Annotated in this window: 46 protein-coding genes and 1 tRNA gene (2 of these 47 running past the window's edge); 25 read left to right on the plus strand and 22 right to left on the minus strand. The window is 33.5% G+C overall.

Annotated elements, in window-relative coordinates; genetic code table 11:
- The 5 genes from gcvPA to NEF87_RS12155 form a co-directional block, all read left to right on the plus strand.
- Positions 1–1,098, plus strand: partial view of an aminomethyl-transferring glycine dehydrogenase subunit GcvPA gene (gene gcvPA / locus NEF87_RS12135; RefSeq protein ID WP_457920012.1) — the 3' portion only. 219 nt of this gene lie to the left of the window's left edge; only the last 1,098 of its 1,317 coding nucleotides appear in the window; its start codon lies off the left edge, out of view; its stop codon occupies positions 1,096–1,098.
- Between the two features lie 14 nt (positions 1,099–1,112).
- A complete protein-coding gene (gene gcvPB, locus NEF87_RS12140) occupies positions 1,113–2,546 on the plus strand; it encodes an aminomethyl-transferring glycine dehydrogenase subunit GcvPB (protein ID WP_457920013.1) in 1,434 nt (477 codons plus the stop codon).
- A gap of 96 nt (positions 2,547–2,642) precedes the next feature.
- Positions 2,643–3,449 carry a glycyl-radical enzyme activating protein gene (locus NEF87_RS12145; RefSeq protein ID WP_457920014.1) on the plus strand — a complete coding sequence of 269 codons (807 nt, stop codon included), beginning with the start codon at positions 2,643–2,645 and terminating at the stop codon, positions 3,447–3,449.
- A gap of 6 nt (positions 3,450–3,455) precedes the next feature.
- Positions 3,456–5,819 (plus strand): trans-4-hydroxy-L-proline dehydratase, encoded by a 2,364-nt coding sequence (gene hypD / locus NEF87_RS12150; RefSeq protein ID WP_457920015.1) that lies wholly within the window; start codon positions 3,456–3,458, stop codon positions 5,817–5,819.
- Between the two features lie 150 nt (positions 5,820–5,969).
- Entirely contained in the window at positions 5,970–7,103 is a 1,134-nt protein-coding gene (locus NEF87_RS12155) for a M42 family metallopeptidase (RefSeq protein ID WP_457920016.1), read from the plus strand.
- A gap of 37 nt (positions 7,104–7,140) precedes the next feature.
- On the opposite strand, the gene NEF87_RS12160 is transcribed toward NEF87_RS12155, so the two are convergent.
- The 3 genes from NEF87_RS12160 to NEF87_RS12170 form a co-directional block, all read right to left on the minus strand.
- Positions 7,141–8,775, minus strand: coding sequence for a hypothetical protein (locus NEF87_RS12160; RefSeq protein WP_457920017.1), 1,635 nt, complete (start codon positions 8,773–8,775; stop codon positions 7,141–7,143).
- Positions 8,768–10,702 (minus strand): hypothetical protein, encoded by a 1,935-nt coding sequence (locus NEF87_RS12165; protein ID WP_457920018.1) that lies wholly within the window; start codon positions 10,700–10,702, stop codon positions 8,768–8,770. Before NEF87_RS12165 ends, NEF87_RS12160 begins: the two co-directional genes overlap by 8 nt.
- An 83-nt stretch (positions 10,703–10,785) precedes the next feature.
- Positions 10,786–12,087, minus strand: a complete 1,302-nt coding sequence (locus NEF87_RS12170; RefSeq protein ID WP_457920019.1) for a TIGR04013 family B12-binding domain/radical SAM domain-containing protein — start codon at positions 12,085–12,087, stop codon at positions 10,786–10,788.
- Positions 12,088–12,234: 147 nt separating this feature from the next.
- Here NEF87_RS12170 and NEF87_RS12175 point away from each other — a divergent pair, with 147 nt between their 5' ends.
- Both NEF87_RS12175 and NEF87_RS12180 read left to right on the plus strand, forming a co-directional pair.
- Positions 12,235–15,087 carry a hybrid sensor histidine kinase/response regulator gene (locus tag NEF87_RS12175; protein WP_457920020.1) on the plus strand — a complete coding sequence of 951 codons (2,853 nt, stop codon included), beginning with the start codon at positions 12,235–12,237 and terminating at the stop codon, positions 15,085–15,087.
- Between the two features lie 70 nt (positions 15,088–15,157).
- Positions 15,158–15,544 (plus strand): ACT domain-containing protein, encoded by a 387-nt coding sequence (locus NEF87_RS12180; protein WP_371801634.1) that lies wholly within the window; start codon positions 15,158–15,160, stop codon positions 15,542–15,544.
- Positions 15,545–15,560: 16 nt separating this feature from the next.
- On the opposite strand, the gene NEF87_RS12185 is transcribed toward NEF87_RS12180, so the two are convergent.
- The 3 genes from NEF87_RS12185 to NEF87_RS12195 are packed head-to-tail and all read right to left on the minus strand — an operon-like array spanning position 15,561 to position 17,408.
- Positions 15,561–16,004 (minus strand): DNA-3-methyladenine glycosylase I, encoded by a 444-nt coding sequence (locus tag NEF87_RS12185; protein ID WP_457920021.1) that lies wholly within the window; start codon positions 16,002–16,004, stop codon positions 15,561–15,563.
- Between the two features lie 2 nt (positions 16,005–16,006).
- The gene (locus NEF87_RS12190; RefSeq protein ID WP_457920022.1) at positions 16,007–16,210 is read right to left on the minus strand and encodes a uracil-DNA glycosylase; all 204 of its coding nucleotides are present in this window, start codon (positions 16,208–16,210) and stop codon (positions 16,007–16,009) included.
- Positions 16,211–16,238: 28 nt separating this feature from the next.
- A complete protein-coding gene (locus NEF87_RS12195; RefSeq protein WP_457920023.1) occupies positions 16,239–17,408 on the minus strand; it encodes a pyridoxal phosphate-dependent aminotransferase in 1,170 nt (389 codons plus the stop codon).
- Here NEF87_RS12195 and NEF87_RS12200 point away from each other — a divergent pair.
- From NEF87_RS12200 to NEF87_RS12210, 3 genes are all read left to right on the plus strand, one after another.
- Complete coding sequence (locus tag NEF87_RS12200) at positions 17,407–17,808, plus strand: hypothetical protein (RefSeq protein WP_457920024.1); 402 nt, start codon at positions 17,407–17,409, stop codon at positions 17,806–17,808. The genes NEF87_RS12195 and NEF87_RS12200 overlap by 2 nt on opposite strands.
- Before the next feature lie 127 nt (positions 17,809–17,935).
- Entirely contained in the window at positions 17,936–18,847 is a 912-nt protein-coding gene (locus NEF87_RS12205; RefSeq protein ID WP_457920025.1) for a CheR family methyltransferase, read from the plus strand.
- Between the two features lie 62 nt (positions 18,848–18,909).
- Positions 18,910–20,220 carry an SLC13 family permease gene (locus NEF87_RS12210; RefSeq protein ID WP_457920026.1) on the plus strand — a complete coding sequence of 437 codons (1,311 nt, stop codon included), beginning with the start codon at positions 18,910–18,912 and terminating at the stop codon, positions 20,218–20,220.
- 21 nt (positions 20,221–20,241) lie between these two features.
- Here the strand turns inward: NEF87_RS12210 and NEF87_RS12215 are convergent, their stop codons facing one another.
- Together NEF87_RS12215 and NEF87_RS12220 are read right to left on the minus strand one after the other, a co-directional pair.
- On the minus strand, positions 20,242–20,679 hold the full coding sequence (locus tag NEF87_RS12215) for a DUF3795 domain-containing protein (RefSeq protein ID WP_457920027.1): 438 nt from the start codon (positions 20,677–20,679) through the stop codon (positions 20,242–20,244).
- A 293-nt stretch (positions 20,680–20,972) separates the two neighbouring features.
- Complete coding sequence (locus tag NEF87_RS12220) at positions 20,973–21,596, minus strand: Ntn hydrolase family protein (RefSeq protein ID WP_371801642.1); 624 nt, start codon at positions 21,594–21,596, stop codon at positions 20,973–20,975.
- Between the two features lie 352 nt (positions 21,597–21,948).
- Here NEF87_RS12220 and NEF87_RS12225 point away from each other — a divergent pair, with 352 nt between their 5' ends.
- From NEF87_RS12225 to malQ, 3 genes are all read left to right on the plus strand, one after another.
- A complete protein-coding gene (locus NEF87_RS12225) occupies positions 21,949–22,731 on the plus strand; it encodes a DUF4332 domain-containing protein (protein ID WP_371801643.1) in 783 nt (260 codons plus the stop codon).
- Position 22,732: 1 nt separating this feature from the next.
- Complete coding sequence (locus NEF87_RS12230; protein WP_457920028.1) at positions 22,733–26,314, plus strand: HEAT repeat domain-containing protein; 3,582 nt, start codon at positions 22,733–22,735, stop codon at positions 26,312–26,314.
- Between the two features lie 98 nt (positions 26,315–26,412).
- On the plus strand, positions 26,413–27,987 hold the full coding sequence (gene malQ, locus NEF87_RS12235; protein ID WP_457920029.1) for a 4-alpha-glucanotransferase: 1,575 nt from the start codon (positions 26,413–26,415) through the stop codon (positions 27,985–27,987).
- Here malQ and NEF87_RS12240 read toward each other — a convergent pair.
- On the minus strand, positions 27,982–28,764 hold the full coding sequence (locus NEF87_RS12240; protein WP_457920030.1) for an HD domain-containing protein: 783 nt from the start codon (positions 28,762–28,764) through the stop codon (positions 27,982–27,984). The two genes, malQ and NEF87_RS12240, sit on opposite strands and share 6 nt — an antisense overlap.
- A 693-nt stretch (positions 28,765–29,457) precedes the next feature.
- Here NEF87_RS12240 and NEF87_RS12245 point away from each other — a divergent pair.
- The 5 genes from NEF87_RS12245 (at position 29,458) to NEF87_RS12265 (ending at position 36,032) form a co-directional block, all read left to right on the plus strand.
- Positions 29,458–30,822 (plus strand): hypothetical protein, encoded by a 1,365-nt coding sequence (locus tag NEF87_RS12245; RefSeq protein WP_457920031.1) that lies wholly within the window; start codon positions 29,458–29,460, stop codon positions 30,820–30,822.
- Between the two features lie 29 nt (positions 30,823–30,851).
- Positions 30,852–34,403: an AAA family ATPase gene (locus NEF87_RS12250; protein ID WP_457920032.1), complete on the plus strand. Its 3,552-nt coding sequence runs from the start codon at positions 30,852–30,854 to the stop codon at positions 34,401–34,403.
- A 3-nt stretch (positions 34,404–34,406) separates the two neighbouring features.
- Entirely contained in the window at positions 34,407–35,069 is a 663-nt protein-coding gene (locus NEF87_RS12255; RefSeq protein WP_457920033.1) for a hypothetical protein, read from the plus strand.
- Entirely contained in the window at positions 35,050–35,613 is a 564-nt protein-coding gene (locus tag NEF87_RS12260) for a hypothetical protein (protein ID WP_457920034.1), read from the plus strand. Before NEF87_RS12255 ends, NEF87_RS12260 begins: the two co-directional genes overlap by 20 nt.
- A gap of 101 nt (positions 35,614–35,714) precedes the next feature.
- Complete coding sequence (locus NEF87_RS12265) at positions 35,715–36,032, plus strand: hypothetical protein (RefSeq protein ID WP_457920035.1); 318 nt, start codon at positions 35,715–35,717, stop codon at positions 36,030–36,032.
- A 2-nt stretch (positions 36,033–36,034) separates the two neighbouring features.
- Here NEF87_RS12265 and NEF87_RS12270 read toward each other — a convergent pair whose 3' ends face one another.
- Positions 36,035–36,469 (minus strand): hypothetical protein, encoded by a 435-nt coding sequence (locus tag NEF87_RS12270; RefSeq protein WP_371801652.1) that lies wholly within the window; start codon positions 36,467–36,469, stop codon positions 36,035–36,037.
- 115 nt (positions 36,470–36,584) lie between these two features.
- Between NEF87_RS12270 and NEF87_RS12275 the strand changes: the two genes are divergently transcribed.
- Positions 36,585–36,842: a cold-shock protein gene (locus NEF87_RS12275; protein WP_371801653.1), complete on the plus strand. Its 258-nt coding sequence runs from the start codon at positions 36,585–36,587 to the stop codon at positions 36,840–36,842.
- A gap of 38 nt (positions 36,843–36,880) precedes the next feature.
- Here the strand turns inward: NEF87_RS12275 and NEF87_RS12280 are convergent, their stop codons facing one another.
- From NEF87_RS12280 to NEF87_RS12300, 5 genes are all read right to left on the minus strand, one after another.
- Positions 36,881–37,936 (minus strand): alpha/beta hydrolase, encoded by a 1,056-nt coding sequence (locus NEF87_RS12280; RefSeq protein ID WP_457920036.1) that lies wholly within the window; start codon positions 37,934–37,936, stop codon positions 36,881–36,883.
- Positions 37,937–37,946: 10 nt separating this feature from the next.
- The gene (locus NEF87_RS12285) at positions 37,947–40,739 is read right to left on the minus strand and encodes an Eco57I restriction-modification methylase domain-containing protein (RefSeq protein ID WP_457920037.1); all 2,793 of its coding nucleotides are present in this window, start codon (positions 40,737–40,739) and stop codon (positions 37,947–37,949) included.
- 199 nt (positions 40,740–40,938) lie between these two features.
- Complete coding sequence (locus tag NEF87_RS12290) at positions 40,939–41,790, minus strand: hypothetical protein (protein ID WP_457920038.1); 852 nt, start codon at positions 41,788–41,790, stop codon at positions 40,939–40,941.
- A 77-nt stretch (positions 41,791–41,867) separates the two neighbouring features.
- Complete coding sequence (locus tag NEF87_RS12295) at positions 41,868–42,770, minus strand: transcription initiation factor IIB (protein ID WP_371801657.1); 903 nt, start codon at positions 42,768–42,770, stop codon at positions 41,868–41,870.
- Positions 42,771–43,198: 428 nt separating this feature from the next.
- A complete protein-coding gene (locus NEF87_RS12300; protein WP_457920039.1) occupies positions 43,199–44,665 on the minus strand; it encodes an RtcB family protein in 1,467 nt (488 codons plus the stop codon).
- A 409-nt stretch (positions 44,666–45,074) separates the two neighbouring features.
- Between NEF87_RS12300 and NEF87_RS12305 the strand changes: the two genes are divergently transcribed.
- Positions 45,075–46,553 carry an aminopeptidase gene (locus tag NEF87_RS12305; RefSeq protein ID WP_457920040.1) on the plus strand — a complete coding sequence of 493 codons (1,479 nt, stop codon included), beginning with the start codon at positions 45,075–45,077 and terminating at the stop codon, positions 46,551–46,553.
- Between the two features lie 123 nt (positions 46,554–46,676).
- On the opposite strand, the gene NEF87_RS12310 is transcribed toward NEF87_RS12305, so the two are convergent.
- Positions 46,677–48,770 (minus strand): methyl-accepting chemotaxis protein, encoded by a 2,094-nt coding sequence (locus NEF87_RS12310; protein ID WP_457920041.1) that lies wholly within the window; start codon positions 48,768–48,770, stop codon positions 46,677–46,679.
- 213 nt (positions 48,771–48,983) lie between these two features.
- Between NEF87_RS12310 and NEF87_RS12315 the strand changes: the two genes are divergently transcribed.
- The 5 genes from NEF87_RS12315 (at position 48,984) to NEF87_RS12335 (ending at position 51,903) form a co-directional block, all read left to right on the plus strand.
- Positions 48,984–49,056 (plus strand) — tRNA-Thr (locus NEF87_RS12315).
- A 30-nt stretch (positions 49,057–49,086) separates the two neighbouring features.
- A complete protein-coding gene (locus NEF87_RS12320) occupies positions 49,087–49,560 on the plus strand; it encodes a hypothetical protein (RefSeq protein WP_457920042.1) in 474 nt (157 codons plus the stop codon).
- Positions 49,561–49,591: 31 nt separating this feature from the next.
- On the plus strand, positions 49,592–50,179 hold the full coding sequence (locus NEF87_RS12325) for a flavodoxin family protein (protein WP_457920043.1): 588 nt from the start codon (positions 49,592–49,594) through the stop codon (positions 50,177–50,179).
- A gap of 301 nt (positions 50,180–50,480) precedes the next feature.
- Entirely contained in the window at positions 50,481–50,906 is a 426-nt protein-coding gene (locus tag NEF87_RS12330) for a hypothetical protein (protein WP_457920044.1), read from the plus strand.
- A gap of 139 nt (positions 50,907–51,045) precedes the next feature.
- On the plus strand, positions 51,046–51,903 hold the full coding sequence (locus NEF87_RS12335; protein ID WP_457920045.1) for a hypothetical protein: 858 nt from the start codon (positions 51,046–51,048) through the stop codon (positions 51,901–51,903).
- Between the two features lie 43 nt (positions 51,904–51,946).
- On the opposite strand, the gene NEF87_RS12340 is transcribed toward NEF87_RS12335, so the two are convergent.
- The 6 genes from NEF87_RS12340 to pheT all read right to left on the minus strand — a co-directional run.
- The gene (locus NEF87_RS12340) at positions 51,947–52,735 is read right to left on the minus strand and encodes an amino acid ABC transporter ATP-binding protein (protein ID WP_457920046.1); all 789 of its coding nucleotides are present in this window, start codon (positions 52,733–52,735) and stop codon (positions 51,947–51,949) included.
- On the minus strand, positions 52,728–53,666 hold the full coding sequence (locus NEF87_RS12345) for an amino acid ABC transporter permease (RefSeq protein ID WP_457920047.1): 939 nt from the start codon (positions 53,664–53,666) through the stop codon (positions 52,728–52,730). Before NEF87_RS12345 ends, NEF87_RS12340 begins: the two co-directional genes overlap by 8 nt.
- A 65-nt stretch (positions 53,667–53,731) precedes the next feature.
- Positions 53,732–54,706, minus strand: coding sequence for a substrate-binding periplasmic protein (locus NEF87_RS12350; RefSeq protein ID WP_457920048.1), 975 nt, complete (start codon positions 54,704–54,706; stop codon positions 53,732–53,734).
- Positions 54,707–54,906: 200 nt separating this feature from the next.
- On the minus strand, positions 54,907–56,244 hold the full coding sequence (locus NEF87_RS12355) for an SLC13 family permease (RefSeq protein ID WP_457920049.1): 1,338 nt from the start codon (positions 56,242–56,244) through the stop codon (positions 54,907–54,909).
- Between the two features lie 53 nt (positions 56,245–56,297).
- Positions 56,298–57,269, minus strand: coding sequence for an ADP-ribosylation factor-like protein (locus tag NEF87_RS12360; protein WP_457920050.1), 972 nt, complete (start codon positions 57,267–57,269; stop codon positions 56,298–56,300).
- 151 nt (positions 57,270–57,420) lie between these two features.
- Positions 57,421–57,671: the final stretch of a phenylalanine--tRNA ligase subunit beta gene (gene pheT / locus NEF87_RS12365; RefSeq protein ID WP_457920051.1), read on the minus strand. 1,441 nt of this gene lie beyond the right edge of the window; 251 of the gene's 1,692 nt are visible here — the last part of the coding sequence; the start codon falls outside the window, past its right edge; its stop codon occupies positions 57,421–57,423.

A 57,671-nucleotide genomic window follows, 5' to 3' on the forward strand; every position in this document is an offset into this window, starting at 1 on the left:
TATTATCATTTTATCCCAAGTTTAGTGGATTATGTCATAAGTAGAAGCGAATTTTTTACCGCTTACACCCCCTATCAAGCAGAAGCATCACAAGGATTTCTCCAAGCGATTTATGAATACCAATCCGCAATAACCCGCCTAACTAAAATGGATGTGACCAATGCATCAATGTATGATGTTGCAAGTGCTTTTGCAGAAGCAGCAACCATGTGTACTTTTGCGACACGCAAATCTAGAATTTTAATGCTTGAAGGAATGCATCCAGAATACATTGAAACGGTGAATACTTATTGCTGGGGTCGAAATATTCAGACTGAAATAGTACCCTTAACCAAATTGGAAGAATCTCTCAATGATGATTGTGCAGGATTTCTCTTTCAGAGCCCTAATTTTTATGGAGAAATCGAAGATATTTCTTATTTAACAAAAATTGTTCGGGAAAAAGCAAAAAAATGTAAGATTGTTTATGGAATGCCAGATCCAACTTGTTTAGGTATATTGAAAGCACCTGGAGATTATGATATTGATATTTTTGTATCAGAAGGGATGGGTCTTCCACCATCTTTTGGAGGACCAAATCTTGGAATCTTTGCTACAACTTCAAAATTGATGCGAAAAATGCCCGGTCGTGTTATTGGTGTCACAAAAGAAATTAATGGAGAAGGAGAAGGATTTGTTCTCACCCTACAAGCAAGAGAACAGCATATCCGGCGAGAAAAAGCACTTTCCAATATTTGTTCCAATCAATCGTTGTGTATGCTGGCTTGCCTAGTATACATGGTTTGTTTAGGAAAAACAGGGTTGAAGCAAGTTGGAACCCAAAATATTCAAAAAGCAAATTATGTAAAGCGGGAAATGGCAAAAATTCCAGGATACAACCTTAAGGAATCACGGGCTACGTACAATGAATTTGTCATTGAATGCCCTAATGTAGATAAGTTCATAGGAAAATGTAAAGAAAATGATATATTACCTCCATTACCTCTTTCTCATTATTTTCCAGAACGATCTTCAGAAGTTTTAGTATGTGTTACTGAACAAAATTCAAAAGAAGATATTGAACTCTTCCTACGGGTTGCTAAGGAGGCAGCCCTTTAAGAAAGGTGATTATTATGAATAAAATTCAACTCATTTTTGAAAAGGGGTATGAAACCACAAAAAATAACTTCGTACCTCAAATGGATATCGACGAAATTCCATTAACAGAATTACTCACTTCAGATAACTTACGGACTGATGAAATAAATATTCCAGATATCCCTGAATTTGAAATTGTTCGCCATTTTACAAATTTAAGTCAAAAAAATTATGCAGTGGATTCAGGCATCTATCCTTTAGGTTCCTGTACTATGAAATATAATCCACGGATAAATGAAAAAACGGCTCGTTTACCTCACTTTGCAAATATTCATCCCCTCCAAGAAGAGAATGAAGGGGCAATTGAGTTGATCTATAATTTAGGAAAGGATCTTTGCGAAATTTGTGGTATGGATGCATTTACTTTGAATCCTGCTGCAGGTGCACAAGGAGAACTCACAGGAATCCTCATTTTCAAAAAATATTTTGAAGTAAGGGGCGAAAAGAAAACAAAAATCATTGTACCTGACAGCGCTCATGGAACTAACCCTGCAAGTTCAGTAATGGCAGGTTTTGACATCATTGAAATTAAATCTGATGAAAATGGTGAACTTCCTTTGGATCAACTGGAATTTGCGATGCAGGAAGGGGATGTGGCGGGCTTGATGCTTACAAATCCTAACACTGTAGGGATGTTTGATAGAAATATTCTTCAAATTACGGAGATTGTGCATAAATATGGAGGGCTTTGCTATTATGATGGCGCAAATTTAAACCCAATTCTTGGAATGTGCCGCCCAGGAGATATGGGATTTGATATCATCCATTTGAACCTACATAAAACCTTTTCCACACCTCATGGCGGCGGTGGCCCCGGAGCTGGACCAGTTGGAGTAAAAGCAGATTTAATTCCTTATCTCCCATGTCCACAAGTGATCTCTACTGAAAAAGGGTTAGCTTGCATGGACAATGAGGAAACTACGATTGGGCGTTTACGAAGTTTTTGGGGAAATTTTGGTGTTTTGGTGAGGGCTTATACCTATATTTTAGCATTAGGGGCAGAAGGATTAAGACGGGCGGGTCAAAATGCAGTTTTAAATGCAAACTACCTCAGAGTTTCACTCCATGAGAAATATGCCGTACCTTATGACCGAATTTGTATGCATGAATTTGTAATAGATGCCCATCTTCCAAATGGTGTAAATGCCGAAGATGTTGCTAAGGCACTTTTAGATCGTAAATTATATGCTCCCACTTCTTATTTTCCATTGATAGTTCATGAAGCATTGATGGTAGAACCTACAGAAACGGAAAATAAACGTGAATTAGACCGATTCATTGAAGCCATGCTCGAAATATATGAAGAAACTATAAATAATCCAGAGCATCTCAAATCGGGCCCACATAATTTGGATGTTGGGAGATTGGATGCTACGTTAGCTGCTCGAAAACCCCATCTAAAAGATTAACACTTTTTCTTTTCTTTTTTTCCTAATTTATATTGATAGTTTTACTCTAAAATCACACTTTTTTTTAAGCATGAATTAATCATTTTATTGATAACTTTGAAGAGTGATACTTCCGGGATAGTATTCGATATCAAGAAATTTGCTATCCATGATGGCCCAGGAATAAGAACAACAGTATTTTTCAAAGGATGTCCTTTAAAATGTGAATGGTGCCACAATCCCGAAAGTCAGAAACATGAAATAGAACATATCTTAAAAAATCCTATTGACTCTCTTCATAACGATAATTCTTACGAGCAGATTGGAAAAAAGATTAGATCTCTTGATTTAATTGATGAAATTAAGAAAGACGTATTATTTTACGATGAATCGGATGGAGGAGTTACCTTTTCAGGGGGGGATCCTCTATCTCAACATGAATTTCTGAAATCTTGTCTTCAATTGTGCAAAGAAAATGAAATTCACACAGCTCTTGACACCGCAGGTTATCTTTCTTGGTCAAAACTCAAAGAAATTATTCCATTAGTTGATTTGGTTTTATACGATCTCAAATTTGTTGATGAACCGAAGCATAAAAAATATACTGGTGTATCAAACAAATTGATACTCGAAAATTTGTCCAACCTTTCGGCCATGAACAAGGCAGTTTGGATAAGAATTCCAATAATTCCCACTCTTAATGATACAGAAGATGAAATTCACCAAATGATAAACTTTATCTCACGATTAAATAATATCGGGAGCATTGATCTCTTGCCCTTTCATAAAATAGGTAAAAATAAATATCAACGTCTAAACCTTCCATATAAAATGGAAAATTTTTTTGAACCATCACTTGATAGAATGGAAGAATTAAAAAGAAAATTTGAGACCCTAAATATTCCTGTTAAAATTGGAGGTTAAAATTATATGAATCAACGAATTCAAGCATTGAGAACTCAAAGTCGTACCGCTATCCCAACATTATCTCTTGAACGAGCAAAATTGATGACAGAATTTTATAAATCTGGAGCAGGACACAAATTAAGCCCTCCTATGGCAAGAGCAGAATCTTTTAAATATCTTATGCAAAATAAGACAATTTGTATTAATCCAGGGGAATTAATAGTAGGAGAACGAGGGCCCAGCCCAAAAGCAACATCGACTTATCCTGAAATTTGTTGCCATACTCTTCAAGATTTGGAAATTTTAAATAATCGGGAGAAAATATCTTTCAAGGTGACAGATGAAGATAAGAAATTAACTACATCGACCGTACTCCCCTTTTGGAAAAATCGATCAATTCGTGATAAAATTTTTGCACAGGTGGATCCTGAATGGATTGAAGCTTATGATGCAGGAGTTTTTACAGAATTTATGGAACAGAGGGCTCCAGGCCATACAGTCGCAGGGAAACAATTATTTACCAAAGGATTTTTGGATTTCAAAGAGGATATCAAGGAGAGTATAGCAAATTTAGATTTCTTTAATGATGCCGAAGCCTTTGCAAAGCGAGAACAATTACAAGCAATGAATATTGCTGCAGATGCAATTATAATTTATGCCAAACGCCATTCAGATCTAGCTCGATCATTAGCTAACACAGAAGTAAATCCCACTCGAAAATCTGAACTTTTAAAAATTGCCGCAACTTGTGATTATGTTCCAGCTCATGCACCAAGGACCATGTGGGAAGCCTTACAACATTATTGGTTTGTTCATTTAGGTGTTATAACTGAATTAAGTACTTGGGATTCATTCAATCCAGGAAGATTAGATCAACACCTCATTCCATTTTATCGGATGGAAATCTCAAAGGGTACCCTTACAAAAGAGTTTGCAAAGGAATTACTCCAAGCTTTCTGGGTGAAGTTTAATAACCAACCAGCACCCCCAAAGGTGGGAGTTACCGCTGAAGAATCTAACACATATACAGATTTTTGCAACATTAATGTGGGGGGACTTAAGGAGGATGGTTCAGATGGAGTAAATGAACTCTCTTATATGATTTTAGATGTAATTGAAGAGATGCGTTTGCTCCAACCGAGCTCAAATGTGCAGATTAGTAAAAAGACACCAAATCGTTTTCTCAATCGAACTTTAGAAATCTTGAAAACGGGATTTGGACAACCTTCGATATTTAATACGGATGCAATAATCCAAGAATTAACACGGCAAGGAAAAGACATAATCGATGCTAGAAATGGTGGAGCAAGTGGATGTGTTGAAATTGGTGCTTTTGGTAAGGAGGCTTATATTCTAACAGGATATTTCAACCTTGTTAAAATTTTAGAAATAACATTGCATAATGGGACTGATCCACGTACGGGAAAACAAATTGGAATTCAAACCGGAAATCCTCAAGATTTTTCTACATTTGACATATTTATGAAAGCTTTTGAGAAGCAGGTGAAACATTTTGTGGATATAAAAATCAAAGGCAATATGGTGATTGAACAATTATGGGCTCAAAATCTTCCAGCAGTCTTTATGTCTATATTCGTTGATGATTGTATAAAAACCGGAAAGGATTATAATGCGGGTGGTGCCCATTACAATACATCCTATATTCAAATTGTTGGTATGGGGTCCATAACAGATTCACTTGCTTCAATCAAACATCATATTTTTGATAAGCAGACACTTTCAATAGAAGAAATGATTAGTATTTTGGATTCTAATTTTGTACAGAATGAAAAATTGCAGCAAGATTTTCTTCTAAATACTCCAAAATATGGGCAAGATGATGAATATGCAGATGATATTCTTCATGATGTTTTTGAAATCGTATATAATTCCATAAATGGGAGACCGAATTCAAAAGGGGGTGTTCATCGTATTAATTTGCTCCCCACAACTGTTCATGTTTATTTTGGCTCAGTTATAGGAGCGACTCCAGATGGGAGATTCGCAAGCAGGCCACTTTCAGAAGGAATTTCTCCCGTGCAGGGAACTGATATCAAAGGACCAACAGCTGTCTTAAAGTCTGCAGGTAAAATTGATCATCTTAGAACAGGTGGAACCTTACTGAATCAAAAATTCACGCCAAGCCTAATGAAAGATGAAAGTGGCATCAAAAAAGTTGCACATTTAGTACGAAGCTACTTCAAAATGGATGGGCATCACATTCAATTCAATGTGGTTTCTGCTGAAACTCTTCGCGCTGCTCAAAAAAATCCTCAAGATTTTCGAAATTTAATAGTTCGAGTCGCTGGTTACAGCGATTACTTCGTTAATCTTGGTTCAGATTTACAAGAAGAAATAATTAAACGAACAGAACATAAAGAATTCTAAAATATAATCAAGATCATCTTTTTCCCATTTCCCTCCCATTTAAAAAGTTACATTCAAAAACTTTCCGCTTTTAGTAATATTAACATTCCGAAAATATTCATTTTTTCGAATATTTTTTTAAAATAATATTAATTCTCTGAGGAATCAATTATGGCAGAAAACAAATTAGATCTTGCATATTTAGAAAAATTATGTAATGCATTTGGCCCTTCCGGTCACGAACGTGAAGTTCAAAAAATGGTTTTAAACTACGGTAAGCCCCTAGCGGATGAAGTTTTATTTGATAAAACTGGATCAGTTATTTTCAAACGCGGAACTTCGGGTCCTAAAATCATGCTTGCTGGACATGCTGATGAAATTGGCTATCTTGTTCAAAGTATTGAAAAAAATGGATTTCTAAAAATCTCCAATCTGGGAGGTATTTTTCCAGGAAACTTGATTGGTCATGAAATTCTTATCCGACCATTCAAAGGGGGGGAAAAAATCATTGGAATCACCACCAATGGTTCTTTAGCTGGGCCACATAAAGACAAAATTCCTAAATTGAGTGATCTTTTTGTTGATATTGGATGCGCTACTGATGAAGAAGTGAAGGAATTGGGAATTCGAGTTGGAGATCCTGCCGTTCCTTACGCAGTATATCGATCTTTAACCCGAAAACGAAAGGAAAAGAAAAAAGATGCCAAACCTGATGAAGAACCAGAGATAAAGGAAGCACGTTTGGCAGTAGCAAAAGCATTTGACGATCGGATAGGTGTGTTTATGGCACTTGAAGTAATGCGACGATTGTCTGATGATCACATTTCCCATCCCAATATTGTTTATGCCGCATCCACAACCCAAGAAGAAGTGGGATGTAGAGGAGCTCGAACAGCTGCACAATTAATTCAACCAGATATTGGATTTTCACTTGATGTAACTATTTGCGGAGGAGGACCAGGAGCAAAGTCTATTGAACAAAAAATGGGGAAAGGCGTTGCTGTAGGAGTTTATGATAGTTCTATGATTGCAAATCCAGTTTTCCGAAGGTTTGTTATGGAACTTGCAGAAGAAAAGGGTATTCCTTGTCAAACAGGATTTTTAAATAGAGGGGGAACTGATGCAGGACAGATACATCTTTCTGGAATTGGAGCACCATCGTTATTTTTCGGTATTCCAACCCGTTATGTGCATTCCCATCATGCAATGTTAGATTTAGATGATGTTGAAGGCGCCATTCAACTATTAATCGAGTTAATTAAAAAATTGGATGAAAAAACTGTTGCTAGTTTTACCACTTTATAAGAAATCATGAGATTTCTTTCTTTATTTTTCCCTTTTTTCAAAATTCATTTTGATCTGTCGATATTTGAGACAAAATTTTAATCAATTTCAAATTAGGGGTCGAAAGTAGATACTTATACAACCGATTTTGAGGATAAATCATACAATATTTGGAATTTTTTAAATCACGTAAAAAATTCAAAATGAATCGGGTTGAGAAAAACTTAGCGGAATGAAGGTCAAAAATCATGTTCCTTACGAAAGATTTTGTCAAAGTATCTGAAAAACAGACTATTGAAGAAATAAAACCATATTTTTTACTTAACAAGTTTTTGATTTGAGGTAAGTAAGATTGTTCTTCAGAAGAATGAGAAGTATCCAAGCTTTCAAGAGTTAGAGAATTCGAATCGATTTTGGTTACTTCTTCTAAAACACCTTGTGAAAATCTCAATAAAACCAATGAAAACTCTGAAAGATCAAATCTCGAGGAAAATTTGGCTAAGTTTTGTACATTATTCCCTAAAATAAGGAGGATTTTCCCCTCAGAACCTATTTGGTGAATCATTGCATTATTTAGTAATGATGGAATTGCCCAAAAGGCAATTTTTCTTGGATTAATAGTCAAATTTCGAGCATACTTTGAATATCGGAAAAGTTCTCGCAAAATTTTAGGTTTGGGATAGCAATTCCAATCTGTCCCATAATTTTTGTAACAGGATAACATTTTCTCTCCTAACAAATTCCATCGATCTTTGGTAGAAGGAAAGGGCGTTTGAAAGAGATCTTCTAAATATTGGACAATAGATTTGACTTGAAACATGAAATTAAAAGAAGTATGGTAGGATTTCTTTAAATATTTCATAATTTTTGCATCCCTTTCAACAAAATCTTCACAAGATAATATTGTTTCTGGAATTTTACATGGAGTTATTATGAAGCGACTATACCGCTTAATTAATTTCAAAGCAAAATAATAGTCTGATCCTTTGAAAGTAAGAGAAAATGATTCATTCGGTGCCAAAGTTTCAATATACCGATAGAATGACTCATATTTAAAATTTCCAAAAAATTGATGACTTGAGGTTAAGAAATCTAGTCCCACAGATTTTGGAAAATATAAAAATTGATTTTGGCTTTGTGCATCAATTAGTCGATCTATAAAATAACCCATCAAAGCAAAAATACTGCACGCTGGAGAAGATGTTTCATTATTTCCGGATTTTTCAACAAATTTTTCCAAAAGAGTTTCAGAGATAACATGAATATTTCCGAGATCGCTCCCAAATTTTTTTTTTATAAAAGGTGTTAATTTTTCAAAGGTTGTTTCAAGATGATAAATTGCATCTTCTTCCAAGGATAACTCCTTAACATCCAAAGTTACCATTTCTTTAACCATATTAAATTGGTTGACTGTATGAAGATATGCGCGTAAAATGACACCATTTGTATCCACAACAAATTCTATCGATACTGGGTTCTGGTTCAAAAAGAGAGCATAGAAATCAGCCCATAATTTATGAAATAAGATCGAATTCGTCTCTAATTCAAGAAATGGCAGTTTTATCACAATGTTGGATAGAATTTGAACCTTGGAATATTCTTGTGCAGTTGATAAATGCTTATGCCAAGTAACAAAGTACTCATGTATTTTTTTTTGAAGATTTTTTGATTTTATCGAATCTATTTTACTCATTTGACTTTTCTCCTTCCGGTTTTTCTTCTTGAGTATCTTTAGAAACTGATTCTGGTAAAAGAACTGATTCGGATCTTAGGGATTTTTGTTTTGAGTAGTTTTTTTTTTCAATTTTCAGGTTATCAATTTGAGGTTGAAACTTAGGTTTCAGTTCTTCCAATGCATTCTTTCGATTCTGTTTGTACTTCTGAATTTGCTCTTTATATGTTTGTTTAGCAAGTTTAAGCTCAGATTTAATCTGAGGTAATATTGGACGATTTATCTCGGTGATTTTTGCCTTTAATTTAGATCTTTGTTGTTTTTGCTGAATCGTTCTTTCCTTTTTATCAAATTCTATAAAATTATAGACCGTTTTCATACTATCCAAAAATGTAGTAAGCGTCGGGATCATCTTGGAAGGGATGAAATTTGCGATTGTCAGCATATTCTGTAAACCTATTGGTTGATAATTAGAAAGTTCCACTACTTTAGAATTTAAAACAACATCAGGTGCTTTGTTTTGAATTCGTAACTTTTCGTGTTTATATGATAGATCGAGACGGATCCTTTCTAATTTGTAATGAAAACTTATAGTTGATTTTTCTAACTTCTTTTTCTTTTTCAATTTTAGGAGTTTTAGAGAAGGAGTCTGCTCTTTTTCTTCAATCATTGATATTTGATGATCAATTTTGGACTGAAATAATTCATTTTTTCTTCTTAATTTTGCCTGTTTTCCAATAATTGCTCGTTCTAACTCATCCCCATCCAAAATTCGAGTGACTCCAGTTTCAAAACCAAGAATTTCAAGAGGTTCTTTTAAAGAACTTTTAAGAATTGAGCGAAATGCATAATCTTGAGTCGATTGAATTGCAGAGTTCCCAAATACTACAATATATTCTTTACCCGTAAAATTCGGTTCTGGAGGATTTTCTCCTGCAAGTAAGATCCAATCTCCAACATTATAAAGATCTTTGAATAAAATTGTTTGAAATCGTAAGAGTAGGAGGTAGAGTGTGTGATGATCGGCAACACTCAGATTTCCAAGATGAAGGGAAAGTCCAGGAAGCTTAAAAAGGTTTAAATCTTTTGGAATAGGCTTGATATCGAGTTTTGCGATATTTTCAGGAGTTTTTACCACATTATTTCCTGAAGATGCGAATTTTTCTTCATTTATTTGTTTTAAGAAGGGATTTTGCTTAGGATCAAACCCTAAATCAATTAATGTTTCCCAATCCAACGTTAAACAATCATTTCCAAAATAAACCCGATGTAAATGTGTTGTTTTAATTCTCTTTCCTATACATGGCCCATTCTGTTCTATAATGGAAAATCCATCGTTAATAAAAAGTAAGGGTTTTTCTTTAGATAAACTTTGAGAGGGGCGATCAATCCATTCTTGATAAGTCTCAGGGGATTTACTTGTATTTGAATTGCTAAAAACCGAGAATAGAGGAAGAGATGCCCAAAATCCGAATAAAGGATCTTGCTTAAGCTGGGATAAAAGAACAATTGAATCAATTTGTGAAAAGAGAGAAAGATTTGGTTCGTTTATTACCTCACTTGGCTCAAGGGTTGGATCTGTCTCACCATCAAGATTTTGGGAAATTTTTTGATCGAAAACATCTGATCTATCAACCAAAATTGCATTATGGTGGTTTATCCAAGTTTTTAACCCATAATTTGAGAGAAGAGCATCAGAACTATAGCCATTGAAAACAACAGGAAGCACATAGATTTCAGATATTCCTCGAGATTTTAAGAAATTTATTAGAACAACTAGAGAATCGGGATTGAAGGATACAGGAAAAGGTTGTGGAATCAACATATCAACTACAATTAAAACCTTACCCTTACTTGGAATAAAACCTCCTTTTTGCTCTAAAAGTCTCAATCCATCAATTATGGTTTTTTCGAGTGAATTATTTTCTGAGATAATTGTGATGCCCATTTTTTAATCCTTTAAATCGTTCTTATTTATTCAAATGTCGTTTCCAAATAAGAATTTTTCACAAAAACTAATTAGAAAAAAATTTACTTTTGATCATATCGAGTTTTAACTAATCCCGCTTGCGCTTGATATTCGCCATAAGCTTTACCTGCTTTTGCCAATTTTCCAATAATATGTGAAATTCTAGGATCAATAATTCCTGGATTTTCATTTTCAAAAGGTGTCCCAGGGAGAGGCATAAAAGTATGGGTATGAATGCGGACATTTTTCACCTTGTTAGTCAGAACTTGATTAAAAAATGAAATATTCGCTTGAATATCTTCCTCAATCTCACCAGGTAACCCAAAAATGAAATCAATTTCTGCACCTATCCCAAATTCATCCATAAGATCGACAGCGGTGATGACATCTTCGATGTTATGTCCCCTTGCTATTGATTTCAAGAGACGATTGGAAGCAGTTTGAGCCCCAATCAATAATTTTCGATTTGTCATTAAAGGTGTGACAATTTCCAGCATTTCCCGAGTTACAGATTCAGGCCTAACTTCACTTGGAAAAGTACCAAAATATATGCCTTTAATAGAATTTTTTTGCGAAATTCCAGTTAGTAATTCTTGTACCGCTTCTATGTTTGGTGTAATTCCATTTGGAGAACCGTATGCAAATGCGTTGGGTGTTAAAAACCATACTTTATCAAATTTTATTTCGGACGCTCTTTTAACATTTTGAAGAATGGTTTGAATGGGAACATGTCGCATTTTATTTGAGGAACACCCTGTTTGACAAAATTTGCATCGATAAGGACATCCTCGAGAAATTTCAATGGGTCCAAAGAGACGGAATTTCTCTGAAAATGAGGGAGTGACCCCTAATTCAATAATTTTTGCAGGTAATCCAGGTGAATATTGAGGTTTCAGTTGGATCACCCCATTTAGCATAGGATAGTTAAGGAGATCTTGTGAAGCATTATATAAAGTATGTAATAATTGAGAAAATCCAATTTCACCTTCCCCTGGAATAAGGAAATCAACATTAAGGTTTTGAAATTCTTGAGGTGATGCCGTTACATGAGGACCTCCTGCCACCGTAAAGATTTTTGGATGAAATTGGTTGAAAAAATATGGAGTGGATTTACTAAACTCTTTAAATTGATTCATTTGAATTGACAACAACGAAAAAGCTAGAACTACAAAATCATAGTTTTGAAATGGAATTTCCTTAATTTTTGAAGAATGTTGAGGAGATTTATAAAGTTGAAACGGTAAAGCAATAAAATCGTAGTTTTCCATCAGCTGGGAATTATTTTCTAAATATCCCATCAAAATGCTCCATGAATACCGGTTTGGTTTGTCATACCCAAATAATACCAATCCTTTCTTGATCACATGAAATCCAAACCATTCCTTAAATAAAGAATTTTTGAAGAGACTGTTGGAGAAAAAAACTAAAACTGGAATGCTTCTTAATAAGTTTCTAATAAGGATTCCTTAAAAGTATGCAACGGTTTTACATCATGATTATTGAAAAAAGAGATGGCTAACCTGAATCTTTCGGAAGAATTAACAAACTCAGCAAAAATTCTTGAACAAAGAATTGGCATGCAAGCAATTATTTCAAAGATCTCTTCTCTATTTATAAGCTGTCCCTTTGATCTTGTTGATGAAAACATCGAAAAATCATTAGAAATTATAGGTAAGTTTACAAAAGTTGATACATGCCATGTGATTATTCCAAATGAGGATAACAACCACAGCCTAGTTTTTGAATGGCACGATAAATCAGTAGAATCAACCAAACAAGTATTTGAACATGCAATTTTATCGGAAAAAATCTTTCAGAATAACCTACTGATAAATCCACTTTTTGTAGCACAAACGAGCAAATTTAATTTTCCTTCTCCCAAGTTGAAGCAAATTTTTACGAATTTAGGAATACTGTCTTTCCTTATTGTCCCTATGAAATATCTCGGTAAAAATTTTGGGTTTATTACATTATCCAATTCTACCCATAAAAGAACTTTAGATCCAAAAAATCAAGCATTGGTTAACTCAATTGCAGAGATATTTGTTTCAAAAATAATAACAAAAAAATTAGAAGAAGAGAAGCAAGAACAAGAACTTAAATACCAAAATCTATTCAACAATATGGTTAATGGGTTCTCCTATCACAATGTAGTCTTTGATGCCAATGACGAACCCATAGATTTTATTTATGTGGATGTCAATCCTGCATTTACAATTTTAACGGGTAGATCTCGTGAAGAAGTGATTGGTAAGAAATTATCGGAAATCAGTCCAAATTATTTGAAAGTACTGAAAAAACATTATTATAAAGTTATAGTCGATAAATTTAATCTTACTTACGAGTATTATTCAAGTTCTATTGACAAATGGTTTTTGGTTAATTCTTACTCACCGGAAGATGGATATTTTGTTAATATATTTAATGATATTACAGAACGTAAAATAGCAGAACAAAAGCTTCAACAAAACGAAGAATGGTTTCAAGATGTTCTCAAGAATGCCTTGGATGCATCGTACAGAATCAATTACATTACTCACAAAGTGGAGTATATTTCCCCAGTTTTTACCAAAATGACAGGAATATCAACAGAAAGTTTTAATTATCAAGATTTTAAAGCGCGAATTCATCCAACAGATTTTGAACACCAAGAAACTTACTTTTATGAAGAAATTAGAAGAAATCCAAGTTCGAAAATTCCATTGAAGATGAAATATAGGTTTAAATGCTATGGAGATAATTATCTTTGGTTGGAAGACAATTTTACTTTAATTGTGGATGAAAAAAGGCAGCCTTGCTATTCAATTGGTACACTTAGAGACATTCATCAACAAACTGAAGCAGAAAGAAGGTTAAAACGGAGTGAACTAAGATTTCGGGAGGTTTTGGAACACTCATCAGATGTAATTTATCGAATTGCATTTAAAACAAGAAAATTTGATTTTATTTCACCCTCAATTGAAGTTAATTTAGGATATACAGTAAATGAAATATTAAATCTCAATTTTAATGATTCTCTTGCATTAATTCACCCAGAAGATCGACAATTAGTAAATAACAAGATGAAACAATTATTAAATGAGAAGAAACACGAAAATACCATTAATATTCAATATAGGCTTAAAAACAAACAAAATAGCTATATTTGGGTCAATGAAAATCGGACGTCTATACGCAATAAAAAAAATAAGATTATATTTATTTTAGGAGTATTTAGAGATGTCACAGATCAATTAGAATTAGAAAAAGAACGATTACGAGCAGATAAAATTGAATCAATTGGACTCTTGGCAGCCGGAATCGCCCACGATTTTAATAATCTACTCGTTTCAATATTAGGGAACGTAAATTTATTACAAATGACTCAAATAGATGAGGAACAATCAGATATATTACACGATATTGAACAGGGCACTTTTAACGCAACTAATTTAACAAAACAACTATTAACATTTGCAAAAGGCGGAGCCCCTATAAAGAAAAGTGAAAATTTGAAAGATATTGTTGAAAATGCCACAAAATTTGTTTTAAGGGGATCAAAATGCCGAGCAACTTTCAATTTTGAATCAAATCTTCCCCAAACCGCTATTGATGCAGGACAAATGAATCAAGTTCTTATGAATTTACTTATCAATGCCGATCATGCAATGAGTGAGGGAGGAGTGATTCAGATTACAGTCAAATCAACATTGTTAGAAGAATCATCAAGTATACCTCTAAAAAAGGGAAAATATCTTCTGATTGAGATTAAAGATCAAGGAAAGGGAATCAAGCCAATACACAAAGATAGCATATTTAAACCATACTTCACAACAAAATCTAAAGGATCGGGGCTGGGATTGGCGACTTGTTATTCCATCATCAAACAGCATAATGGCTACATTAATTTTCGCTCCAATCTTCAAGAGGGAACAACATTCTTTTTCTACCTCCCGATTTCAGAGTCAGAAACGATTAAAGCTAATGAAGAACAACAAATATCGAGTAAAATCAATAAATCTATTTTAGTTTTAGATGATGATGCCAACATTCACAAGCTTCTGCAACGTTTATTCAAGAAACTCTCAATTAAACTCGATTCTATTTATGATGGAAAAGAGATATTAGAAATTTATAAGAAAAAAGACTCAATGGGAGAAAAATATGATTTAGTGATCATGGATTTAACTATTCCGGGAGGGATTGGAGGACAAGAAGCAATTTCCCGGCTTAAATCATATGATCGGAATGTTAAAGCAATTGTTTCCAGCGGATATTCAAATGATCCCATCATGTCAAATTATGAAAAATATGGTTTTATTGATGTTCTTCCGAAACCTTTCACGATTCAGGAATTAAAAACCATCATCGAAAAACATTGTTAAAAAAATGGTAGATAGAAATCACTTAGGGGAATAACATCATTTAAATTCCATTTGAACTAAACTATGTTTAATGGGGAAATTATCACTTATTATTTTACCAGAAACTTATGCTATTTGCAGGCTCTCCCCTCACGAAAACATTCCGAAACCAAAAAACCAAGATCATTTCTTTTCGGTAACTCAAACAAACCAGGAAATATCGGTCGTATTAGATGAACGTGATGTTTCACCCGATTGTAGTACAGTTGAATTAGGTTGGCGATGTTTAAAGATTGACGGTCCGTTATATTTCAGTCTTATTGGCATTCTGGCATCAATAGCAGTACCTCTTGCAGAAGCGAAGGTCAGCATTTTTACAATTTCAACTTTTGACACTGATTATCTACTAGTAAAAAGTAGAGATCTCCAAAAGGCGAAAGAGGCGTTAAATAAAGCCGGATTTAATATAAATCATTAAAATTGTCGAAAAAAAATTATCTTTCATCCCACGATGGAACGTCTTCATTCACACAATAAAGAAATACGAAAGTCCCCGTGCGCCCTAGCCATTTAAATTTTTTAGAGATTTCTTTATTCTTTTCAGGATATACTAAGTTTCTTAAAGAGTGCAGATATTCTGCGAAGGATCCAAATTGACTGACAATTTCATTAAATATTCTTGCATTTTCAACAGTGGCCCGGATTTTACGGATATTTCGAATAATTAAACTCGATTCTAATGCAGCAAAAATTTCATCTTCACCCCACTTAGCTATAATTTGTGGATCAAAATTTAGAAAGACTTTCCTAAAACCTTCCCATTTACTTTGAACAACTTTATACGAGAAACCGGCTTGAAATACAGCTTTGGTGATCTGTTCAAAATATTCCTGATCAATTTCAGGAGTTATTCGGGGAGGTATGATTAATTCAGGCATTTTTACACCTTGAGGGTTTTATCAATCGATCCATCGGGTAACATATTATCTGGATGAATTTGTCCGTTATTTTCCATTTGATACCGAACACATTTGGAATTAGCAACCAAACAATAATTATTAACCCAAGTGGAGTCTAATAAGCCCTTATCAGTATAATACTTGATAGGACATATCAAATACCATTTGCATACTGATTCGGGCACGTTGAACACCTAATTTATATTAAAAAAATTAAAGGAAATTTCGATTGCGGAGGAATTTTTCAATCCGATTGAAGCCTTCTTCCAGCTTTTCATCGCTGGTGGCATAAGATATGCGGAGGGAATCATTAGAATAGCTTCCAAATCCACTGCCAGGGACACAAGCAACTTTTTGTTCTTGAACTAGAGCATTCGAAAATTCATCTCCATCCATACCCCATTCTGGGTTTAACTTAGGCATAATATAAAAAGCACCTTTGGGCATATCTACAATGAATTTCATTTCTTTCAATCTTCGAACACAAAATTGACGTTTACGGTCATATTCTTCGATTATCTCTGGAATATTCATGCGATCAACATGTTTTAGCCCTTCTATAGCACCATATTGAACCGGATGATTGACTCCCGCGGTTGTATATTGAATATATTTTTCCATATTAATGATTATTTCTTCACTAGCGGCAATATAACCTAATCTTAATCCTGTAGCCCCAAAGGTTTTACTAAGCGCGTTTAAGGTAATAGTGCGATCTTTCATTCCCTCATAGGATGCAGGGCTGATATGAGTCATTCCATCAAAATAGAATTTTTCATAGACTTCATCGCTAACAAGATAGAGATCATGTTCTAATACAAGGGCAACTATTGCATCCATTTCTTCCTTGGAAAATGCATACCCTGTTGGATTACTCGGAGAATTAATGAGAATAAATTTGGTTTTTGGAGTGATTGCATTTTTAATTCCCTCAATATCTGGAGAATAATTGTTTTTGGCAGGTACTTCCACACATTTTATTCCATAGTAATCCGCTAAATGATAATAGCTTAAAAAAGCAGGACTGGACAAGATCATTTCATCCCCTGGATTCGTTAAGACAGCATAGGCTAATTGTAAAGCTTGACTCCCTCCATTTGTAACAATTGTGTTTTCGGGTTTGACCCAGGACATATTATTTTCGTTTTTAAATTTGTAAGCAATGATTTCCCGCAATTGAGGAATTCCTCGGGCAGGAGCATATTGTGTTTTATGTTCTCGGAGAGCTTTGATAATGGCATCATTCATATAATCGGGAGAGGTAAAATCAGGTTGACCAATTCCAAAACTGATCGCATCAGATCCAGATTTTAGAAGCATATCGAATAATTTGCGGATCTTGGATTTTTTTGAATTTAAAATAGCTTGGCTTAATTCCTTCATGATGGTTAATGATAGGTGCGAAGATTTTAAAAAGCTTGGTGGGTTTAATTTGGGAATTCCAATTTTTAACTCAAAAAAAACTCAAATAATTGATGTGGTAATTACAAAACAGTCATGGATTTTTATATTTGTAGTGTTCTTAGATAGTTGGTTTATTTTTGTTTACAAAAAAAATGCTTTCGAAGATGAAAAAAACATGCGACGTCTTGTATGGGGAACTGTAATCGGGGCTATGATCGGGCTTTTAATTTTAGCAGTAACTAACAACCCTTTTGTGATTGTTGGGTATTTTGGACTCTACTTATTGGCAGTAGTCACAATTTTTCAACATTTTTATGAAAAAATTCGAACTACTGAAATTTTACAAACAACGGAACAATCTTCACTGAACGAAAACTAATTTTTTTTATTTTATTGATTTCTTCCCGAAATTTTTTTCGCTTTTATTCCAAAAAAAAGCCATATATCTCTAAAATCCCTTAGAACAGTAATATAGCTGTGATAATGTGGGATGGGATTATTTTTAAATGGATGCTGAAGCAAAAAAAAGGTTAATTGAACGGAGTTTTAAAGAAATTGAAGAAAAAAAGGCCCTTTTCAATAATAATCCAGAGAATTCCACCCAATATTTTGAAAAATTAAAAGATTTAATCACTTTTGAAGGTAATTTGGACCTCTCAAATTATCGAAAAAAGTATCTAGAGAGGAGATTTCTTCATCGCCTTTCTTTTTTGAACATTGAATCCTACAAGAAATATATTGATTTTGCAAAAGATAATCCTAAAGAAATATTGGAAATGAAAGATTCCCTTACCATCCATACTACCGAATGGTTTCGGGATAAAACCCCTTTCGAATTATTAAGAAAAAACATTCTTCCTAGGATATTAAAAACAAAAAAACTCGCAGCAGACAAAACTTTCAGAATTTTTTCCGCGCCTTGTAGCTCAGGGCAAGAACCATACACATTAGCCATGATTTTGGATGATATCCGTAGAGAACTTGGCATTACTACACCAATAGAAATTTATGGGTGTGATGTAGAACCGAAAATTGTCGAAAAGGCGAAAGATGGAAAATATTTTGCTCAGTATATGAAAGGAATTCCAGTAGAATTTGTGGATCGTTATTTTACACCATTACCCGATGATTGGTTTGAAATTAAGCATTCTATTAAGCGGATGGTGAAATTTTTTGTCCAAAATTTGTTCAAACCTCTTCCTTCATGGATCAAATCAATGGACGTGATACTCTGCCGGAATTTATTAATTTATATTGATCGCGACCACCAATTGCAAGTTATTCAGAATCTATCAAAAATTCTACGCAAAAATGGATATTTGATGCTAGGAAAAACTGAAAGTCTGCTTATCCTAAATACTAAAACAGATTTTATCGCGGAAAATGCCCGTGAACATCTATATCAATACACCCCATGATTTTGTGGGATGACTAAAATTGAGGGGTAAAGTTATTTTGTGATAAAATAAATAATTGTATAATGCTCCCAGTGATCAATCAGATTTTCATAGCTCTTTTGATTTTTTCGCTCATCTTGGTGTATTCAAAAGAAAATTGGGATGCAACACTTTTTATTCTGATTTTTGCTATTGTTGGAGCTCTCTTCACCAGTTTGGTATTTGAAGTTGACATTGATACCTTTTTTAACTATATTCCTCTACAAACACTAACTTTCCTCATTTTTATGGATATTTTCATTAAAATTCTGGTCAAAGATAAAGTGTTTGAATACATGACGATCCAGTTAATCCATATCACCCATGTAAATATCCGATTACTCTTCTATCTACTATGTATTGCAAGTGCCTTAATTTCTGGGATTATGGAAGATGTGTCAGTTGCTCTTATTTTCAATCCAATCATATTTCGAGCTACGAAAATTCTAAAAATCGAGACGAAACCATTTATAATGGGTATAACATCATCAATTTTAATTGGAAATTTATTAACTCCTTTTGCAACTCCTGTAAGTATAATCATTGCCTCGGGATTTGATTTGAATATGGGCTGGTATTTCAAGTATTTTTCGATTCTTTTTGTTCTCCTACTAGGTACCAGTTTATTTCTGATTGATAAATTTTTTATTAAGAAACTCCCTTCACCTTCCGATAAAGATGTTCAAATTTTGATGGTCATTATGGATCCAGAATATGTAATCGTCAATAAGAACCGATTTATCCGCTTAATTATTTACTTGGTTATATTGGTTATATGTATTGCATTTAACATCTTGCCTTTTATGGTTGTAAGTTTTATCACCATTTTTACATTACTCGTGGAGCGGATTAAATTTGATAAAGTGTTAAAAACTGCCAATTGGAACCTGTTATTTTTATATTGTGGCTTGTTTGTTTTGATCGGATGCATGGTTGAGAATGGAACAATTGGTATGATCCAAGATGGTTTAAGCTTCATTATTGGAGGCAATTTAATTATAGCCATGCTAATTATTCTTATTGTAGGTAGCCTTCTGGCAAGTTTTGTCTCTAAAAGTTTAACTTCCATCATATTTATAGCGATAATATCAACATTATTTTTGGAAACATTCACAAATACTGTAGATCAAACCCTTCTAATCCTTGCCCTTACCATTGCAATTTTAATAGGTGGAAACATGGTTCCACAAGCATCCAGCTTTATATTATTTACCATTCAGCTAGCAAAAACAGAAAAAGTACCCAGTTTAACCTATCAATCCTTTAAGAAGGAAATGGGCAAGTTTTCAGTTCTCTCCGTGTCCATCACCATTATATATTATATTTTGCTAGCAATTATCCTTAAATTGCTATAACCGAAAAGAAAAAAGAAGTTTTCAAAGTATAGGATTTAAGGATGCAATATGTTGATTGATTCCTACATTTCTAATATTTTCAATGGATACTTGAATTTCGTTATCAATATGAACCCGAAATAGCATATTAAATTTCTTACAGGGATATTCGAGATCACATTCCGCACAGGTAAAATAGCTTCGTTTGGTGGCACATTTTCGAATTCCACAGAAAGGATTTCCTCCTTTATTTCTGCACCCAGGACATTCTCCTTTAAAAAATTCCATTGATTTTAAATACCCTTTATATTTTCGTTTCATAAATGGAATTACTTTAGCCATTTCAGCAAAATTTACCGCTTCCATTTTTTCTTGTAACAGCTGAGCAGTTTCTCGAATATCTTGAAATTTTGATTTACAATCCTTGCAATTTAGCCCACAATAGGCAATATCGACTTTTTCATATTTCTGTGTTTGCAATTTTTTCCCCTCAATATATGAAAAATAAGTAATTTCTTACAAACTATAATATTAAGGAAATGAGACACTACATTTACTAGATTAGAAGAAAATTTATTGTGTCGGCCAAAAAGATTACGTTAGAGAGAAAAAAATTGATATTTAATTATGATCTTTGAGAAAGATCTACAACAATTCTAGAACTGAAGAATTTTTTAGGTTTACACGAAAAAAATTATAAAATTCCTGAAAAATCCGAGTTTAATCAAGAAATTCATTCAAGGGGAGTAAAAAAAAGAAAGGAAAGAAAAAGTTTATTCGCCTAATTCATCTAAGGAAAAACGTTCAGAAGAGGTGCCATCCTTAGTAATGGTCATAACATCCATTCCACTACCCACCATAGCATCTCGAGTCATACCGTTTTTAAGAAGTTTTTTCATTAATTCCACGCCTTTTTTAACGGTAAGGGTAGGTTTGTATTCGGCTTCCAGCATACCCGAGGCGAAATACATGGAATCACCAGCCATTCCGTAATCATCTTCGGTTAAACTACCACCTGCATCTAATGTATAAACATGACCATCTCCATTTTCTTCCACACCTGCTATGACAATCATCACATAAAGAGGTGCCATTTTGCGTTGGTAGAGATAGTTTGCAACCATTTTACCCATCGCTTGGACCGAGATCTTAAATCCTTCTCGCATCTCATAGATATTTGCTTGAGCTTGCATGATTCGGGCTAAGGCTTGGAAATCTCCAATTAATCCATAACAGGTCATAGCAACTCGTCCGTCCTTGGTCAACGGAAAGATTTTGGCAACATTTTTATTATTCACTGTGTATCCATAGGTAGATCGAGTGTCATTACCTAAAACAACACCGTCTTTGCATCTAATTGCAACTCCGAAAGCACCTGGTATCCATATTTGAGCCATTATTTTTCATCTCGAAATTTTTTCAAATTCCTATACAAAGAAGTAATAACAAACTGCTTTAATTTTTTTTGCCTTTGCAATTTAATATTAGTTTACTTTTCAAGAATAAAAAATTCCTTTTCACAAATCAAATTCAAAAATTTAATATTTTAATCAATCTAATGCTATCGATATTACCATAAAAATGATTTTGTAGGTTATTTTTGGTGAAATGAAGAATTTAGTTTACTCTTGGAATTCGATTGTAGACTTAAGACTCTAGTTTAATATTTTGTATTTTAATATATGAATTTGTAGAAATAAATTTAGAGGAGCTGAAAGCTTTTTAGCTTTATACGACATCATCTATATTATGAAAACCTATCTCAAGGAATTCGAAAACATCGGGAAAGAATATGCAAATCAATTACAAAAGCAGATGAAGATTCGTTCAATTGATGATTTTGAAAAGTTTTCGTTAGAAGAAATCCACCAACAGACGAAGATAGATATGGAACGGCTCAAGCAATGGGCCGACGTGATTGATCTATATCATATTCCAGATTTAACGACTCGAGAAGCAGAATTACTCTATTTCGCCAACATAAATTCAGTTCAAGAACTATCACACCGTCAAGCGATACGTATTTTCTATAAACTTCGTGAAATTGATATAGAAACTTACCATATCATTCTTCAACTTCCGACATTTCAAAAAATTGAAAATTGGATAAATTTTTCAAAATTAATGACAAAACGGATAAAATTTGGACAAAATATTCCAATTATCATGATCCCAGTGGTCGAATTTGATCACGCCAGTGAATTGAAGAATTTCAAAATTTTTACAGTAGAGGACTTTGTCCAAAAAAGCCCTATGATTTCAAATCTTCGAAAAAAAATCGGGATGTCGCGACACAATTTTCATATATTAGAAAATACAATAGATTTTATCAAAGTTGAAGGAATTGATCTCTATTTTGCTAATCTATTTCTTCAAGTGGAAATCGAAGGGATCAACGATTTTTTATCTTTGAATAATGATGAAATCCTTCAAAAAGTTAAAGAGATCCAGGATAATGATGAAAATTGTCCTGAAAAGTTAACTTTAAAACATATTGAGGAAATTAAACAAAAAATAATGGAGCAAAACTAAAATGGCATTACCAGATATATTAATTCAACTAACATACGTAATTATTGGAGTAATTGTATTTTTCATGGGATTTCTCTTAGTATATAAGAATTTGAAGAAAATCAATACAGTTGAGGGTGAAAAATTTAACGGTTCTGATTGGTTAGCCATGATTGGATTTGGATTGCTATTTGGCTTAGCAATGATTTTCATTGTGAATATCACTTTCGAGCTAATATTACCAGTAGAAATTCCAAGTATCGCTGGATATGTCTTAATGATAATGTTAGGGGTACTTGTAATATATCCTCTGTGGGAAGTAATTTTCTTAGGGCGACCCACAAGCGATTCAGTACATGATTTTCATAAGTTCTTGGAATCGAAAATATTAGATCGGTTTAAAGGAAAGGTGGCATATTTGGTATCTTTACTTATTTTCATAATCATCTATCTAGTTCCAATTATTATTATCAACCTAATTTCGAACGAACCTTGGCAGCAAATTGCATTTATTTGGTTCTTACTTTTTCCACTCTTCTTCTTAGCTTATTTTGCAGCTAATGGAACGGTTTCAGGAATTATAGCTAAAACTTATACAAATACAATCCCAGCCCGTGTATTGACCAAAGGAAAACTAGGAAATAAAAAAGTGATAGGTATAATAATGGTCGCTATAACTTGGATTCCTTTTATGCTAAATATCTATAATTTTGGAAATCCTATTTTGAAGGCAATTAGAGGCGTTGGAGAGATACCAACAGAATCTTCTACTAGTAGTCAGTTGGATAAATATAATGCATATATATCCCTATTTACTACAACAGTTTTTGGTATCAAAGGATTTTTCTCTAAATTCTGGAATAAGAAATCGAAAACAAAAACAATAGATTTTCTCTTTTCTGGATATTTAATGATTGGAATTGGAGTGAATATGTTATTAAGTTTCGTGCAAATTGACCCTTCCGTCGTTGCTTCCATTTTTGATTCAATTCCAATCCCATTTATTGCGTCTTTAGGAAATGTCTTCTATAATTACACACTCTTATTACCAATAATTATAATTTCAAGCGGTATAACATTCGTTTATGGAATAATCAATCTTGTCCAAGTTAACTCAGATTTTCATTCGGATATTCGTCTTCAATCAACTACCAAAGCTTTTGGAAAAATAGATCTGGATAAAATGGTCGAAAGTCGTAACGAAATGCTAGAAGATCTGGAAAAAGGAAAACAAGATAAAAAGAAGAAGGAAAAGAAGAAAAAATATGACTATGCAACCTTGTACAAATCACTTTTATTAGCTCCGAGTTATTCAAAATATGGAGTAGATCTTAACGAACAAGTTCGACAAAAGGCGGCTCAATATTTATTCCTAATGTCGGTAGATGACAGAGAAATCGCACAGAAAATAATTGAATTCATTTTTGCAGTAACGATTGAGAAAGATACAATCGAGAAGGATACAACAGAAATTCAAGAACAATATTACTTGAGCAAAGAAGCATTTGATGCTTTAGGAGAAATTGGGGAAATTTATCCAGATTTGGTTATGGAACGCCTAATTAACGCATTAGAAATTGTTGATAATTATACTCAAAGATATATTTTGGATGCACTGGGTGATATCGGAGAAACGAAGGAGAACATGAAAGTAATTTTGTCCAAAATTCTCCCATTGTTTAGCAGTAAGCGCTATGATGTGCGACTCGCGGCATTCCAAGCTATGTCAGAAATGATCTTGGAAGGAGATTCTTCGGATAAAGAATTTGTCAAGCTTGCCTTAGATGCAGTGTATACTGTCTTAAAAGATGATACTAATGAAGGGGCGATTGATACTTGTTTAGAAGCTTTAGTAAAAATGAGTGCTCGGATTGCAGATGATATAGATATTGAAAAAATTATACCCTTTTTAACCTATTCCAAAGGGAAAGACCAAGATACCACAGATTTCATAATTCAGAATGCGATTGTTATCCTCAGTTATATGGTATATTATAATATGGCCCAGTTTACAGCAATTTTGGATAATTTAAAACCATTTTTAAAGGATCAAAGAGATTTTATCCGATATGCTGCAGTAGATGCTTTGGGGAACTATATATTAAAATGTCCAGAAGATAAAATTGATGAAATTTTAGTGGAGCTATTGATTTTATCTACGAATGATGCTAATGATGATGTGGCTCATATAGCGACCGAAAGTATAGCGGAATTTTTGATCATGCATAAAGGATATAAGATCACTATCGATAACCAAGCTATTTCGATTTTAGATTATTATATGAACGCATTGGTTTCAAGCAATGTTCAAGTTACTGAAAATGCGAGTGAGGCTTTAAAACAAATATCGCCATTATATGATGAAGATATTTACCCACAACTCGAAAAGCATTTGAAAAGTCAAGAAAACTTGGAACTAGTAAGGGATTGTTTGCATGTGATTGCTGTCTCCGGAGTAGAAGAACATTTAAGCACCGATTTAGAATTGATCTACAGCTTGACAGAGCATGAGGATCCAAGTGTGCGAAGTGAAGCAATTCTGACATTAGGATTTTTGGGAAAGAATAGACCTGAAATTAAACCCGAAGTAATTGTGAAATGTCTGGACGATAAAGATCCTCAAGTTCGTAGAGAATCGATCTTTGCTTTAGGAAAAATTGGCAAGCAAAACCCAACGGCTGTGGTCCCTGTATTAATTCAAAAATTCTTCGAATTGGATCGCCACGATGAAGATAAGGTTAGTGAAGTAGAACTATATGCTGAAACCCTTGGGGAAATTGGAAAAGTGCACCCATCAAATGAAATCATAATCACATTGCAAAATGTGCTAATGGGTGATACTAATCCTTTCTCGAAGGATGTGATTGCAAGAGCCTTAGGAACCATTGGATATGGGATGATTCAATCCGGAAAAGCTATAAAACGGATTGAAAATGATGCATTCTACAATCAAATCTCATGGTTACGATCCGCTGATAAGGCAGAATATACAATTGGTAATCTTATCATTATTTTCTTAGAAGCATTACAATTGAAAGGCATTCCAGATTCAGTAATGAATGAAATTTCCGATTCGATTCAAGATTTGCTCCCAGTATTTCTTTTTGCACAAAAAGATGAGAAGAAACCAAAGAATGAAGATGTTATTTTAGAAACTATTAAATCTTTGCTTGCTCAAGCGTATTATGCAAATTATAACAATGAAATCTTGGAAACCATCGATCGAGTAGATTCTTTACTGAGTTTCAAACGGTTTTTCAAAACAGATGATGAGATCCTCCAAAAGCAATTCATATTCTACGCCACGCAATATACTGCGGATGGGAAGCAATTCCATGATCAGGGTGAAGTCTTTTTACTTTTGAAAGATCAAGATCCTGAATATCTGAAATATGCGCTAAAATCTTTTGAAATCTCTCAGCAATTATCGCCTTATGAGTTTTATACCCCCAATGCAGTGCTTCAAATGGGAATAATCCATAAGACCTTAAACAATAGAGAATTGGCAAAGCAGAAATTTGAGGAAGCACTTGAAATCTTCACTTCATTGGATGAAGTGGATAAAATGCGCGAATGCGATGCAAATTTGAAAGAATTAAGTTAATTCCCTCCACTTTTTTTACTCATCTTTTTTGATAAATCCTTTAAATTTCAATTCTAATCTAGTAACAAGTAATTTAGAAAAACAATTTTAGGATTAAAATGCGTAAAACAAATTCAATCCCACGGTCTGCGGGAATTCTCTTACACCCTACTTCCCTTCATACACCATTTGGTATAGGGGATTTTGGTTCCAAAGCAATTCATTTTATTCAATATTTAAAAAAGTGTGGTCAAAAATTCTGGCAAATCCTACCATTAGGACCTACTGGGTATGCAGATTCACCTTATCAATGTATTTCAACCTTTGCAGGGAATCCTCTTTTAATCAGCATGGATGGACTCATAAAAATGCAATTGATTACTCAAAAAGAAGTCATGCAGTGTTTCGAAACCAGTCCAGATCCCAATACTCCAGAAATTCAATGGACAATTTCTACAAAAATTAATTATCAGGCTGTGAGGAAAAGCAAATATCAAGTGTTTGAAATATCTTATAACAATTTCATAAGGTCAAACTATGAGGGGAAAACCCAATTTTTACAAGAATTTTCAGATTTTTGCCGAGAAGAAAAAGACTGGTTGGATGATTTTGTATTATTTACTTCACTAAAAAATCAGCATGACTCAAAATCTTGGATCAAATGGCCGGAAAAATATCGAAATCGACGAATTCACTCAAACGCGATTAAAGTATGGATTGCAGGACATAAAAAAGAGTTAGATTACTACAGATTTATCCAGTGGATCTTTGCGAAGCAATGGAAAGAATTAAAAACCTATGCTAATAAACAAGGCATCCAAATTATTGGAGATATGCCAATTTTTGTAGCCCATGATTCTGTAGATGTATGGAGCAATCCGGAATTATTTTCTCTTGACTCTTCCGGCATTTTGGAAACACAAGCAGGTGTCCCTCCAGATTATTTTAGCCCCACAGGACAATTATGGGGAAATCCTTTGTATAATTGGAAACAAATGGAGTTGAATGGCTTTAAATGGTTTATTAGGCGATTTAAAAAGCTAGCAGACTTTTATGATTGGATTAGAATTGACCACTTCAGAGGATTTGAAGCCTTCTGGGAAGTTGACGGGATCGCCACGGATGCAATTAAAGGAAAATGGGTAAAGGCACCAGGGGAAAAACTTTTCAAAGAAGTGGAGAAAGAATTGGGGCAGTTACCAATTTTTGCTGAGGATTTAGGCATAATTACTGCTGAAGTTGAGCAATTACGAGATAAATTTGATTTTCCTGGGATGAAAGTAATGCAATTTGCATTTGGAGACGATTCAAATAATCCGCATTTACCTCATAATGTAATTCCCAACTCAATTGTTTACTCAGGTACTCATGACAATGACACCACGGTAGGATGGTGGCAAAATGGGGCAACTAAAGAAGAAAAAGAAATGTTTATGGAATATTTAAACGCAGAAGGAATGAATATCATTGAGGATATGATCAAAGGATTATATCGAACTTCTGCAAAAATTGCAATTATACCTATTCAAGACTTATTGGGATTGGGTTCAAAATCCCGGATGAATACTCCAAGTGTAACCCAAGGTAATTGGCAATTTCGACTAAAATATGGGGATCTTTCCGAACAAAAAGCCATTTGGATACGTAAAATAGCATCCCTCTACGGAAGATTACCCGTTGACCCTAAATCATGAACGATTTATTAAATAATTTTTTACTTTCTCGTAAATTTTTGCCATTTTTTCTGTCTGCGGTAAAGTTTGATTTAAGATTTCGATATATCTTCTTTCCTTTATAATTTCAAAAGATCGAGGAAAATTTAAGTCAAATACCCAAGCGAGTTGTAAAATCTTAAAATCTGTGACCGAAACAATATCTTCATGCTTGACTAATTGATCATTCATAATCGAGGTGAAAACTTTGTCTGAAATAATTTGGGAATTGGGTAATCCTAATTCGATAGTATTTGCAAATATTGGGTCTGGATTTTGGTAGTGATCACACACGACTTTATAAATATCAATTTTATCGGCATCTCGGATGAGTTTGGTAAAGAAAATTTCCTGATCAGAAAGTTCCAGAGGAACATGAGCTACATTATGATAATTTATTGCAGAAAGGATTAAGATTTGTTCATTAGGAGGTAAAATGGCGAGTATATCTTTTTTTTGAAGAATATTAACTGCTAAATGGGCATGATTCACCGATTTCCTATCTGCAAATGTATTATATTCAAAAAATTGTTGAAAACGGCCTAAATCATGAAATAACGCAATTATCCGGGAAAGTTCCACATCATTTGGTGAAATTTTAAGATGGGAGGCAATATCTTCAATTGCCGCAATCACTCGCATGGTATGATCAATCTTCAATTGAATATTTCGATTGAAACCAAGATCAGAAGTCAGAAAAGATTGAGAATACGACGTAAACCATGATTTCATAGTTTGATAGTGATGAATCGATGCCATTGGGAATGATTGTAAAAATATACCAATCCAAATGAATTTTTGTGAATGAATTCAAGCAGAATTAAAGATATTGTTTTATTCGAAAGCAAATCAATATTCAATGGCCAAGATTCTAAAGTTATGAATTGAGGCCATTGGAATGATTACGTGAATGAATCACACCACATGAATAATGTCAATCAAAAAAAAGCACGTTTTACCATGGTGGAACAAATTAAGATCGAAGTCGGGATAATTGATATATAATATTTACTGATCTTCATATCAATCTCAGTGAATTTAGGACAAAGAACTTTACTTTTTCTTCTTATCATTGACAGCTTTCTTGTTAATTTTTGCTTTATCCTTTTTATCTTTACGATTATTTTCCATTTTCTTTTTTCGAGGCGTATTTTTTGGCATTGAATTTAGCAACTCCAATTTTATTATTACATCCAAGTTCTTTAAACCTTTAGTATCTCAATTATCTTCATTTTATGGGATTTTTGCAATATTTAGCGAACCAAAATTTCTTGAAAGTGTAAATAGTTCAATTTTACTGGAATGTTCTCAATCAGAAATTGATTTTATTTTTTTTCAAAAAAAGCATTAAATTATAGTCGTGATGAGATTATTTTTAGATTAATACCTCCATTTATTATTGCCTTAAGTTTAAATAGTTCAGTTAGAACATAGAATTAGGAGAAATGATGTATGACGGACAAAGAACCAATAGAGCGGACAAAAATCAATCAGAAACAGCCAGATTCCATACAGCCTCCCCTTAATTCAGCAGACATACATCAAAAAAAAGATCATCTAAAAAATGAAGAGGAAAGTCAGAAAATCAAAAACAAGTCTTTTTCATCTGAAAACAGTTCAATTATCACCCTAAACCAATCTAAAAGCCCGTTCTTATTCCAAAATTTGAAAAATTTTGAATCAACTATGGCAAATCAACTAAATCAATATTATCCTCACTACAACCCCCTTTTTGAGATATTAAATCATATTAAATTTCTAAATAATGGTGAAGATCGAGAGATAGCATTGAAAAAAAAACTAAATTTTTCAAATATTTTTATCCGATGTTTTGAAGGTCACGAACTACTTCCATTTCTATATACATTTAGTCAGATTGAAAACTTACCCTTCTATTATCTTGGTTTATCTGAAAAGACTGGAATGGATTTTTTCTCAAATTATGAAAAAAATGCAGAAGAAGTCATTAAATTTTTCCGAAATCTCATAAACCAATCATTTTTATTCGTTATTCCCTTGGAAGCTTTTGCTTTTGAATGGAATCACACAAATGAATCGAAAAATCGATCATCCAGCATTATTAATGAAAAACGAATTTTTTCCACGTGCCTCACACTTATTAATAACATTAGAACCCTTTGTCCATTATCTACGATTGTAATCATTGATATCAGCAAGAATATTATTCCCATTGAATTTTTTTCAAATTTCGGTTCCAGTCTAAATATTATTTTACCAGATGCAGAAAGCCGCAGAAGATTTTTAGAATCCCTATTTTCCGATTCTCCAGAAGGGGCAATTGAAGGGGAACATTTGAGCCTGCAAATGAGAAATTGGAATTATGCTCATATTCGAAATCATATTCGTTATGCAAATCACTTGTTTCAAGCCCAACAATTTACCCAAAAAAAAAATAAGCAGCAATTCGATGATAATTATATTCTCGAAATGTTAGAAAACAATAGATTCTACAATCCACAAGCATTTTTAAGCGAAAAGACAACACTTAATGATGAATCTGGTCGATCTAATGCACATGATAAATATAGAACAACTGAAAACGCTCAAATTCTTCAAACCATTAGTAATCAAACTCACTCTAATCTAGAATCCCAACTATACCAAGATGCAGCCTCGACTAATTTTGAAGAATTATGCATTACAATCGATAAACTTGCCAAGGGATTAGTCTTACAACCTCAGGAACGCAAATTGTTAGCAAATCATGCTTTCATTATGCGGGATGACCCGAATAAGGCCCTTCAAAAATTAAATAAAGCCAAAAACGCAATTGATAAAATATTACATTTAGTATAAACCAAATCTTTCCTTAGAGGTATCAAAAAATGACCGAATCGAACGATATTCTTGCCTATCCAACTTCACAATCGGAAATACAGACGATTGAAAAAAATGAGGAGAAACAAGATATTTTAGGTCCGTCCTTCGATCAGGATTTAACCAAGGTAAAAAATGTAAAAATACACAAAATTATTCTGGAGAATTTTCTCTCGTTTGAGCACGATGAGGTGATTTTTGATCCTGAATTCTCCATTATCACCGGTCCAAATGGTGCGGGAAAGAGCACCATTTATCAAGCCCTTAAATTTGTTTTAGGCTCCAATGATTATGACGGTCGTTATGGAAAATGGGCCGATTTTATCAGGTCTGGAGCAAATTCAGCCTTAGTTCAAGTACATTTTGAGATAGACTCTCAACATTATATCATTCAACGTAGCGTAGAACGAAACAAAGCACCAACATTTGCAATTCAATATCCAAAAACCAAAAAAATTCAACGAACTAACGTTAAAACGATTCGAAATTTTTCACAGACCATCAGAATTGATCCCGATAACATTTTTTCTTTTATGTCACAAGGTAATATTGATTCAATCAAGGATTTCAAAGAGGAAACTTTATGCAATTTTGTAGAGGTAGGGATAGGGGTTGATATTTTACGCCATCAAATTTTGGATCAAAAACAGAAGATTGAAGCATTAGTGCGAGAAAACACAGTATTGCAAGCGCGAAAAGAGAATTTAACGTATCAATTAGTTGAATTGGAGCCAAAATTAAAGAAACTTGAGAAAAAGAAAGAATTCCTTCAAAAACTGGATCTTTTAGAGGATGAATTATTATGGAATCAGCGAAAAGAAATTTTACAAGCCATTCAAGAGAAGGAACAAGAAATTCTCCTCCAACAAACGCGGTGTACTAATATTGCTTTGGAAATCCAGAAACTAGAAGTAGAAGTAAGTGAGAAACAAACAAAAATTAATTCCGAAAACTCATTATTGGAACAGATTCAAACAGATTTAGCCACAAAGTCTGCCCGATTACAAATTATTACAGATGAAATAACAAAAAAAACCACAGAAAAAAATAATATTGCAGAAAAAATTGAAGATTTAAGTAAGGAAATTGAACTTTATACATCCGATGCAAAAACTTGCGCAATTAAAATGGATGCGTCAAACAAACAGCTTGAGCAAATTGAAATTAAGATAAGCAATCATGAAAAAGAATTAAACACGTTTCAAGAAGAAGAACGTGAATTGAATAAAGAATTTCATACCCATCAAAAAATATTACTCGAGTACCAAGCCAAGACCTCCCAGAAACAAAATGAAATCCAACGGTTAGAAGAAATTACTAAAAGACATCAGGAATTAGAAGAAGAAATTGCCAGAAAAATTAAGGATATTAAAAAGATTAGAAACGACTTAGAAGCGTTTAGTTGGTTTATGAAAAATCCAAGATCCGATCTCCAATCTCGAATGATTGTGGTTTCTCAAAAATATGAATCTCAAATTACTCAAATCACTAACGACATTCAAGATTTAGATAAGATTTACAAAGAGATAATTGAGAAAATCGAAAAAACAAAACATTCGGTGTACGATAAAGAAATGCCCAAACCCAAAGCAATTCAATCCATGATGCAAGAAATTCGGGAGAGAAAATTACATTGTTTTGGACCCCTCATTGATTATATTTCCTTTGATGGATTATTTCAGAAAGCAATTGCATCAATATTTGGATCTCGTGTGTTAAATAGCTTCATAGCCAAGGATAATGAAACTTTTGCGCAATTGAAAAATATGGCTCAACGCTTTCGAGCTCAATGTAATATCTATTTGGAACGATCCAATCCCCTCCGGAAGCTTGCAGAACCACAAAATGCTGGGAAGAATGGTATTTTTGGATACATGGTAAACCAAATCGATTATTTAAATCCAGATATTGCGATTAAAAAAGTGATATATAGTGTCGCTAATCGAACGCTAATAGTTAAAGACCACATTACCGCTATAAATTTCGTTCAAAATTATAATTATGACTCATGGATCGTCACCTTGGATGGAGAACAAATACGACCAAAGAAATTGGTGATTGAATCAAGACCTCATTTGACAAATAAAAACCAAATAAATTTTGCTAATGTGGCTCAAGCTAAACAATATTTAATCGAACTCAATGAAAAAGCAGAAATGAATCGGAAGGAAGTTAATCAACGCAAGCAGTTACAATTAGAAAAACAGAATAAAAGGAAAATTCTCCAAACGAGATTAACCCAAATTGAAATGCTACTAACAAAATATAAGCTTCTCGAAATGGGTACTCTTCGGAAAAATAAACTCATCTCTGAACGCGAAAAAGCATATCATAAGATGGAACTGGTGAAGGAAACTTGTGTAAATTTAGACTTGGAATTAGAGAAAATCAAATCGAATCTGCCCAAAGAAACCTTATCGGGACAAGAACGACTTGAAATACTCCCCCATTTAATCCAAAATTACCAAAACGAGCTGCAACAATATCAAAATACAAAAACAAACTATAAGGAGGAACTCCAAAATCTTAAAATTGAGAAATCTACAATTGATACCAGTATATCCTTAAAAAATCAAGAAAAAGAAACTATTGAGACCAATTTAAAGAAGTTTGATGGTGAATTTTTTAACCTGTTTAAAGAAAACATGGGTTTAAAGACAGAAATAGATACCTTAAAGAAAGAAAAAACAAACCTTTCTCATCAACTCAAAGAATATATCCAATCCATTTCCATTTTGAATAAAGAAATAAGTACAAAAAATTTTGACAAGCTAAAAATTGACTTAAATATCGAAAAAATAACGGAATTTATCTCAATCAATCAGCAAAAGTTGGACCAAATAGAACTAACATTTAAAGATAAAAAAACCCATTTTGTCCAAGATCGTTCCTTTCAAGAAATTGCCACCGATATTGCATTAATCAAGAAATTTATTAGTAATTATCGTGATATTGATGATTCTATTCTTGTATCAAAAGAAAAAATAGAAAATTCAATAACTCGGATCAATGAAAAGCGAGAAATGATTCACGAAGAAATTGATGCTGCCCAAGAAGCTGAAAAAGAATTAGAAGAAGCGTATTATGTAAAATTTGAGAAATCTATTATCATTTTAGAAGAAGCTATGAATAAGAAATTTTCTGTAGCTGAACTTAATTTCCGTGTACAGTTGAAGCTGAAAGGAGAAATAAAAAACTTAGGACTCAATATCAATATTTTCTTTAAAATAGATGGAGAAGAAATGTCGTATCCATTAGCAGCTTTAAGCGGTGGGCAAAGATCCATGGTAGGAATATGTCTTATGCTTTCCTTGAATCAGCTTAATCCTTCACCTCTTAATATTTATGATGAATGTGATATGTTTCTAGATGAAAAAAATGCTCAAACTGTTGCAAAACTTGTTTATCAACTCGCTCAATCTGGAGTTCAATTTGTCATCTTAATGCCTAGTAAAAATAAAACCCTATTACAACTAGCTAATAAAGTCATAGGTGTTAGTCGAAATGGTAAAAATGGACCTTCAACAGTCCATTACAGCCGACCAATGAAAAGGAGCTAGAAAATGCCGGATCTGTCGAATTTATTGGCGAAAACGACAAGACTCAAAGATCGCATGGAAATGGACCATATTTCCCTCATTGAAGAAGATCTGAAATCGATTTTCATAGAATTGAAAGAATTAATATCTCCGAGTGATTTAGATCTTGGGATTTCTGTCATGCAAAATGGTACATTGATGCTAGAACAAAAGATTGAAGAAGTGAAACGTTTCATCAATTATTTAACACAAAAGGATCAAATTTTTCAATTTATCACTTCAACTGCGACGGATCACCAACTAGCAACTATTTTATCACAAGTATGGCATGAACCCATTCAATTACCCTATTTATCAATGAATTATCTCGTTGGAAATTGGGCAAAATTAGTAAGAGATAAAAAAATTCACCACACGAAATCAATTCAAGAGATTTCTCCGATTGAAAAGAAAACAGTGGGGAGTTTCACAGATTTTAGTGATCCCTTTGAAGAACAAATGTTAAGTTATTTAGATCGAATAAAGCCGATCTTACCTGCCACCATGGATGATATTTTAGGACATTTTGATAATCCAGATAAATATTTCGAACAATTTTCATATATCCTTCATCTATTGCAAGAAGGATATCTTTACTTTAAAAAATCGACCCAACAATTTATAAAAGGTGAAATTCAAACTGAATGAGTACGCTATTCTATTCCACTTACTATCCAGACAACAAAGTGACAATTCTTTACCCGGTAAAATACTAATTGGTTCCCATTCAGAAGAATTAAAGGATAAATTAGGAATGAAAGGCAAAATTGGCCAAGATCAATATCAAAGATTATTAGAGCAGTTTGCAGAAAATATAAAACCTTTTGGATTAAAAATTCGCCAAAATCCGTTCAATCATTATTGGTATCTAACCCAAAACCATGATATTCAAAACTTATTCGCAGGAAATCCATTTTCTAATAAAACACGGTTAGCCGCTACCTTTACGGTGATTCTTTCATTGTGCCTAATCAATTCAGGATCCACAGATCTGGGCACAATCCAAAAAGTACGGAAAAAAATGGATATTCAGGGTGATGTGGAAGAATTATGTCAACTATATTTACTTAAACAGTCTGGAAATCAAGTTAAAATTCATGAAAACGTAGGATATTATCTTGATCTAGACCAATTTTCTCAATTCATGGAAACAGAAGCCTATCGAGCAGGAAATTTAAAGAAAGATCCCTAATATTAATAACCATAAGGGGAGTAGTCATATTATCTAGATAATATCGTAATAATTGACATGTTTTTTACAAAGACTAGAATATTTTTCGTTAGAGGATAACCTTGGGAATATTTACAAAGAAAAAACAATCTGGACTCTCATCACGCTATAATAAAGAAGTACATATCAAACAAATTACGATTAATTCTCACCGTGACTTTACCGTTCTTCGTCACAATCTTCTGGATGGAAACATCATGATATGTAATTTAAAACCCCTAGTGCAAATAGCAAAAAAAGATCGTACGAATCAGGATTTGCATAATTCATTACAAAAAATTAAACATTATTGCATTCAAAATGGGGCTATGGTCTCAAAATTAGAAGAGAGTTTACTACTTATTACACCTAATTCTGATTTCTTGATCAATTCAGTATAATTTTACGACTTAAATTTATCAAAGAGGGAACCTAAATCATTTTTTCCCAGATTTTCTAACACATCAATTAAATGATCGAGGGTGACGAACTTTTGAGACCAATCGGCTTCGTCCACAGCTCGGATCAAACCGGGTTCAAAAATTGCGCAAGAATATTCCAATCCTTTTGTGCCAGCAATTTGCTTTGGTTCAATTCGAAGATTACTGGGATAAAATTTATGCATTGTATCATCAAAAACTCGCCCTTGAACATCAAAATAGCGTGAAGTAGATTCATTAGATTTAACAATTCCAACCCCAACCGAAAATGTAAAAGAAGAATCGATATTCTGTTCTTGAATTACAATTGCTTCAGCATCATTTTGGGGAAATGGGGTAATTTTTGCTTTTTTTTTTAGAAGAGATTTAATATATTTTATTTTAGTTAGTAAATTCATTTTTTTAGTTCCAATTTTATTTTTACAAATCAATTAAAATTAAACTCGAATAAAGAAGTTATCAATAAATAAGCTTTTTAAATCCATACGACAAAATAAAACACTAGAGAAAAAAATGCCAGAAACAGAAACTGGGACAGTCAAATGGTTTAGCCCGCGAAAAGGGTATGGGTTTATTATTCGTGATAGTGTTGCCGAAGGAGAAGAAAATAAGGAGATATTCGTGCACTATTCTAAGGTAGAAATGGATGGATTCAAAACACTATTACCCGATCTTAGAGTTAGCTTTGAAATTTCACCAGGAAAAAGAGATGGAACAATAGAAGCGTCCAATGTAAAGATAATTCCACAAGAATTCAAAGAAACAAACTAATTCTAAATCGTCTTAGTTATGAGGAAAAAAAGAACTACTTATCTCTTTAAACGTTCAATAATAGCTGAAGTTAATATCAATTCGTATTTTAAAAAGTTATGACCACCTCGCTGTGTTACTAACCAGTTTTCTATAGGAATTTCAGAAGCGGTAATGTTTTTTTTAAAGTTTATAGCTGATATTACTTTATCATTGAGAGAGTGGATAAGAAAAAGGCTTTTCGCTGCATATTTTTGCCAATCAACGGTGGAAGTAAATTCTTTTTTCTTTTCTAAAATTTGTAATTCGGGAGAAATTTCTTTTTTTATTTTAGGAAGTGGATTAATAGGAACACCAAAAAAGGTGTATCGAAGCCAAAACCACCAATTTCGTTTGAAAGGAATAGGCGATGAGGGCATAACATCCGAATAATCTCCAATACATGCCACTGCAACGATCTTCTCGACACTTAATCCTTGAAATAGTAAACCTTGTTTGATTGATGCAACCGAACCTAAGGAAATTCCAACCAAATATATAGAGCGACCTTTGAATGCCTCATGATCTTGAAGAAAACGAATTATATCACCCAAGTCATGTGTGATTTCAACAAACTGATTATTTTTTCCTGCTTTACGCGAACCACTGACTCCTCGACAGTCATAAGCAATCACATCATAGCCAGCAAGAGCAATAGGAACTGTATAATGTCGAACATATTTTGAATCATCGGAAAATCCATGAGAAAAAATCACAATGGGAGATTTTTGGGAAGTTCCATTCCAATGAAGTAATTCACCATTTAAAAATGACTCAATTTCTAAATTTTCAGTAGGCTTTTCCATTTCCCAAGTGAGTGGGAAAAGAAAAGGAGTTATAGTCACATTGGGATGATTTACGTGTTTTCCGTACCATCGAAATTGCCAAAAATCACGCATTTCAAAATATAATGCCCAACATACCCACCATAGGATAAAAGTGAAGAGAGAAAGCAATAAATCTCCAACAATAGGGCCTTGATTCGATTGAAATAACACATAATTTACATAAAAAATGAAACTTGCTAGGATTAAACCAAGAATAAATAACAAATAATGTTTAGGTCGTATGATCATGATTTTCTTCCTAAGATAAATTTCTTCCCAATGTCTCTTTAAATTTTGCAAATTGATCGGATGATAGGGGGAAAGACTTCTTATTAGAGAACAAAGTAAAATAATAATCTTGATCTTGAGGACATAATTTACTTCCCCCCCGTATTGTTGGTTCCCATGATAATATAGTAGTTATTAATTTTTGTGGGGCTTGATAGATAACACCAAGTAAAATATCACAAATATCCAGAATAATTTTAATTTCGGAAGAATTAAACCGATTATGGCTTGAATCAAAATTTAGAAACAAATTTTTCATCAAACAACTTGCAAGCTCATCAATTATTTGATTATACAAATCTAACTTCTCAATTAGATTATCAGGGAGGGGAAATGCTCTCCATATATCAGTATTCATATGGCGTCCATCGCTATAGATTCGATACCATGTATAAAAAAAGGAACTGTTGAATACAAGGAGAAGCCAATTTCTTAAATAAAGATTTGATACAAGAATATTGCTTGCTGCAATTTGGGTTCCATAATAAGGAATTTGATCCCAAGCATTGTACCAGTAATTTCCAGATATTCGATACCATATAACTTCTCCTTTATTAATTTTAACTGGATCCAATTTTTGTTTCAAATCAACAGGTGCCCGTAATAGTATAGGAGCAGAAAGAATATCACCAAGTACCACATAACGACTGGTGTGAACAGAATTTTTGGATGAACTATACGACTGGAATAAAAAAAGCATAGATTGAATTACAGGATCCCCACATTTCGGTAGACGGTGCTTCTGATTGAAAGATGTAGAAATTATTTTCCCTAACAAGAAATCATTGGCTTTTAGATAGGAAAGATGATCTAAGGAAGGTTTCTTTCTATACATTGAGGTGGTATAGACAGGATAAAAGTGATTAGAACTATCTTTAGTATTCTTACAAGGATCAACTTTGAAAAGACCTTGAAGTAACGAAATCGATTGGGTCATCCCTTCAAAAAAACGACATTTATCCCGGTCAAAAGACGCAATCAATGAGACTTTATATGTTGAAGCAAGTTTTGCGCGAGTTTGTGAGAGATCTTTGCTAAAACAGAGGACATATGAAGTGATAAAATTCAGAACTCCTTTTTCTCGATTCAAATTTAAGGCTCGTTCGATAAATACAGAAGAAATTTCTTTTGGGAAAGAAGCATATTGAGAAACGAAATGTTTTTCTTTGGGAGAAAGCAAATTTCCATAGGGAGGATTACCTAAAATGACATGAAATCCAGGAGAAACACTATAGTTATTGGAAAATGTATGGGATAAATTATTCGTCTTTCTGTTAGTTGAACTAGGTTGAGGAGGGCGAAGAAATATTTCCGGAAATTCTATCAACCAATGAAATAATTCTTGATTGTTTTCATCGGATTTGTTTTTTGAAGGAATATGATACAACAAATTGCATAAATTCTTTGTGTTATGGTATATTTCCTTATAGTATTTTTCAAGTAAAGAATAATGTTGTGTTCCCACTTCATTAAGTAAAATTAAGCGTGAATTTAAATTGAGATTTAGAATTTCCCTCATTTCGTCAATTAAATGTGAAATTTTTTCAACCTTGATTATTGAATAAGATTCTTCATTGCGATGATGAAGGTTAGGATATAACCGAAGAAATTCTTTAGCATATTTTTGGGATTTTAAGTTAATTTTATAAAGTTCTATTGCATTGCGAATAATTTGTTTTAGAATCTTGGTAAAATCATCCATAATTAAAGAATTAAATGTGAATGAATCTTTCTCTTCAATTTTATTTTGAAGTTCTTCTATACTTAAAATTCCTGTTAACGAATTTCCCCTTCTAATATTAAGCTTTACTGGAACGAGACCTTCGATTTTAACAAATTTGTACATTTTTGAAGAGATTAAAGTCATAAAACACCTTAACTTTGCAATAATTACAGCTTCAGGGTTGATATCCACCCCGTAGATCTGTTTTGGAAGCAAAATGTTTAGGGATATAATAAATTGGAACTGTTTCAATGAGGGAAAATCGGTGAAATATGGCTGAAATAAGGATTGTGATAATAAAAACGACTTTACTTTTTCAGATGATTGAATCTTGGCAAGATTCCACCAAAATTCATAAATCTCTTGAAGCTTTTTAATAGCACCTATCAAAAAATGACCTGAACCCATGGCGGGATCTAGTATCCGAAGAGAGGTCAGAACATAATAGAGAGAAATAAGCCAATTTTCTTGTTCTTTGAAACTTAATGAATCGTATTCAATTTGAAGAAGCTGCAAAATTGAATGAGACATATTAAAAGGAAAAGGATCTTGAACAATAGAGTTCTTAAAAATTTGATAAAATGATAATTGATGAAAAATAGCTTTTTTTGCTAAAAACTGAGTTATATTTTGGGGAGTGTAAAAAGCACCGGTAGAAGCACGAGTTTTTTCAGACATAAGATGCTCATACAGAGCACCTATTGTATATTCAGTGATTTTCCCAATATTCGCTTCATATAATTGAAAACAATTTACTAAGGGAAGTGTATCAGGAAGACTGGAAGCCAAACCACGCAAAGATCCAAATTTGATATTCTTGCTATTGAAATTTTCACAAAAATAGCCATTGTCTCCAAAAGCATATTGAATAAAGCCTCCCCAATCATTATTGCGAATGTTCATTTGTAAAGGTTGAAAGGGGAAGAATTCTTGCCAATCGGCTTCAATTTTATGCGAAACAAAAATAGAATTAAAAATGTGAGTTAAAATCGTGCAATATTGCATGTTAGGGGGGCTATGATTTGAAAGATATGCTTCCATTTTAGGATCACAAGAAGAAGAGAGCTTAACCATCCATTGTGGGTGTGAAAAAAAACTTTCTTGATCCAAACGCCAAACCCACATCATTAATAAAATAAACTGATCGATATTTTTTGAAGTAACTGAATAAAGAGCAAGCGATTGCAAATATTTTTTGGTCTTCTGAAAGAGAACTAAAAAAAAGCGGATAGAAGTAATTTTATTCTTCAATTTCTTTCAATTCAACAATAGTTTTATCACGTAATATGGTAGGCTTTGCAGATAATCGCATTTCATCAAGACTGAGTTGTTGTTTAGTGTTTTGCACAGTATGCTTTAATATCACGCGAATATTAATTCCAATTGCTGCGGTTGAACTTATCCAGGCAATGCACATCCACATTACAAATAGCATAATTTGTAATCGAGGGATCAAATAAGGATCAGTATACCCAGAATCTAAGCTGAAAATTGCGATTCCTTTTTGAAGATAAAAGAAAACTCCAAGAATAATTCCTTCACTTACAACCGCACAGATGATCAAGAAAATTCTTCGAGTGATGAGGGAATTAAGTGCATAAACACCTCCAATTCCAATTGTTATCCATGCAAAAATGATAGAAAGGGCAAAATTTTCTTCAAAAACTTCATGCGACGGCATTAATATATTATTCTCTATAGTCCAGCCAATAACGCGAAAGCTGTTGATGAGAATTAATAAGAAAGAAAGAGAATAAAGTAACCCTAAAATCATAAGAAAATTCATGGATATAGTGCGATCTTCCTTAAATCGAGATGCATCAATATTTTCTCCTAAAAGAAGATCAATTTCTGCTTGAATTTTTAAAGGAATGGCATCAGAAAGAATTTCTAAGGAGTAGGAAGGAAATTTGTTTAAAATATCTTGACTGCTTTGGAGACCTTGTTCTCGTTCCTCTGCTTTGCATTTCGATCCAGAATAAAAATAAACTTTACGTTGGTCATTTTCGATAAGCAATGCGACATCATGAGGGAATAAATCTTCCGCTTCAATCCAGTCTTGCTTTGCGTGATCATAGATATAAACAAACATTATACTAATATTATTGCTTCAGTTAATAAAAAATTTGATCACTGAAAATTAAATTCAAAGAGTAAATAAAAAACAAACTACAAGGATGATTTGATCTGTTTTGCTCGAGTTCGTAAAGTTACTTCAGTTATTCGCGCAGTATCGGCAATTTCAGTCTGTGTTTTTCGTTCAACTGTTGGTTTAGCGGCCAGATACAATGCTGCTGCCGCCAATCCTTTAGGGTCTTTTCCCATCTTTTGAAGGCCATGTTTAAGTGCTAAGCGAAGTAAATCTGAAGCCTTTTTTTGAATACTTACGGAAATATTAAGATCATTTCCAAATCGGAATACAAGGGGTTCTGGGGAAACTGGTCGATATTTCATATTCAGAACTGGAAGCACATTCCGTACAACTAAACCTAATGATCTGTGAACCCCTCTTAAAGGAAGCATTGCAACATCCACAATTTCTTCTAATAAACGTGGAAAGTTATGAATTCGAATTGCGGCATAAGTAGAAGCAGCAACAAAAGAATCTATTGACCGTCCCATTGTTAATTTTTGTTTGGCGACTTCAGAGTAGATCTTCCACGCAGTTTCTAAGATATGATCGGGAATATTAAGCTTTTTAGCTAATTGATTAATTTTTGGTCGTGCTTCCCAGAAATTTCGTTCAAGGGAATTTACTAACGATCCTTGAATTTTGGAGAGCCTGTTGAACATTGATTTCTGCTTCCCGACTAAAGCTTGTCCTTTGGAATCAGAACTATTCACACCAATTACTGTTCGTGGACCATAATTTCTCCAACGAGGTTCGGTTCGCCGACGATTTTTAACTTCATCGGCTGTATAAGCCCGTTTTTCAGCAGAAACATAAGCACGTCCTAAAACTAAACCACAGTTAGTGCACACACGCATACCTTCATTATTGACAAGTATTTCAGGAGTAGGGCAGCATTGTTCATCTTCATAATCTTTTTCATAAAATCTTGGAATGGCCATAGTGAATCAGTTGTTTTGATTGTTTAGTAATTGATAATTATTAATAGAAATTTGCCCATTATAGTCCCACAGAACTGTAATTTTTAGTTATTTCTATATATTTTGTAGTCATACACATATTAATCTGTTCGCATTATAAAAATTTCAAGGCTTCCAACACAGAATTCAACACCCAAAACCAATAAAAATCGATTCACCATTTTCTAGAAATTCAAGAAATTAGTTGTCAATGGAATAATTCCAATTCTCTAATGAATTAACACAAATGTCAAAGCTAAAAGCTAATTTAATCGGAATTTTTCCAAAAAAAGACAAAAGTATTGGAAATAAAAGCAAAAAAAGACAAACATTCATTTTTGTAATAATTTCTTTATATACAACTTCAATCGTTTAAATAGAAATTATAAAATAAAAATAAAAAAAAGAGATTATCCCTTAGTTACTCCAATTGGAACTAAACGTGCCACTTTCTTCACGATTCCTAAATTATGAGATACACCAACAACTTCATCAATGTTTTTGTAAGCAAGAGGAGCTTCTTCCGCGAGCACTTTCAAGGATGCGGCTCTAACAGATATTCCTCGATCATTTAATTCTTGTTTGATATTTTTACCAAAGAATTTGCGTTTTGCTTTGGATCGACTCATTTCTCGTCCTCCACCATGTGCTGTTGACGCAAAACTGAGATCCATTGCTTTTTGTTGACCCACACATAAGTAAGATGAAGTCCCCATAGAACCAGGAATTAAAACGGGTTGACCAATTTCACGATAATTTAAAGGTACATCCTTATGACCGGGTGGAAATGCGCGAGTAGCACCTTTTCGGTGAACATTTACCATTCCCCGTTTTCCATCTCCAAGATCATGTTCTTCTTGTTTCAAAATATTATGGGCTAAACCATAAACTAATTCCATATCCTCTGGTTTCACGTTTAAAACGTTATTAAATGCCCCACGAGCCCAATGCATGATTATATGACGATTGGTCCAAGCAAAATTAGCCGCAGCGCGCATTTGAGCTAAATATCTATCAGCTTCTTTAGTTCCAGATATTACATAACCAAGTTCTCGATCAGGAGCAATAATTCCCTCCCGATGCATCAAATGATCAATTTCTTGCAAAGAATCGGTACAAATCTGGTGACCCATGGCCCGACTTCCGGTATGAATCATAACGGTGACTTGATCTTTCTCAATACCCATAATTTTTGCTGCAACGGGATCCAGTATTTCAGCCACTTTTTGAATTTCAATAAAATGATTACCCGATCCTAAAGAACCTAATTGTCGAATTCCTCGGGCTTTTGCTTTTGCTGAGACTATTGAACTATCAGCACCTTGGGTAAACCCATTATCTTCACAATTCACACGATCTTTCTCGAATCCATACCCATTATCAATTGCCCAATTTATCCCTTCATCCAGAACTCTATCGAGATCCGTATTTGTAATTTTCAACTTTCCACGAGAACCCAATCCACTTGGAATCGCTTGAAATAAGGCTTCTGTCAATTCAGGAAGTACTGGAGCAACTTCAGCATATTTTAGGGGTGTTCGTAATAGCCGAACCCCGCAATTAATATCATACCCCACTCCCCCTGGTGAAATAGCCCCCCCTTCAACATCGGTCGCAGCCACCCCCCCTATACAAAACCCATACCCTTGATGGGCATCGGACATCGCAATCACTTGTTTTCGAATTCCAGGTAAGCACGCTACATTCGTAATTTGGTCAACACTTTTATCTCGTGCAATTCGTTCCATTAAATATTCGTTAGCATATATACGAGCCGGCACAGCCATTGTAAAATTCATAATGGTTTCATTAAACTTTACAACTTTCATTTCCGGGGAAACCTCATAGATGCCCTCATCAACACGTCTTGGAATCATTTGTTTAATCTCTCCTTTAAATTTCTTAGATTTACAAGATACTTATATTAAAATGAGAAGCACGCAGTTTTATCTGCATTCCCAAGAGAATAGTCCATTCAACCCAATAGTACACCATCTATCGCAAAAATGTACTAGCATTTTGAACATGTTTATAGCAAACATCATCCAAAGGTAAGGTTTTTGAATCACCCATTCTATATTCAAACGTAAAGGACCTTTTTGGCCCCTACATTCAAGTTTAAGTCGGAAATCTACTCATGTTTTCTCAGTTTTCTTGCAAATGAATATTATAGATAAGCTATTTTTACGTTTTAAACTTGAGGTTGTTTTTTATAAGGAATTTTTTTCATCTTTATCGATAAAAAAAATAAGGTCTTAAAGACGATCATGCATTAACCTACATACGATGACAAAACTACCATTCGTAGAATCTAGTGATGAAGAAGAGAATAAATCATCTTTAGAAAAAAAATTAGCTACCAAATATGAATTTGGTTGGGATATATTTACGGATAATCAAAAAAAAGAAGTTTTTTCACTTGCAGAAGATTATCTCGAATTTTTACGCGCGGCTCGTACGGAAAGAGAACGGACCATTTGGACATCAAAATATGTCGAGGAACGCGGTTTCAAACGGCTAGAAATTGGGAAGAACGTATCAGTTTTAAATCCTGGAGATAAAGTTTATTACGTCAATCGATTTAAGAATGTCGCAATAGCAGTTATTGGACAAAAATCGATGCTAGAAAAAACACATATCATTGGATCTCACATTGATACCCCTCGTATGGACTTAAAAATGCGCCCGCTTTATGAAGATGGAAAGGCGAGTGTTGCAATGTTAAAAACACACTATTACGGAGGTTTAAAGAAATATCAATGGGCGTGTATTCCACTACATATGACTGGAATTATAGTAAAGCGTGATGGAACCAAGATAAATGTTGAAATTGGCAAAGATCCAAAAGATCCGGTATTTGTTATTCCTGATATTCTCCCCCATCTAATGGCAAACGTTCAAGCAAAAAGAACCACAACAACTGTCATTAAAGGTGAAGAACTAAATCTTTTGGCAGGTGGTTTCCCCATCAGTAAAGAAGAGGATAAGAAAGCCAAAAACCGATTTAAATTATATATTTTAAAATTATTAAATGAAAAATATGACATCATTGAAGAAGATCTCCAATCCGCTGAGTTGAACATTGTTTCAGGATTAGATCCTCGTTATGTTGGTTTCGATAAGAGCATGATAGGAGCTGCAGGTCATGATGATGGAGTCTGCACTTGGACGGGTATTCGCGCATTAGTTGATCTTAAGGAAACCCCAAAAAACACTGCTGTTATGTCTATTTTTGATAAGGAAGAAATAGGAAGTAATGGTAATACAGGAGCTCAATCTGCTTGGATTCGATTTGTGATGAATGATCTTATGGTCCGAACTGGCATTCCAGAATCACTTACAAACATGCATTTAACTCTGTCCAATTCTATGATGCTTTCTGCAGATGTTGGAGCAGCCATCAACCCAATATTCCCAACAGTTCATGATCCACTCAACGCAGCGATTTTGGGAAAAGGAGTTGTAGTTGAAAAGCATACTGGTGCCCGAGGGAAAAGCTCTTCTTCCGATGTACTTGCGGAAGTAATGGCATATCTCAGGAATATATTTGATGAAGGCAAGATCCCTTACCAAGTAGTTGAATTAGGAGCTGTAGATGAGGGCGGCGGGGGAACTATTGCAAAATTCTTTGCCGAAAGTTTCAATTGTGATGTTGTAGACGTTGGTACACCTGTTATTGGGATGCACAGCCCATATGAAATTGTTCACGTTGCAGATCTGTATGCGACTTATCTCGCCTATAAAGTCTTTTATGAAGCTAAATAAATATGATGAAATTTATTACCTTTTTTTTTATCTTAATTGGTCATGGTGTTTATATAATTGCAAAACTGGACAGTTGCATCTCATTTTTTTGTAAAAATTTTGAAAAAAAAGTATGACAAACATCTACAAGTTTTTCACTTCATTGAAGAGTTGATCAGAAGCGGCCTTTAATTCTTCTGCACCAGCACTTAATTCTTCTAGGGTAGCAGCCATTTCTTCTGTGGAGGATGAAACTTCTTCTGTAATAGAGGAATTTTGTTCCACAACAGCGTTTATTTTTTCTACATTCTTAGCAATATCCTTGATATGAGTATCTTCATTTTCAATATTTGATGCAGATTCGGTGATTCCAACATCTGTTTGTACAATAACATCAAAGAGTGATTTAAGTTGACTTCGAGTTTCTTGAATTGCAGTTATTCCAGCCTCAACAGATTGAGATGTAGCGGTTGTATTACCCACAGCTTCGCTAATACCATCTAAAATAATTTTAATCAACTCATTAATTTGATCTGCAGCTTGCTTCGAATCTTCAGCGAGTTTACGCACTTGTTCCGCCACTACAGCAAACCCCTTCCCAGCATCACCAGCACGGGCCGCTTCAATTGCAGCGTTAAGAGCGAGTAAATTTGTTTCTGTTGCAATTCCTGAAATTACATCAACAATTTTATTAATTGCCTGACTTTTTTCGGATAGCTCATTCATTACCATATTCACTTTACTGGCATTTTTACTGATGTCGTCCATTTTTTCATTGATATTATCGGTCAATCGTTCACTTTCACGGGCCATCTCTTTACCATTCCGCGAAAGATCAACAACATGGCTAATTTTTCCAACAACTTCGGAGCTTAATATTTGAATTTGCTCAACCGCAGAGAGAATGTCATTCAAAGTTTGCGTCTGTACCTGAGCACCATTTGCGACTTCTTGAGAACCGGAAGTGATTTCTTGAACAGAAATATTGATTTGACCTGTCGAATCAGCAATTTGAGAGGCCATGCTGTTTACTTCTTCGGCAATCACTTTTACAGAAGATGAAAATCCTTTTTTGGCAGTAATATCTTGGAATTGTTGAAGAGAATATTGTAGATCACCACCTTCATTAAACAACGAAAATGTATAAACATCAAGATAGACTTTCTTATTGGTTTTAGGATTAAGAAATATGTAGCTATCTTCAATAATTTTCTTGGTTTTTACTGCTTGCGCAATTAAAGTTTCGTTTTGACTTTGTATTTTTTCTTGGAATACTTCATAACTGATTTTGCCTATAATTTCATTTTGGGATAATCCAAATATTCTAATTAGGGAATTATTTATCCGTTCAATCTCAAATCGAGGATTTATAACTGCCATAGGGGTAGGCATTTTATCAATGATTCCATTTATAATTTGCATTTCTTCTTTGATTTTGGTAACCATCAGAGAAAAGGAATGGGATAAATCTCCGAATTCATCATCAGATTGAGTTTCAATTTGTACCGTATAATTACCTTCCGCCACTTTCGTACTACCTTTGGATAAGATTTTGAGTGGCTTTACAATGACATAGTTGCTACTTACCACAAGTAAACCAGTTCCGAGGATTGCCACAATTACCGTAATCAATATCGAGGTATTTATTTGAGCTTGGACAATGTCATCTACATCATTAATATAAATTCCTGTCCCCACGATCCACCCCCAAGCATCTAATTTACGAACATATGACTTTTTAGGTTCAATTCGATTTTCATCACTATAGTATTTCCATTCATAATCAACAAATCCATCTTTATCGGTTTCCTCACATGTTTGCATCATTTCAACGAATAAATGCTTCCCATTAGGATCAACATTTCCAGATATATCAGTACCATCAAGATGGGGGGAATTTGGATGCATGACCATATAAGGTGTATTATCAATTGTTTCCTGAATCCAAAAATAATCGAGAAGATCGGATCCATAACGATAATTTTTTATCATCTCTTTTGCAGTATTTTTTGCTTCAATTTCAGTGATATTACCATCAGTGAAATAATTATAGTATTGCAATATAGAGGATTCCGCCAAGTCCACCATGCTTTTCAAGTTATTTTCCTTTTCAAGATACATATTGCTTCGTGTTTGAATTGAAGTAGATAGTACAGTTGCCACAGAAAACAACACAATTGGAACAAGTCCAATGGCTAAAATTTTTATCCGAATAGATATTCTTACACTTTTATTCATTATATAAAGGCACCTCTACTGAATTGATTCGATAGAAATTGAACAACTCCAATAAAAAATAATAGTTCTGTTTCTGAATAAAGTTGTACAGTTATGTAACACAAAACCCAATTAGCACCTTTAAAACCTTCCATTGAAAGATGATTTTTTTAAATTAGCGAAACATAAATTTTTAATTTTTTAAAATACTGATTTAGCTACAAAGAATTTTTTGCCAGTGTGGCTTAGCGGCTATAGCGCTTGATTCGTAATCAAGATGCCGGGGGTTCAAATCCCCCCATTGGCTCCCTTTTCAGGTTTGGAGCAGAGATTATATATGCAAAGTCCAACTCATATTCTCACCGGTATTTTTCTTTATAAATTGATAATAGCACTTTTTCCGACACTTCCCACAATGTGGCTCGTGATAATCACCTCAATATTAGCATTTCTCTCACATGGATTGATAGATGCAATAGCAGTAATGACATATCATCCTTATAAAGCCAATTGGGAAGATAAATTCTTTAAAATATACCATATAGTTTTTGTTTATATCCTAACAGGGGTTTTAGTTATTTATTTTTTAATTCCATATTGGTGGGTAATGATCTTTGCATTATTACCGGATTTAATTGATTGGTACACATTGAGGCCAATTTGGCACCACGATCCTGTAATTCACCCAAAAATTGATCTCTTTCGGGATAAGTTTTTCCATTGGCTACCTGATTTAAAAGAAGAACGGTGGGCAGTGTTGGTTGAGTTTTTTTTGCTCTTAGTATTGGGAATTGGAATAACTTTATTATGAAAAAAAACAAGGAATTCCGAATATTTTTAAGATGCAATCTCTAATCTATCTCATTATGAAAGTTATTGGGATAAATGGAAGTACTCGGGCGAATGGAAATACTCAAGCTGCTTTAAAAGAATTTGGGAGAGTGTTGCAATTGGCTGGTCATGAGATGGAAATTATCGAACTTCGGAAAATGAAACTTAATCCTTGCCATGCGTGCGGACAATGTAGCGGCACAAAAATGTGTGTTCAGAAAGATGATATAAATGAAATTTTCCAAAAACTGGATGGTGCTGATGGAATTGTACTCGCGTCACCGGTATATTTCTCTAATGTTACTGCACGGATGGCGATGTTTATAGAACGAACAGGTACCATGTTTTGTGCTAATGAGCGATGTTTCAAGGGAAAAATAGGCGCTTCCATTGCCGTCGCTCGTCGTGCGGGTACGAATGTTGTTTATGCAATGTTAAATTACTACTTTGGGATTGGAGAAATGCCTATTGCATCTTCACGTTATTGGAATAATATTATGGCGCGAGATAGAGGAGATTATGATCAAGATGAAGAGGGAATTAAGATTATTCAAACTTTAGCACACAATATGAGCAATATGTTAGAAAAACTGAGATGAAAAAAGAAAGAACTATAATAATTTTATTTTTTTTTATCTTGGTCTGAAATTTGATTGGTAGTTGGAGTCAAACCTTTAAAACTACTCTCCATCCTATCTATACGCAAATTAATTTCATCTAACTTTTCTAAAATTTCATAAAACCGGGATCCGAGACTAGCAAAGTGATTTTTCGACAAAATTACACCTAATTATATCTTGGAGTTTATCTATATAAGCCTAAGCATTGGCCCCTCTTTGCAATATAATTATGGGGAATGGATTCCCAAAATCTTATTTGTTGCTTTTCATTGGAATTAATGTGCGTCGTGAAACTTTTCTTCTACAAGTTTTTGAACCGGTTAAAATTAAAAATGAATTATATGGAAAATCCATTTCAATTAACCATCCAAAGAAATCCATTAAATTTACCTCAGCATTTCATGCTCCCACTTACATCCAATATGAGGACATAGAGGAAATAACAATTTCCTATGATCGTAAAATAACACTTTTGGTTTTGGGATTTTTAACATTTTTTGTCTTTATTGGGATCTTCATTCTATTTTTCCGAACTCATTTACCCCCATGGCACATCAAAATTGCTATAAAGGATCAAATCAAACCAATTTCAATCCGCGCCCGAATGAAGGATGAGGAAGCAGCCGCTTTGGCGGATTTTTGTACCCTCAAAATTCCTACAAAATTGCTTGTTCATGAGAAAAAAGCCAGAAAAATGGCTAAATAGTGTGCTTAGGATGAAGAAATTTTTTATGTCATTACTCTAACGATCTTGTAGATTGATTAGGAATATATATATGGATGAAGGAAAGTAAGTAAGTTGTTGTTACAATTCATTTTATGGTGTAACTGAGGAAAATATCACAATGTCAAGCAATATAAATGCAACGATAACTTGCCCAACTTGTCAAAAAAGCAAAGATATTGAAATTCCGCGTGAATTATTTGAGACGAAAACGTGGGGTATGGTGAAGGTCAATATTGAAAGGGATTATTGTTGCGAACATGCATTTTTAGCATATTTCAACAAAAAAGGAGAAAATGCAGGATATGAAAAATTGGATATTATTTTTGATTTAAAAAAAACGGAAGAAGACCTAGAACAATTTCATTTAAAGGATTTATTAAAGCAATACGGTGAAGAGAATACCTGCATGATAATCCACGCTATGATCTTAAACACTCCAATTATTTTTCTCCATAAGAAGTATTTCAAAGAAAATAGATATATTAAAGCGACTTATAAAAAAGATATCTTCCAATTCATCCAGTTAAAACAATTCTTGTTAAAATTTGTCGAAAATACTCTCTCTTTAATCACCCTTGAATTTGATACGGAGTATAATCAACACCCGAGAACAGATGCCTTAATTATTTCACCTACAAAGGAAATTGAACGACTACCTTGGGTATCTATTCCAATTGATTTTGAATTAAACATCGTTCATAAGGCAATGGATGTTTTAGATGAAAGTGTGCAATATCTTGTAATACAAGATGAAATGCAAAAAATTCTCAAAAAAGCAGAAGTTTTTAACAAGATATTAGATAAATGGGCCGCAATATATGAAGAAGATATTCGAAAACAGTTAGATGAAGCCTTTGAAACAGAATTAGACGATTATTCTTATCAATTATTAGTGCAAATTCTCGAAATAAGGTTTAAAGCAGATATGTCAAAAATTAAGAACCCCACTAGGCCAAAACAAAGACGTTTGAGATAACCATCGTGAAAGCGGAAAAATTGAAAGAAAAAAACCAGAAAAACTAATTCATTTCCAAAATTTTGGATAAGAATTTTTTTAACCGTTCGTTTGGAGGATTGTCAAATACTTCATCTGGGGTCCCCCTATAGATAATTTCTCCTTCATCCATAAAAATAACCCGAGTGGCAACTTCTTTTGCGAATGGAATTTCATGAGTTACTACCACAAGAGTATAGTGGAATTCAGTAACTAAGCGAATCATAAATTCGAGGACTTCGCCAGTTAATTCGGGATCCAAAGCGGATGTGGGTTCATCAAAGAAGATCAATTTAGATCGCATAGCTAATACACGAGCAATTGCAACCCGTTGTTGTTGCCCTCCTGAAAGTTCTCCAGGATAACTATCTATTTTATCAGCTAAATTAACAGTATTTAGCACATCATTAATTCGTTTATCTATTTCATCATCATCTAAATTTAAAACTTTCTTTAAAGGCAATTCAATATTTTCCCTTACAGTCAAGTGCAAAAAGAGATTAAAGCTTTGAAACACCATCCCAATATCTTTTCGAACTAAATCAATATTGACATCAGGAAGTGTAATCTCTTTTCCTTCAAAAAAAACTTGACCAGATGTAGGCTCAATTAATCGATTCATGCACCTTAATAATGTGGATTTGCCGGAACCGCTACTCCCAATGATAACAATCACTTCCTTTGAGTAAATTTTCAAATCTACCCCTGGAGATTTAATTGCATTAAAATCTTTGAATTTCTTTGTTAAATTCCGAACTTCAAGTAATGGAACTTCTGAGTCATCTGCTATTTGATTTAATTCTTCACTAGTCATTGTGCACACCTAATCCAGGAATTCGTAACTTCAATTCTAATTGTTTTGCAATTTTTGATAATGTAAAAGCTATAGCAAAATAAAATACCGCAGCAAATATGAATACTTGCCAAAAAGCATATCTCGATTGCAATGTTTGGGATTCTTTGGTAAGTTCTATTACCCCAATAGTAGATATTAATGAACTATTTAAGATTACATTTATAGTTTCATTTGTTAATGGAGGTACAATGATTCTTATTGCTTGAGGAAGAACAACATGACGCATAGTTTGTAAGGATGTTAGACCCAAACCGCGAGCTGCTTCACTCTGACCTGAAGGAATTGCCAAGATCCCACCTCGAATAATTTCTGCTTGATATGCAGCAGTATTGAGTGCCAATGCCAAGGTTCCAGCATAAATTTCGGTAGTTAAATATTGAATATTTAAATTTCTAATTCCATCTATCATCCAGCCAGGTAATCCAAAATATACTAACAAAATTTGAACTAAGAGTGGTGTGGATCTAAAAAAATCGATGTATATTTGAGCGATTTGTCGCAATCCATAAAGTTTACTCTTACTAACTAAAATTACTGCCAACAATGCCGCAATAAAGAATCCAATTACAACACTAATTAAACTAATAAAAATTGTTAAAGGAAGAGCAGCAGCCAACCTTCTTGTTATAGCTGGCAACCTCCAATCCAAATCCCCCAATGATGAAAATCCAAAAATTTTAAGAAATAGTTCAAAAATACTAATAAAAGGATCAAAATACATGGCACTTGGAATAATCCAAGATCTTATTATTCCATAGATAATGATAAGCAAAATTAATGTTAAAAACCACCACCCAAAATTTTTTCTTGTTGGACGGATCTTCTTAAGAAAAATTAATATTGGAGTGTTTTCCTTGTCGTGTTCATTATGTGTAAAATTTTCAGTCATTCGATTGTTTTCACCATAGTAAATTTTTGAAACTCAAAAATTAAAAAAAATCAAATAAAAAAGGATTAATTGTTTTTCTTCTTAGATTTTCGGATAACACCATAAACAGTGACTGGGATTATTGCAATTAGTGAAAATATTGAGAATCCATTGATTGTATTTTTTATAACTGGTTGCACCAATGAATCCAAGACTTCTTTCAATTCTGGTTTATTTACAGAAGGAGTAGTTCCTATCCATTCTTCATAAATGGCGATATATTCTGTTGAAAATACCGGATTATATGGATCATCTCCGAGTAATTTATCAATCGCTTCATTCATTCGTACTACTAATGTATTGGCACCCTGATCACATGCAATTCCAAAAGCCTCTGGACTGAATTGAGCCACAATTTCGAATTCACTACCTGTAATTGCATCACCAGCTTCAATTAAAGTGACTAAGTCACCTAAGACCACATCAACTGTCCCTGCATCGAGAGCTGCTAGGGCTAATGTGATTGTAGTATATGGTACAACACTACAAGCAAAATCTTCATCTTCAAGATACCATTGACTTGTAGTAGATGCTTGAATTCCACATTTAATACTTGCATTATTCACATCATCAACTGAATCAATATCAAGGGTTGAATCATTTTTAACCATAACTGCTTGCGAACTTAAGAAATACCATCGCGTAAAATTCATGGTTGTCATCCGATCATTAGTTATAGTCACTGCTGATATAACACAATCATAGGCACCTGTTGCTAAACTGGTAAATATTGTGTCCCAAGCAACATCATGATAAACTATATCAACCCCCATATCATCAGCAATGAATTCCATTATGCTAGGATCAAATCCCTCAATTACATCACCGGTCTTTTGTTCAAAAGGAGGGTATGCAGCTTCAATTCCAACATGGATTTCTCCAGCATCTATTACATCGGAAAGACTTGAATCCGTATATTCAGAAACAGCTGAAGGAACACTTAAAAAGATGATTGAAAAAGTAATGAGAATCATCCCCGCTTTTATTTTGTTATTTTTCATTTTTTCACCTTATGTAGTTTCTAGATGTCACAAATGTTATAAAATATAAAAAAAAGTTCAATTTTTAAAACATCTCTTATAAGATTGGATGTTTGTCTATAAAAGCGTTTACATTAAAAGAATTCCTTGTGGGAATTTAATTTTGATGGATAAAAGAATGGAAAATGAAATTCAGAAAAAATTGTATTTACAATAACTCATTAAATGAAATAAACAATAAAAACAAGATAAATTATACCTAAAATTACATGAAGAAAGGCAAAAAGTCCACCTACTTTCGTCAATCGTTTATAAGTTAAATCTTTTACGCAATATTTCTCCGACAATTCCAATGTCATCATATCGGCTGCACTCCCTTGAGGAAGAAAATTACCTCCTAAATTAACTCCAAGAACGAAAGCCACGATTAACGGAAGCATATCAAATCCTGCTGTTTCGATCAAAATGTTGATTATTGGTAAGAATATGATGGTAACTGGAGCATTATCCATGAATCCTGACAGAATTGAAGTTACCAGTAAAATTGCGATGGATAAAAGAAAAACATCTTGAAAAGTAGCTTTTTCAATGAGATTTTCCATTAATTGTACAGTACCATTTATTTCCATCAAATGAACTAAAATAAAAAGGCACATGAAGAAGTACACTAACTTGTAATCAACCTTTCTCAGGAAATGGGATAGATGAGGTTCTTTCTTTTGTGATTTTCCAAGACGAGGATTAACAAAGACAAACACAAGCATACCAATCAAACCCGCTACATGAATTTGATCTATGAAAAGTAACAAAAGAACGAAAATGAGTAGAGCGATTAAGTTGATCATGATAACTTTTGAATCGGTCTGAAAATCGTCTTCTATTTGTATCTGAACATCAACAACCTCTTTCTCGTCACATGCAGCAATCCACTGTTTCTTTAGTTGTTTGGACAACACAAAATAATCTAAAAGCACGAGTGTAACTATTGTTGAGACAACAAAAAAGACCCCAAATCGTGTAATGAAAAAAATAAATGAAAGATCAAAATAATTAGCAATCATGATGTTTTCCGCGGAACCGAAGGGTGTAAGGGTAGAAGCCAAATTAATGCAAATGGTCATCCCCAAAAGGAAGGGAGAAGGGTTAATTTTAAGATCTTCACAAGTGAGAACGATAATAGGGATGAAAATAATTGCCACACTCAAATCTTCTAAGATAGAAGCGGAAAGAGTAGACACAATACAAATCACATAAAACATTTTCCGAATATTGTTCCTATATTTCAGTACGATCCTTTTAGCAATTTCATGAAAAACTCTCGCTTCATTAAGGATTTCCACAATTGTAAACATGGCAATCAGAAAGAAAATAACTTCCCAATCAATCGCTCGAATATAAGTGTCTAAATCATGAGCAGCAGGTAAATCAATGCCTGTTACAGCCCCAGCAATAATAATTAACAAAACGGAATATGAGAGGTAATCTTTTTCTTCAAAGAATAAAATAACAATTAAAATGAGAAAACATAGTCCAACGACGATTTGCGACAGTAAAGACATGGGAAGATATATAAGATTTATTGATTATTAAACATTTCAGAAAAAAGATGGTGTTATTCCATCAATTTTTTCGATATTAGCCACTGAAAAGCAGATAAAACCCCAATATTTTCTTTGACTGACACGAGACTCATAGAATGGGGCATTGGTAATTGGTTTACATTAAACAACTGGGAAAATTTTTTGATTAAAGATTCAGATTTTTCTTTCTCGACTAAATCAGATTTATTTAATAGGATTAATATGGGGATGTGATTACTTTCAAAACTGGCTGGTGTAGGAAAATATTGTTGGATAACTCTTTCAAATTCTTCTTTAAATTCAAAATCTCGCGTTTCTGACGATGAAACATCCACAACATATATGATTGCATCAGGTTTATGACAATCTTTAAACCAAGTCTGTCGAATTGCCTTTTGACCCCCCACATCATAAATTTGAAATTGAAAATGCTCAATGGCAGCCCGGAGAATTTGAGTACCTAAAGTAGGGCGGATCTTTGGAGAGAAAGTCCCATATCTTAACAATTCAATTATTGAAGATTTTCCAACAGCTTCAATTCCTAAAAAGAGTAATTGGCCATAAGGGTGGTCTCCTTCAAATTCTTCAAATTTATTGATTGCTTGACGTAAGAATCGATCGATCTTAGATATCTTCATTTGAATGATTGGGGAGGTTTTATTCTTATGTGAAAATATCTCTAAAATGTGAGGAATGTTTTTTATTTGTTCAGAAAGATTCTGTAACTCCTTTCTCCAGTTAAAAATTGTATGCTCTTCGGTCAATATTACTGAAATGAGGAGTAATTCATATCCAGTTCGAGCAATTCCAGAGGGAATACTAAATTTAAAATTAAGATATAATGCTTCTTCGTGCTTGACTTCAAAAAAGGGAGCATCTAAATTCAAATCAAAAAGCTTAATTACAATATTTTTATCGGAATCATTAATATTTGAGGGAACAGCATTTAAAATCCACGGACCAGCCATTCGATCATAGTAACTTACAAGTATTTTAACTGGCAAAGAAAATCATGAATACCATAGAATTACATCCAAAAAAGGTTTTTCACGCAAATAACGAAGTTGTTTTTTCTAATCATTAACAAAATTGTTTTTTTGGGGGAAAATATCATTTGAGTATAATTTAATGAAGAAAAAAGGGAGAAAGTGAAATTCACTCATCAGTTATAAAGGATGTCAAGTTAATTTCAAATCCAGCTGTTGGATACTCTAATCCGAAATTTAAAATGACTTCAGGATGAATTTCACCGATATATCCAATAATGTGATCTTTATAATGAATTTCGCCTGTTCGCCCGGGAATGAAAGTCGGATTTTCCGCTGGCACTATTTTTATGGCTTGTAATACCCCTAAAGTTCTTAAATAGTGATCTAAAACGGATTTGATTTCAGAATAATCACTTC

Source organism: Candidatus Lokiarchaeum ossiferum (assembly GCA_025839675.1).
Taxonomy (GTDB): Archaea; Asgardarchaeota; Lokiarchaeia; order Sigyniarchaeales; family Promethearchaeaceae; genus Lokiarchaeum; species Lokiarchaeum ossiferum.

Coding starts and splice junctions, on each gene's coding strand:
- gcvPB (WP_457920013.1), top strand. CDS start 1,113: ATGAATAAAATTCAACTCATTTTTGAAAAGGGGTATGAAACCACAAAA.
- NEF87_RS12165 (WP_457920018.1), bottom strand. CDS start 10,702: ATGGGCATCACAATTATCTCAGAAAATAATTCACTCGAAAAAACCATA.
- NEF87_RS12275 (WP_371801653.1), top strand. CDS start 36,585: ATGCCAGAAACAGAAACTGGGACAGTCAAATGGTTTAGCCCGCGAAAA.
- NEF87_RS12335 (WP_457920045.1), top strand. CDS start 51,046: ATGTCAAGCAATATAAATGCAACGATAACTTGCCCAACTTGTCAAAAA.
- NEF87_RS12270 (WP_371801652.1), bottom strand. CDS start 36,469: ATGAATTTACTAACTAAAATAAAATATATTAAATCTCTTCTAAAAAAA.
- NEF87_RS12310 (WP_457920041.1), bottom strand. CDS start 48,770: ATGAATAAAAGTGTAAGAATATCTATTCGGATAAAAATTTTAGCCATT.
- NEF87_RS12200 (WP_457920024.1), top strand. CDS start 17,407: ATGATGGTTAATGATAGGTGCGAAGATTTTAAAAAGCTTGGTGGGTTT.
- hypD (WP_457920015.1), top strand. CDS start 3,456: ATGAATCAACGAATTCAAGCATTGAGAACTCAAAGTCGTACCGCTATC.
- NEF87_RS12295 (WP_371801657.1), bottom strand. CDS start 42,770: ATGGCCATTCCAAGATTTTATGAAAAAGATTATGAAGATGAACAATGC.
- NEF87_RS12290 (WP_457920038.1), bottom strand. CDS start 41,790: ATGTTTGTTTATATCTATGATCACGCAAAGCAAGACTGGATTGAAGCG.
- NEF87_RS12325 (WP_457920043.1), top strand. CDS start 49,592: ATGCAATCTCTAATCTATCTCATTATGAAAGTTATTGGGATAAATGGA.
- NEF87_RS12210 (WP_457920026.1), top strand. CDS start 18,910: ATGCTCCCAGTGATCAATCAGATTTTCATAGCTCTTTTGATTTTTTCG.
- NEF87_RS12205 (WP_457920025.1), top strand. CDS start 17,936: ATGGATGCTGAAGCAAAAAAAAGGTTAATTGAACGGAGTTTTAAAGAA.
- NEF87_RS12250 (WP_457920032.1), top strand. CDS start 30,852: ATGACCGAATCGAACGATATTCTTGCCTATCCAACTTCACAATCGGAA.
- NEF87_RS12185 (WP_457920021.1), bottom strand. CDS start 16,004: ATGCCTGAATTAATCATACCTCCCCGAATAACTCCTGAAATTGATCAG.
- NEF87_RS12160 (WP_457920017.1), bottom strand. CDS start 8,775: ATGAGTAAAATAGATTCGATAAAATCAAAAAATCTTCAAAAAAAAATA.
- NEF87_RS12355 (WP_457920049.1), bottom strand. CDS start 56,244: ATGTCTTTACTGTCGCAAATCGTCGTTGGACTATGTTTTCTCATTTTA.
- NEF87_RS12230 (WP_457920028.1), top strand. CDS start 22,733: ATGGCATTACCAGATATATTAATTCAACTAACATACGTAATTATTGGA.
- NEF87_RS12175 (WP_457920020.1), top strand. CDS start 12,235: ATGGCTAACCTGAATCTTTCGGAAGAATTAACAAACTCAGCAAAAATT.
- NEF87_RS12155 (WP_457920016.1), top strand. CDS start 5,970: ATGGCAGAAAACAAATTAGATCTTGCATATTTAGAAAAATTATGTAAT.
- NEF87_RS12180 (WP_371801634.1), top strand. CDS start 15,158: ATGGGGAAATTATCACTTATTATTTTACCAGAAACTTATGCTATTTGC.
- NEF87_RS12280 (WP_457920036.1), bottom strand. CDS start 37,936: ATGATCATACGACCTAAACATTATTTGTTATTTATTCTTGGTTTAATC.
- NEF87_RS12340 (WP_457920046.1), bottom strand. CDS start 52,735: ATGACTAGTGAAGAATTAAATCAAATAGCAGATGACTCAGAAGTTCCA.
- NEF87_RS12320 (WP_457920042.1), top strand. CDS start 49,087: ATGCAAAGTCCAACTCATATTCTCACCGGTATTTTTCTTTATAAATTG.
- NEF87_RS12240 (WP_457920030.1), bottom strand. CDS start 28,764: ATGGCATCGATTCATCACTATCAAACTATGAAATCATGGTTTACGTCG.
- NEF87_RS12225 (WP_371801643.1), top strand. CDS start 21,949: ATGAAAACCTATCTCAAGGAATTCGAAAACATCGGGAAAGAATATGCA.
- NEF87_RS12300 (WP_457920039.1), bottom strand. CDS start 44,665: ATGATTCCAAGACGTGTTGATGAGGGCATCTATGAGGTTTCCCCGGAA.
- NEF87_RS12195 (WP_457920023.1), bottom strand. CDS start 17,408: ATGAAGGAATTAAGCCAAGCTATTTTAAATTCAAAAAAATCCAAGATC.
- NEF87_RS12345 (WP_457920047.1), bottom strand. CDS start 53,666: ATGACTGAAAATTTTACACATAATGAACACGACAAGGAAAACACTCCA.
- NEF87_RS12350 (WP_457920048.1), bottom strand. CDS start 54,706: ATGAAAAATAACAAAATAAAAGCGGGGATGATTCTCATTACTTTTTCA.
- NEF87_RS12305 (WP_457920040.1), top strand. CDS start 45,075: ATGACAAAACTACCATTCGTAGAATCTAGTGATGAAGAAGAGAATAAA.
- NEF87_RS12220 (WP_371801642.1), bottom strand. CDS start 21,596: ATGGCTCAAATATGGATACCAGGTGCTTTCGGAGTTGCAATTAGATGC.
- NEF87_RS12285 (WP_457920037.1), bottom strand. CDS start 40,739: ATGGAAGCATATCTTTCAAATCATAGCCCCCCTAACATGCAATATTGC.
- NEF87_RS12255 (WP_457920033.1), top strand. CDS start 34,407: ATGCCGGATCTGTCGAATTTATTGGCGAAAACGACAAGACTCAAAGAT.
- NEF87_RS12245 (WP_457920031.1), top strand. CDS start 29,458: ATGACGGACAAAGAACCAATAGAGCGGACAAAAATCAATCAGAAACAG.
- malQ (WP_457920029.1), top strand. CDS start 26,413: ATGCGTAAAACAAATTCAATCCCACGGTCTGCGGGAATTCTCTTACAC.